General features: G+C 25.7%; 48 protein-coding genes, 13 tRNA genes, 2 rRNA genes and 2 pseudogenes (2 of these 65 cut by a window edge). 27 read left to right on the top strand and 38 right to left on the bottom strand.

Features of this window, described 5'->3' with window-relative positions:
• The 5 genes in view from rplC to rpsL are tightly spaced (at most 37 nt apart) and all read right to left on the bottom strand, a layout consistent with a single transcriptional unit that may run on beyond the window.
• Nucleotides 1–595, bottom strand: partial view of a 50S ribosomal protein L3 gene (rplC, locus tag SMPYRVIR_RS00705; protein WP_246980261.1) — the 5' portion only. The gene continues 53 nt to the left of window position 1, outside the view; only the first 595 of its 648 coding nucleotides appear in the window; it begins with the start codon at nucleotides 593–595; its stop codon lies off the left edge, out of view.
• Complete coding sequence (gene rpsJ / locus SMPYRVIR_RS00700; protein WP_246980259.1) at nucleotides 589–882, bottom strand: 30S ribosomal protein S10; 294 nt, start codon at nucleotides 880–882, stop codon at nucleotides 589–591. Before rpsJ ends, rplC begins: the two co-directional genes overlap by 7 nt.
• 2 nt (nucleotides 883–884) lie before the next feature.
• On the bottom strand, nucleotides 885–2,969 hold the full coding sequence (gene fusA / locus SMPYRVIR_RS00695) for an elongation factor G (RefSeq protein ID WP_246980256.1): 2,085 nt from the start codon (nucleotides 2,967–2,969) through the stop codon (nucleotides 885–887).
• A 37-nt stretch (nucleotides 2,970–3,006) separates the two neighbouring features.
• The gene (gene rpsG, locus SMPYRVIR_RS00690; RefSeq protein WP_246980253.1) at nucleotides 3,007–3,477 is read right to left on the bottom strand and encodes a 30S ribosomal protein S7; all 471 of its coding nucleotides are present in this window, start codon (nucleotides 3,475–3,477) and stop codon (nucleotides 3,007–3,009) included.
• Nucleotides 3,477–3,851 (bottom strand): 30S ribosomal protein S12, encoded by a 375-nt coding sequence (gene rpsL, locus SMPYRVIR_RS00685; RefSeq protein WP_246980251.1) that lies wholly within the window; start codon nucleotides 3,849–3,851, stop codon nucleotides 3,477–3,479. The genes rpsG and rpsL overlap by 1 nt, the downstream gene beginning before the upstream one ends.
• Before the next feature lie 44 nt (nucleotides 3,852–3,895).
• On the opposite strand from rpsL, the gene tsaD reads away from it, so the two are divergent.
• Nucleotides 3,896–4,900: a tRNA (adenosine(37)-N6)-threonylcarbamoyltransferase complex transferase subunit TsaD gene (tsaD, locus tag SMPYRVIR_RS00680; RefSeq protein WP_246980248.1), complete on the top strand. Its 1,005-nt coding sequence runs from the start codon at nucleotides 3,896–3,898 to the stop codon at nucleotides 4,898–4,900.
• Between the two features lie 4 nt (nucleotides 4,901–4,904).
• Here the strand turns inward: tsaD and SMPYRVIR_RS00675 are convergent, their stop codons facing one another.
• Nucleotides 4,905–5,162, bottom strand: coding sequence for a type B 50S ribosomal protein L31 (locus SMPYRVIR_RS00675; protein WP_246980245.1), 258 nt, complete (start codon nucleotides 5,160–5,162; stop codon nucleotides 4,905–4,907).
• 43 nt (nucleotides 5,163–5,205) lie between these two features.
• Between SMPYRVIR_RS00675 and SMPYRVIR_RS00670 the strand changes: the two genes are divergently transcribed.
• From SMPYRVIR_RS00670 to SMPYRVIR_RS00905, 4 genes and pseudogenes are all read left to right on the top strand, one after another.
• Complete coding sequence (locus SMPYRVIR_RS00670) at nucleotides 5,206–5,382, top strand: 30S ribosomal protein S15 (RefSeq protein WP_246980243.1); 177 nt, start codon at nucleotides 5,206–5,208, stop codon at nucleotides 5,380–5,382.
• 2 nt (nucleotides 5,383–5,384) lie between these two features.
• Nucleotides 5,385–7,523: a polyribonucleotide nucleotidyltransferase gene (locus SMPYRVIR_RS00665; protein WP_246980241.1), complete on the top strand. Its 2,139-nt coding sequence runs from the start codon at nucleotides 5,385–5,387 to the stop codon at nucleotides 7,521–7,523.
• Between the two features lies 1 nt (nucleotide 7,524).
• Nucleotides 7,525–8,451: a sigma-70 family RNA polymerase sigma factor gene (locus SMPYRVIR_RS00660; protein ID WP_246980238.1), complete on the top strand. Its 927-nt coding sequence runs from the start codon at nucleotides 7,525–7,527 to the stop codon at nucleotides 8,449–8,451.
• A gap of 33 nt (nucleotides 8,452–8,484) precedes the next feature.
• Nucleotides 8,485–8,948: pseudogene (locus SMPYRVIR_RS00905) on the top strand (transketolase C-terminal domain-containing protein); the annotation flags it as partial.
• A 257-nt stretch (nucleotides 8,949–9,205) separates the two neighbouring features.
• Here the strand turns inward: SMPYRVIR_RS00905 and SMPYRVIR_RS00645 are convergent.
• A tRNA-Gln gene (locus tag SMPYRVIR_RS00645) sits at nucleotides 9,206–9,276 on the bottom strand.
• Nucleotides 9,277–9,355: 79 nt separating this feature from the next.
• Between SMPYRVIR_RS00645 and rpsP the strand changes: the two genes are divergently transcribed.
• From rpsP to rpsT, 3 genes are all read left to right on the top strand, one after another.
• Complete coding sequence (gene rpsP / locus SMPYRVIR_RS00640) at nucleotides 9,356–9,634, top strand: 30S ribosomal protein S16 (protein ID WP_246980236.1); 279 nt, start codon at nucleotides 9,356–9,358, stop codon at nucleotides 9,632–9,634.
• A gap of 6 nt (nucleotides 9,635–9,640) precedes the next feature.
• A tRNA-Glu gene (locus SMPYRVIR_RS00635) sits at nucleotides 9,641–9,712 on the top strand.
• A gap of 17 nt (nucleotides 9,713–9,729) precedes the next feature.
• The gene (gene rpsT / locus SMPYRVIR_RS00630) at nucleotides 9,730–9,954 is read left to right on the top strand and encodes a 30S ribosomal protein S20 (RefSeq protein ID WP_246980233.1); all 225 of its coding nucleotides are present in this window, start codon (nucleotides 9,730–9,732) and stop codon (nucleotides 9,952–9,954) included.
• Here the strand turns inward: rpsT and infB are convergent.
• The 5 genes from infB to sufB form a co-directional block, all read right to left on the bottom strand.
• Nucleotides 9,938–11,665 carry a translation initiation factor IF-2 gene (gene infB, locus SMPYRVIR_RS00625; protein WP_246980231.1) on the bottom strand — a complete coding sequence of 576 codons (1,728 nt, stop codon included), beginning with the start codon at nucleotides 11,663–11,665 and terminating at the stop codon, nucleotides 9,938–9,940. The genes rpsT and infB overlap by 17 nt on opposite strands.
• A 77-nt stretch (nucleotides 11,666–11,742) precedes the next feature.
• Nucleotides 11,743–12,951 (bottom strand): SufS family cysteine desulfurase, encoded by a 1,209-nt coding sequence (locus tag SMPYRVIR_RS00620; protein ID WP_246980229.1) that lies wholly within the window; start codon nucleotides 12,949–12,951, stop codon nucleotides 11,743–11,745.
• An 18-nt stretch (nucleotides 12,952–12,969) separates the two neighbouring features.
• On the bottom strand, nucleotides 12,970–14,298 hold the full coding sequence (locus SMPYRVIR_RS00615; protein WP_246980226.1) for a SufD family Fe-S cluster assembly protein: 1,329 nt from the start codon (nucleotides 14,296–14,298) through the stop codon (nucleotides 12,970–12,972).
• Complete coding sequence (gene sufC / locus SMPYRVIR_RS00610) at nucleotides 14,295–15,038, bottom strand: Fe-S cluster assembly ATPase SufC (RefSeq protein ID WP_246980224.1); 744 nt, start codon at nucleotides 15,036–15,038, stop codon at nucleotides 14,295–14,297. The genes SMPYRVIR_RS00615 and sufC overlap by 4 nt, the downstream gene beginning before the upstream one ends.
• Nucleotides 15,039–15,067: 29 nt before the next feature.
• Complete coding sequence (gene sufB, locus SMPYRVIR_RS00605; RefSeq protein ID WP_246980221.1) at nucleotides 15,068–16,513, bottom strand: Fe-S cluster assembly protein SufB; 1,446 nt, start codon at nucleotides 16,511–16,513, stop codon at nucleotides 15,068–15,070.
• 50 nt (nucleotides 16,514–16,563) lie between these two features.
• Here sufB and miaB point away from each other — a divergent pair, with 50 nt between their 5' ends.
• The 3 genes from miaB (at nucleotide 16,564) to groL (ending at nucleotide 19,939) form a co-directional block, all read left to right on the top strand.
• Nucleotides 16,564–17,868 carry a tRNA (N6-isopentenyl adenosine(37)-C2)-methylthiotransferase MiaB gene (gene miaB / locus SMPYRVIR_RS00600; protein WP_246980219.1) on the top strand — a complete coding sequence of 435 codons (1,305 nt, stop codon included), beginning with the start codon at nucleotides 16,564–16,566 and terminating at the stop codon, nucleotides 17,866–17,868.
• Nucleotides 17,869–17,999: 131 nt separating this feature from the next.
• Entirely contained in the window at nucleotides 18,000–18,272 is a 273-nt protein-coding gene (locus SMPYRVIR_RS00595; protein WP_246980217.1) for a co-chaperone GroES, read from the top strand.
• Between the two features lie 20 nt (nucleotides 18,273–18,292).
• The gene (groL, locus tag SMPYRVIR_RS00590) at nucleotides 18,293–19,939 is read left to right on the top strand and encodes a chaperonin GroEL (RefSeq protein WP_246980214.1); all 1,647 of its coding nucleotides are present in this window, start codon (nucleotides 18,293–18,295) and stop codon (nucleotides 19,937–19,939) included.
• Between the two features lie 562 nt (nucleotides 19,940–20,501).
• Here groL and SMPYRVIR_RS00585 read toward each other — a convergent pair.
• Nucleotides 20,502–20,912 carry a DUF3127 domain-containing protein gene (locus SMPYRVIR_RS00585; RefSeq protein ID WP_246980211.1) on the bottom strand — a complete coding sequence of 137 codons (411 nt, stop codon included), beginning with the start codon at nucleotides 20,910–20,912 and terminating at the stop codon, nucleotides 20,502–20,504.
• Between the two features lie 107 nt (nucleotides 20,913–21,019).
• Here SMPYRVIR_RS00585 and SMPYRVIR_RS00580 point away from each other — a divergent pair, with 107 nt between their 5' ends.
• Nucleotides 21,020–21,478: an SsrA-binding protein gene (locus SMPYRVIR_RS00580; protein WP_246980209.1), complete on the top strand. Its 459-nt coding sequence runs from the start codon at nucleotides 21,020–21,022 to the stop codon at nucleotides 21,476–21,478.
• Nucleotides 21,479–22,173: 695 nt separating this feature from the next.
• Here the strand turns inward: SMPYRVIR_RS00580 and SMPYRVIR_RS00575 are convergent.
• A complete protein-coding gene (locus SMPYRVIR_RS00575; protein WP_246980206.1) occupies nucleotides 22,174–22,530 on the bottom strand; it encodes a hypothetical protein in 357 nt (118 codons plus the stop codon).
• Between the two features lie 1,212 nt (nucleotides 22,531–23,742).
• Nucleotides 23,743–23,816: transfer RNA gene (locus SMPYRVIR_RS00570), tRNA-Met, on the bottom strand.
• Nucleotides 23,817–23,875: 59 nt separating this feature from the next.
• On the opposite strand from SMPYRVIR_RS00570, the gene SMPYRVIR_RS00565 reads away from it, so the two are divergent.
• From SMPYRVIR_RS00565 to cgtA, 3 genes are all read left to right on the top strand, one after another.
• Nucleotides 23,876–23,949, top strand: a tRNA-Leu gene (locus SMPYRVIR_RS00565).
• 26 nt (nucleotides 23,950–23,975) lie between these two features.
• A complete protein-coding gene (lpdA, locus tag SMPYRVIR_RS00560) occupies nucleotides 23,976–25,367 on the top strand; it encodes a dihydrolipoyl dehydrogenase (protein ID WP_246980204.1) in 1,392 nt (463 codons plus the stop codon).
• A 9-nt stretch (nucleotides 25,368–25,376) separates the two neighbouring features.
• The gene (gene cgtA / locus SMPYRVIR_RS00555) at nucleotides 25,377–26,342 is read left to right on the top strand and encodes an Obg family GTPase CgtA (RefSeq protein WP_246980201.1); all 966 of its coding nucleotides are present in this window, start codon (nucleotides 25,377–25,379) and stop codon (nucleotides 26,340–26,342) included.
• Between the two features lie 6 nt (nucleotides 26,343–26,348).
• Here cgtA and rpsU read toward each other — a convergent pair whose 3' ends face one another.
• Nucleotides 26,349–26,543, bottom strand: coding sequence for a 30S ribosomal protein S21 (gene rpsU / locus SMPYRVIR_RS00550; protein WP_246980198.1), 195 nt, complete (start codon nucleotides 26,541–26,543; stop codon nucleotides 26,349–26,351).
• Nucleotides 26,544–26,547: 4 nt separating this feature from the next.
• Nucleotides 26,548–27,375, bottom strand: a pseudogene (locus tag SMPYRVIR_RS00545) (PCRF domain-containing protein); the annotation flags it as partial.
• 327 nt (nucleotides 27,376–27,702) lie between these two features.
• On the opposite strand from SMPYRVIR_RS00545, the gene SMPYRVIR_RS00540 reads away from it, so the two are divergent.
• Nucleotides 27,703–28,095, top strand: coding sequence for a ribonuclease P protein component (locus tag SMPYRVIR_RS00540; RefSeq protein WP_246980195.1), 393 nt, complete (start codon nucleotides 27,703–27,705; stop codon nucleotides 28,093–28,095).
• A 583-nt stretch (nucleotides 28,096–28,678) separates the two neighbouring features.
• On the opposite strand, the gene leuB is transcribed toward SMPYRVIR_RS00540, so the two are convergent.
• Genes leuB through SMPYRVIR_RS00520 form a run of 4 tightly spaced genes read right to left on the bottom strand, consistent with a single transcriptional unit; the run spans nucleotide 28,679 to nucleotide 32,975 of the window.
• Nucleotides 28,679–29,779 carry a 3-isopropylmalate dehydrogenase gene (leuB, locus tag SMPYRVIR_RS00535; protein ID WP_246980193.1) on the bottom strand — a complete coding sequence of 367 codons (1,101 nt, stop codon included), beginning with the start codon at nucleotides 29,777–29,779 and terminating at the stop codon, nucleotides 28,679–28,681.
• A gap of 39 nt (nucleotides 29,780–29,818) precedes the next feature.
• Entirely contained in the window at nucleotides 29,819–30,403 is a 585-nt protein-coding gene (gene leuD / locus SMPYRVIR_RS00530) for a 3-isopropylmalate dehydratase small subunit (protein ID WP_246980191.1), read from the bottom strand.
• On the bottom strand, nucleotides 30,390–31,805 hold the full coding sequence (gene leuC, locus SMPYRVIR_RS00525; RefSeq protein WP_246980189.1) for a 3-isopropylmalate dehydratase large subunit: 1,416 nt from the start codon (nucleotides 31,803–31,805) through the stop codon (nucleotides 30,390–30,392). Before leuC ends, leuD begins: the two co-directional genes overlap by 14 nt.
• Nucleotides 31,806–31,814: 9 nt before the next feature.
• Nucleotides 31,815–32,975 (bottom strand): 2-isopropylmalate synthase, encoded by a 1,161-nt coding sequence (locus SMPYRVIR_RS00520; protein WP_246980186.1) that lies wholly within the window; start codon nucleotides 32,973–32,975, stop codon nucleotides 31,815–31,817.
• A 131-nt stretch (nucleotides 32,976–33,106) separates the two neighbouring features.
• Here SMPYRVIR_RS00520 and tyrS point away from each other — a divergent pair, with 131 nt between their 5' ends.
• From tyrS to rpmG, 6 genes are all read left to right on the top strand, one after another.
• Nucleotides 33,107–34,369, top strand: coding sequence for a tyrosine--tRNA ligase (gene tyrS, locus SMPYRVIR_RS00515; RefSeq protein WP_246980183.1), 1,263 nt, complete (start codon nucleotides 33,107–33,109; stop codon nucleotides 34,367–34,369).
• Complete coding sequence (locus tag SMPYRVIR_RS00510) at nucleotides 34,359–37,064, top strand: class I tRNA ligase family protein (protein ID WP_246980181.1); 2,706 nt, start codon at nucleotides 34,359–34,361, stop codon at nucleotides 37,062–37,064. The genes tyrS and SMPYRVIR_RS00510 overlap by 11 nt, the downstream gene beginning before the upstream one ends.
• Before the next feature lie 11 nt (nucleotides 37,065–37,075).
• A tRNA-Phe gene (locus SMPYRVIR_RS00505) sits at nucleotides 37,076–37,147 on the top strand.
• A gap of 260 nt (nucleotides 37,148–37,407) precedes the next feature.
• Nucleotides 37,408–38,652: a serine--tRNA ligase gene (gene serS / locus SMPYRVIR_RS00500; RefSeq protein WP_246980178.1), complete on the top strand. Its 1,245-nt coding sequence runs from the start codon at nucleotides 37,408–37,410 to the stop codon at nucleotides 38,650–38,652.
• Between the two features lie 23 nt (nucleotides 38,653–38,675).
• A complete protein-coding gene (gene rpmB / locus SMPYRVIR_RS00495) occupies nucleotides 38,676–38,900 on the top strand; it encodes a 50S ribosomal protein L28 (RefSeq protein WP_246980176.1) in 225 nt (74 codons plus the stop codon).
• Entirely contained in the window at nucleotides 38,890–39,096 is a 207-nt protein-coding gene (rpmG, locus tag SMPYRVIR_RS00490; protein WP_246980174.1) for a 50S ribosomal protein L33, read from the top strand. The genes rpmB and rpmG overlap by 11 nt, the downstream gene beginning before the upstream one ends.
• Before the next feature lie 115 nt (nucleotides 39,097–39,211).
• On the opposite strand, the gene SMPYRVIR_RS00485 is transcribed toward rpmG, so the two are convergent.
• Both SMPYRVIR_RS00485 and SMPYRVIR_RS00480 read right to left on the bottom strand, forming a co-directional pair.
• Nucleotides 39,212–39,285, bottom strand: a tRNA-His gene (locus tag SMPYRVIR_RS00485).
• 97 nt (nucleotides 39,286–39,382) lie between these two features.
• Nucleotides 39,383–40,357, bottom strand: a complete 975-nt coding sequence (locus SMPYRVIR_RS00480) for an RluA family pseudouridine synthase (RefSeq protein WP_246980172.1) — start codon at nucleotides 40,355–40,357, stop codon at nucleotides 39,383–39,385.
• 28 nt (nucleotides 40,358–40,385) lie between these two features.
• On the opposite strand from SMPYRVIR_RS00480, the gene SMPYRVIR_RS00475 reads away from it, so the two are divergent.
• Complete coding sequence (locus SMPYRVIR_RS00475) at nucleotides 40,386–41,132, top strand: tRNA pseudouridine synthase A (RefSeq protein ID WP_246980169.1); 747 nt, start codon at nucleotides 40,386–40,388, stop codon at nucleotides 41,130–41,132.
• Here SMPYRVIR_RS00475 and rpoC read toward each other — a convergent pair.
• The 15 genes from rpoC to queA form a co-directional block, all read right to left on the bottom strand.
• Nucleotides 41,129–45,235, bottom strand: coding sequence for a DNA-directed RNA polymerase subunit beta' (gene rpoC / locus SMPYRVIR_RS00470; protein WP_246980166.1), 4,107 nt, complete (start codon nucleotides 45,233–45,235; stop codon nucleotides 41,129–41,131). The two genes, SMPYRVIR_RS00475 and rpoC, sit on opposite strands and share 4 nt — an antisense overlap.
• Entirely contained in the window at nucleotides 45,236–48,925 is a 3,690-nt protein-coding gene (gene rpoB / locus SMPYRVIR_RS00465; RefSeq protein ID WP_246980164.1) for a DNA-directed RNA polymerase subunit beta, read from the bottom strand.
• 5 nt (nucleotides 48,926–48,930) lie between these two features.
• Entirely contained in the window at nucleotides 48,931–49,299 is a 369-nt protein-coding gene (locus SMPYRVIR_RS00460) for a ribosomal protein bL12 (RefSeq protein WP_246980161.1), read from the bottom strand.
• Complete coding sequence (rplJ, locus tag SMPYRVIR_RS00455) at nucleotides 49,289–49,840, bottom strand: 50S ribosomal protein L10 (protein WP_246980159.1); 552 nt, start codon at nucleotides 49,838–49,840, stop codon at nucleotides 49,289–49,291. The genes SMPYRVIR_RS00460 and rplJ overlap by 11 nt, the downstream gene beginning before the upstream one ends.
• 26 nt (nucleotides 49,841–49,866) lie before the next feature.
• Nucleotides 49,867–50,499: a 50S ribosomal protein L1 gene (locus SMPYRVIR_RS00450; RefSeq protein ID WP_246980157.1), complete on the bottom strand. Its 633-nt coding sequence runs from the start codon at nucleotides 50,497–50,499 to the stop codon at nucleotides 49,867–49,869.
• Nucleotides 50,489–50,920, bottom strand: a complete 432-nt coding sequence (rplK, locus tag SMPYRVIR_RS00445) for a 50S ribosomal protein L11 (protein ID WP_246980154.1) — start codon at nucleotides 50,918–50,920, stop codon at nucleotides 50,489–50,491. The genes SMPYRVIR_RS00450 and rplK overlap by 11 nt, the downstream gene beginning before the upstream one ends.
• 14 nt (nucleotides 50,921–50,934) lie before the next feature.
• Nucleotides 50,935–51,008: transfer RNA gene (locus SMPYRVIR_RS00440), tRNA-Trp, on the bottom strand.
• A gap of 12 nt (nucleotides 51,009–51,020) precedes the next feature.
• Entirely contained in the window at nucleotides 51,021–52,208 is a 1,188-nt protein-coding gene (gene tuf, locus SMPYRVIR_RS00435) for an elongation factor Tu (protein ID WP_246980484.1), read from the bottom strand.
• 22 nt (nucleotides 52,209–52,230) lie between these two features.
• Nucleotides 52,231–52,303: transfer RNA gene (locus SMPYRVIR_RS00430), tRNA-Thr, on the bottom strand.
• 8 nt (nucleotides 52,304–52,311) lie between these two features.
• Nucleotides 52,312–52,383, bottom strand: a tRNA-Gly gene (locus SMPYRVIR_RS00425).
• A gap of 8 nt (nucleotides 52,384–52,391) precedes the next feature.
• Nucleotides 52,392–52,473, bottom strand: a tRNA-Tyr gene (locus tag SMPYRVIR_RS00420).
• 4 nt (nucleotides 52,474–52,477) lie between these two features.
• Nucleotides 52,478–52,554, bottom strand: a tRNA-Thr gene (locus SMPYRVIR_RS00415).
• 40 nt (nucleotides 52,555–52,594) lie between these two features.
• Nucleotides 52,595–53,218, bottom strand: a complete 624-nt coding sequence (locus SMPYRVIR_RS00410) for a hypothetical protein (RefSeq protein WP_246980482.1) — start codon at nucleotides 53,216–53,218, stop codon at nucleotides 52,595–52,597.
• The gene (locus tag SMPYRVIR_RS00405) at nucleotides 53,219–53,632 is read right to left on the bottom strand and encodes a SufE family protein (RefSeq protein WP_246980480.1); all 414 of its coding nucleotides are present in this window, start codon (nucleotides 53,630–53,632) and stop codon (nucleotides 53,219–53,221) included.
• 20 nt (nucleotides 53,633–53,652) lie between these two features.
• Complete coding sequence (gene queA / locus SMPYRVIR_RS00400) at nucleotides 53,653–55,242, bottom strand: tRNA preQ1(34) S-adenosylmethionine ribosyltransferase-isomerase QueA (RefSeq protein ID WP_246980478.1); 1,590 nt, start codon at nucleotides 55,240–55,242, stop codon at nucleotides 53,653–53,655.
• 73 nt (nucleotides 55,243–55,315) lie between these two features.
• Here queA and SMPYRVIR_RS00395 point away from each other — a divergent pair.
• The 4 genes from SMPYRVIR_RS00395 to SMPYRVIR_RS00380 all read left to right on the top strand — a co-directional run.
• Nucleotides 55,316–56,852: ribosomal RNA gene (locus SMPYRVIR_RS00395) — 16S ribosomal RNA — on the top strand.
• A 30-nt stretch (nucleotides 56,853–56,882) separates the two neighbouring features.
• Nucleotides 56,883–56,957 (top strand) — tRNA-Ile (locus tag SMPYRVIR_RS00390).
• Between the two features lie 4 nt (nucleotides 56,958–56,961).
• A tRNA-Ala gene (locus SMPYRVIR_RS00385) sits at nucleotides 56,962–57,035 on the top strand.
• A 27-nt stretch (nucleotides 57,036–57,062) separates the two neighbouring features.
• A 23S ribosomal RNA gene (locus SMPYRVIR_RS00380) occupies nucleotides 57,063–57,671 on the top strand; it runs 2,280 nt beyond the window's last position.
• Together the 16S and 23S rRNA genes with 2 tRNA genes alongside form the textbook arrangement of a ribosomal RNA operon.

The following is a 57,671-nucleotide window of genomic DNA, read 5'->3' as shown; positions in this document are numbered from 1 at the left end:
AAGAATTTTGGTGACCGGGTACTGAACCTTTTACTATTAATAAATTTCTTTTAAAATCTATTTTTAAAATCTTTAAATTTTTTATCGTTCTTCTTTTTCCACCCATTCTTCCAGCCATTCGGGTCCCTTTGAACACTCTTGATGGATTGGAACCTGCACCAATTGAACCAGGTGCACGAGAACGATTATGTTGACCATGTGTTTTTTCACCCACTCCTGAAAAACCGTGACGCTTTACAACCCCTTGAAATCCTTTACCTTTCGATTTTCCTACTATGTCTACTTTATCATTTTCTTTAAATAAATCTACTTTTATTATATCTCCTGGAGAATTTAAAAAATTACCTGCAAATTCAAATATTCTTTTTTTCGGAGAGGAGTTAAATTTCTTAAAATGGCCTAATAAAGGTTTATTAGTTTTTTTCTTTTTTTTATCTTCAAACCCTAGTTGAATAGAATAATAGCCATCTTTTTTTATACTTTTTTTTTGTAATACTGTACAAGGTCCAGCTTTTATTACTGTACAGGGTATACAGTAACCTAATTTATTAAAATAACTAGTCATACCTATCTTCTTTCCAATTAGTCCTAACATTTTTTTATTTCTAATTTTACTCCACTAGGGAGATCAATTGGTTTTAAAATCTTTTTTACATTATATACCACTAAAAATCTTTTATGGATGAACAATTTAAATTGTTCTCTTGATTTTTTATGTACATGAGGAGATCTTAAAATGGTATATATTTTTTTTTTAGTTGGTAAGGTAATTGGTCCAATAACTTTTATATTCTGCTTTGAAATGTAATTAATAATTTTTATTACTGATAGGTTTAATATATAGCCGTCAAATGCTTTTATTTTAATTTTATAATTTAACATATTTATTTATATATTATTTTATTACAAATCCTTTCAGGGGCTTTCTGATAATGAGAAAACATCATTATTGAGGTGGCTCTTCCCGAAGATAAAGTCCTTAAAGAAGTGACATATCCAAACATTTCAGAGAGTGGAACTACTGCTTTAATAATTTTTACATTTTTTCGCTTATCTTCCATTCCTTGAATTACACCTCTTCTACGATTAAGATCACCAACAATAATACCCATATATTTTTGAGGAGTAAAAACTTCCAACTTCATAAAAGGTTCTAAAAGATATGGATTAGCTTTTTTAGCTGCATTTTTAAACCCTATTTTACTAACTAACTCAAAAGATAGTTGATCGGAATCTACTGTATGATATGATCCATCAAGTAAAATAATTTTAGCTTTTTCTATTTCGTATCCTGCTAAAGGCCCATTTCTTAAAGATTCTTTAAATCCCTTTTCTATTGAAGGAATAAATTCTGTCGGAATATTTCCTCCTTTTACTTTGTTTACAAATTTTAAGCCTTGGAAATCTTTTTTTATTGGTTCAATCTGAAATAGAATATCAGCATATTTACCTTTTCCACCAGTTTGTTTTTTATATATTTCTCTGTGAAGAACTTTTTTAGTTAATATTTCTTTATATTCTACTTGGGGCTTTCCTTTATTAACTTCAACGTTAAATTCTCTTTTCATTCTATCAAGAATAATCTCTAAATGTAACTCTCCCATTCCTGAAATTATTGTTTGTCCAGTGGTTTTCTCATTACGAATTTGTAATGAGGGATCTTCTACTATTAATTTTGATAGTGCCATACTCATTTTATCTATATCTGATTTGTATTTAGGTTCAATAGCTAAGCCAATTACTGTATCTGGGAAAAATATCTTTTCTAAAAAAATTGGATTATTAATATCACATAGAGTATCTCCAGTTTTAATATTTTTAATCCCTACTGCTGCACCAATATCACCAGTTTTAATTAAATTAATAGGATTTTGTTTATTAGCATGCATTTGATAAATTCTTGAAATCCTTTCTTTCTTATTTGTTCTACTGTTTAAAACATAAGATCCAGATTTTATTTTTCCTGAATATACTCTAAAAAAAGTCAATTTTCCAACAAAAGGATCAGAAGAAATTTTAAATGCTAAAGCTGAAAAAGGGTTATTAATCTTTGGAATAATCTTTTTTTTTTTTTTTTCCTTCACACTATAACCGTATATCTTTTTACATTCTATCGGTGAGGGCAGAAATCTGCATATTGCATCCAAAATATATTGTATTCCTTTATTTTTGAAAGCTGAACCACAAATAACAGGAGTTATTTCCAGTTTTAAGGTCTGTTTTTTTATAGTAGTTATTATCTCCTCTTCAGTGATTTGGTTTTTTGAATCAAAGTATTTATCAAAAAGTTTACTATCACCCTCAGCTAACCTTTCTATCATTTTTTTACGATATTCTTCAGTCAATTTTATTAAATTCGAAGGAATTGGGATTTCTTTTAAGGTTCTGCCAAAGTCAATTTCATTCCATATAAAGGCTTTATTAGAAATTATATCTACAATTCCTTTAAAATTTTCTTCATTCCCTATAGGAATTTGTAAGATCAAACAATTAGTATCTAGTACTTTTTCTATTTGATCACAAACTTCAAAAAAACTTGCACCTTGACGATCCATTTTATTAATAAAACAAATTCTGGGTACTTTATATTTGTCAGCTTGTAACCAAATATTTTCTGATTGGGGTTCCACCCCATCCACTGCACTAAATAAAATCACCAAGCCATCTAATATTCTTAACGATCTTTCAACTTCCACCGTAAAATCTACATGACCTGGTGTATCTATAATGTTAATTTTATATATCTTATCATTATTTTTCCATTCACAACGTGTAGCAGCAGAAGTTATTGTTATTCCTCTCTCTTGTTCTTGTGCCATCCAATCCATAGTAGCAGTCCCTTCATGAACTTCTCCAAGTTTGTGATTTATTCCAGTATAGAATAATATTCTTTCTGTCGTAGTGGTTTTACCAGCATCTATATGAGCAGCAAAGCCAATATTTCTTGTATATTTTAACTTTGTTCCCATTTTATTTTGTTTTTTAAAATTTTATATGTGATGTTTTTTAAAATTTTATATGTGAAAAGGCTTTATTGGATTCAGCTATTTTATGCATATTCTCTTTTTTTTTTATTGCTCTTCCTTCTTTTTTGTAAGCTGCTAAGGTTTCTCCTGCTAATTTCTTATACATTGCTTTTTCTTTTCTTTCTTTCGAACTATTAATAAGTAATTTCATAGCTTTAGTTAATTGTAAGGTTTTTGGTAGAATAATTGGTATATTTATTTTTGTCCCTCCTATCCGTTTACTTCTTATATAGACTTGTGGAGTCACATTTTTTAAAGCTTTTTTCCAAATTTTTATTCCTTTTTTATTATTATTGATCTTTTCTAATTCATCTATAAAATTATAAAATATTCTATAGGCTAATTTTTTTTTACCATGTTTCATTAAATGATTCACAAATCTTGTAACTAATGGTTCTTTAAATTTTGGATCTGGTTCGTATATTATTTTTTTTTTTTTTAATTTTCTCATTATTTACTTTTCTTTTTTGTTCCATATTTTGAACGGGATTTCTTTCTATCTTTAACTCCTAAAGTGTCCAAAGCTCCTCTAATTATATGATAACGTACTCCTGGTAAATCCTTTACTCGGCCTCCCCTTATCAAAACTATTGAATGTTCTTGAAGATTATGGCCTTCACCAGGTATATAAGCGTTTACTTCTTTTCCATTGCTTAGACGTACTCTTGCAACTTTTCTCATAGCAGAATTCGGTTTTTTTGGTGTAGTTGTATATACTCTAAGACATACTCCTCTACGTTGTGGACAATGATTTAAGGCTAAAGATTTACTTGTATTTTTTCTTTTTTTTCTACCTTTTTTTATTAATTGTTGAATTGTAGGCATTATAGAACTGAACTGTCTTTAAGTACAAAAGTAATCTTTTTACCATGAAAAAAAAGAATTTAATTATTTTAGGTATAGATACTTCTTGTGATGATACTTGTGCTGCAATTATAAATAACAACACCGTTTTATCAAATATTGTAAGAACTCAAAAAATTCATCAAAAATTTGGTGGTGTGGTCCCTGAACTAGCTGCCAGTTTGCATCTTCAGCATATAGTTTCTGTAGTTAATAATGCTATTTTAAAGGCAAAAATTAAAAATAATGCTATTAATGCTATCGCATTTACTAATTTCCCAGGTTTAATTGGTTCTTTATTAGTTGGCAGTGCTTTTGCAAAATCATTAGCTATGTGCTGGCAAATTCCATTAATTTCTGTCAATCATATTCAAGCTCATATTTTAGCTCATTTTATTAAAGGAGTACATTCTACTCCCCCTAATTTTCCATTTATTTCTTTATCTATAAGTGGTGGACATACTAATATAATAAAAGTAAAAGATTTTTTAGAAATTAAAATTTTAGGTAGTTCTAACGATATTTCTTTAGGAAATCTCTTTGATAATATGGCTAAAAGACTTGGATTTAAATATCCAGGAGGGAGAATTATAGATAAATATGCTCAATTAGGGAATTCGAAAACCTTTTTTTTTAATAAACCTAAAGCCAAAAAGTTAAATTTTAGTTTTAGTGGGTTACAAACTAATTTTTTATATTTCTTGAAAAAGAAAATTAAAAAAAATAGTAAATTTATTTCCCAAAATATTAATGATATCTGTGCTTCTTTTCAAGAAACTGTTTTTGAGATATTATTTGATAAATTAAATCAAACTGTTAAAAAAACTGGAATAAAAAATATAGTTTTTTCTGGAGGAATTTCATCAAATCTTGGATTAAAAAAATTTTTTAGCAAAAAATCTCTAGAAAATAACTGGAAAACTTTTTTTCCACAACTTGAATTTTCAAGTGATAATGCAGCTATGATTGCTCTAGTTGGTAAATTAAAATATGAACGAAATTTATTCGATAAATTTTCGATCAAACCTTAGCATATTATCTTTTTTTCAGATAGGAGCTATATCTAGAATTAAACTTTTCTATTCTACCGGCTTTATTAATATATTTTAGTTTACCAATATAAGTTGGATGCGAGAAGCTAGAAACTTCCATTTTATATAAAGGATAAACTTTATTTTTAATTTTTATAACATTTTTAGTTTCTACTGTTGATTTACAAAATATTTTCTTTTTGCTTGCTATATCTTGAAATACTACAATTCTATAATTTTTTGGATGTATTCCTTTTTTCATTTTCTATTTATTTCTTATATTCTTATACAAGAAAATATTATAAATGAAAAAATTAGATACTGGTTCCAATCTAGCACAACTATTATACTTAAATAAAAAGATAAAAAGAATTACTAATCATTTAAAACAAAATCAACACGATTATAATAGTTATAGAATTTTAATTAAACAAGTTACTAAAAAAAAACAAATGATTAAATCATTGCTAAAAAAAAAATAAATATGATTACAAAATTAATAAAAGAAAAAATATTTTTAAATGATGGAAAATATATAAATATTGAAACTGGCCAATTAGCCAAGCAAGCTAATGGTTCAGTTATAATCAGAATGGGAAATACAATTTTATTGGCTACAGTAGTAATTTCAAAAGAAGAAAAAGAAGGTGTAAATTTTCTACCACTTACAATAGATTATAGAGAAAAATATTCAGCGATAGGTAAAATTCCGGGGAGATATCTTAAAAGAGAAGGCAGATGTACAGAAGAAGAAATAATGACGATGAGACTTATAGACCGTGTATTACGACCCATTTTTCCCAAAAACTTCTATAAAGATATTCAAATTATGATTTCTCTTTTATCTTATGATAAAAAGATATTACCAGATGTTTTAGCCTGTCTCGCAGCTTCTTCTGCATTATATATTTCTAAAATCCCTTTTACAGAACCAGTTTCAATAGTAAGAATAATTAGAGTAAATAATTCTTTTGTATTAAATCCTGGAATAGAACAACTTAAAAACTCAAGTTTTGAGTTAATTATAGGTGGGTCTAACCGTTCAATTATTATGATAGAAGGTGAAATGAAAGAAATCTCTGAATTTGAACTTCTAAAAGCTATAAAATATGCTCACAAACATATTAAATATCAAATATCAGCTCAAAAACGATTAAGAAAAAAAATTAAACTTAAAAAAACAACTATAATCAAGAAAAAAGAAGGTCAAAATTTTTTTAATGATAAAATAATAAAATTAATAAAATATAATATAACAAAACTTTATAATAAATTTTATAATAAACAAAAAAGAAATGAAAAATTAGAAACTTTATTAAAAAAAGTAAAACAAAAAATGCCTAAGGACAGTGAAAATGAAATAAAATATTATTTTAACGAATTAAAAAAGAAAATTATTCTTGATTTAATGTTTAAAAAAAAACAAAGGCTAGATGGACGTAATTTTAATAAAATAAGAGATATTTGGTGTAAAGTGGATTTTTTACCTGAAGTTCATGGTTCCGCCTTATTTACCAGAGGTGAAACACAAGCTTTATCTACCATTACTTTAGGGTCCTCTTCAGACGTTAAGAAAATAGATTCTGTAATTGAGCAAGATGTAATTGAGCAAGATCAACAAAAATTTTATTTACACTATAATTTTCCACCTTTTTCTACAGGAGAAATAAGAATTATTAGAGGTATTTCACGTCGTGAAATAGGACATGGGAATTTAGCTCAAAGAGCTTTAAAGAATATACTGCCAAGTAATAATCCATATACTATAAGAATAGTAGCAGATGTCTTAGAATCTAATGGGTCCTCTTCAATGGCTACAGTATGTGCAAGTACTTTAGCCTTGATGGATGCTGGAATACCTATTATTAGACCAGTAGCAGGAATTGCGATGGGCTTAATTATCAATAAAGCAACTGGAGAAAAAATCGTACTATCAGATATCTTAGGAGAAGAAGATTTTTGGGGAGATATGGATTTTAAAATAGCAGGGACTAAACTAGGAATTACTGCATGTCAAATGGATGTGAAAGTTGAAGGTTTGAATCATGAAATTTTAGCCAAAATCCTTTTAAAGGCTAAAATTGGGAGATTATTTATTTTAGGCAAAATGTTAAAAACTATACCAAAACCTAGATTATTTCTTAAACCTCAGGCTCCAAAAATTTATGCTTTCACTATACCTAAATCCTTTATAGGCACTGTGATAGGCCATGGTGGAAAAAAAATTACTGACATTCAACATGAAACTAATACAAGTATTTTTATCGAGGAAAAGAATAATTTAGGACGTATTGAAATAATTGGAAAAAAAAATGAGGAAATTAAAAAAGCAGTAAGAGTAATAAAATCTCTGATTTTTATTCCTAAAATTGGAAATATATATAAGGCAAGAGTTAGATCTATCAAAGAATTCGGAGTATTTATTGAAATTTATAAAGGTGTAGAAAGCCTATTACATATAGAAAGCCTATTACATATTTCTGAAATTAATTTTCAGAAATATGATAGATTAGAAGATTTTTTAAAAATTGGAGATATAATCTTAGTAAAATATTTGGGAGTAGACAATAAAAATGGGAAAATGATATTCTCAAATAAATACTTAAATAATACTAATACTTAAAATGATATTAAACAAACCTATGAGACCTCAGATCCAAAAGAAAAAACAGAAATTATACAAAAATTTAGATGAAGAAACTATTGAAAAATACTTAGAGGAAATAGTAAAAATTAAATTATTATCTTATAAAGAAGAAATAATTTTGGCTAGAAAAATTAGAAGGGGATATAATGAAAATGCAACTCAATATGAAAAAAAAATAGCTAAAAAATGTATTGATCTATTAATAAAATCCAACCTTCGTTTTGTAGTTTCTATAGCTAAAAAATATCAAAACCAAGGATTGAGCTTTAGTGATTTAATTAATGAAGGCAATATGGGATTAATAAAAGGAATATGTAGATTTGATGAACGAAAAGGATACAAATGCATTTCATATTGCGTTTGGTGGATTAGACAATCGATATTACAAGCTATTTCTGAACAATCTCGTGGAATACGGTGCCCAACAAATAAGATAGCATTTTATAATAAAGTAAATAAATTCATTTTAAAATTCGAACAAAAATTCAAAATAAAACCCACTATAAAAGAAATAAGCGACACATTAAAATGTACAGAAAAAGAAGTAGATGAAGCCCTACTAAACTCATATAAACTACCTTCTTTAGATGCTCCATTGAATGAAGAAGAAGAACCAGTTAACTGGTATGAAATTTTAACAAATAAAAATTGTGAAAATGCAGAAGAAAAATTAGAATTGGATTCCCTTAAAGAAGAAATCCAATCCGTTTTAAAAACTCTACCCGAGAGAGAAGCTAAAATTATTAAACTTCATTTTGGTCTAGGATGTTACCCTCATTCATTAGAAGAAATAGCTAAAATCTTAAAATTAACTCGTGAAAGATGTAGACAAATCGAAATCCATACTTTAAAAAGACTAAGACATACCTCTAAATTTCGAAAATTAATTTCTTTCTTATATTAAAAGTCAAAGATAAAAAAAATTAATTTATGACTTTTTTCATTAGTAGCTATAGATCAAATAATAAATAATGCTGCTAAAATCCGACAAATGAGTGGAGGTCAACTACCAATAGTATTTCGATGCCCTACAGGATTTGCTGGTCAATTGGGTGCTACACATTCACAATCTTTAGAGAATTTGTATGCTCATTGTCCTGGATTAAAAGTAGTAGTTCCATCTAATGCATATGATGCTAAAGGGCTTTTAAAATCAGCTATTAATGATGTAATCATTAAAACAATACTAATAGATTAATTATTCTAGAAGAAGCTTGGCCATTTTGTTCTATTTCATCTGAAATTACTTATTTAGTACAAAAATATGCTTTTGATTACTTAGATGCTCCAATCAAAAGAATTACTTTAGAAGATACTCCAGCTCCTTATGCCAAAAACTTAATTAAACTTTGGTACCCGAGTAAAGAAAAAATAATAAATTCTGCTAAAAATAATTATTAATTATAATTTTATTAATTATAATTATTAATTATTGCTATTACAGTCATTAGTCTTTCTTTTAAAGACTCTCCCTTTCTAATAAATCGTTTTATCAATTAAAATTCCTCTATGATAAACATGAAATTGTTTATCTTTATATAGATTAATAATCTCGATCTTTTTGCTATTTCTTCTTTGACGGGTTTTAGATTTAGATTCTAGAAGATACAGATTCTAGAAGATGATTCTTTACATTCTTTACTTCATATTCGATTCTTCAGATTCGCAGGGATTTGAACCCTAACTAACAGAACCAAAATCTGCTGTGCTACCATTACACTACGAATCTTTTAACATTAAATATAAAGGTTTTTTTTTACAATATAAGTATATTTTGTTATATATACTTTATTTACTCAATTCAATTTATGTCTCTTAGAATCCGTCTACAAAGAAAAGGAAAAAAAAAACAACCTTTTTATTCAATTGTAATAGCTAATTCCAATTCTCCTAGAGATGGAAAATTCATTGAAAAAATCGGAATTTACAATCCCGTTCAAAATCCATATATTGTTGAAGTAAATGTAGAGAAAGCTATATATTGGTTAGAAAAAGGTGCACAACCTACTAATACTGTTAAATCTTTTTTATATAAAAAAGGAGTGTTTTACAAAAAACATTTCTTAAATGGAGTTAAAAAGATTTAAAAAAAGGGCCCATTCGTCTATTGGTTAGGACATCAGATTTTCATTCTGAAAAGAGGGGTTCAATTCCCCTATGGGCTATCTTAAAATAAGAAAGAATGGGTTCACATAAAAAAATTCCCAAAATCAACAAATATTTTTTTAAATCCACAAAAACTGCAATTAAAAAGAATAAATCAGTAAAAGATAAAAAAATAGCACAACTAAAATTTAGTTTAACTTCATCCTTAATAGATAAATTAGCAAAAAAAAAAATTATACATAAAAATAAAGCCAATAGATTAAAAAGAAAAATACAGATTTATATCAATAAATTACCTTAGATTCTCCTCCCATTCTCCAACTCCCTCCTAAATCCTTATATGATTCTATAATATCTCCTATTTTTATATTATTAAAATTTTTAATATTTATTCCACATTCAGAACCTTTTTTTACTACATTGACATCTTTTTTAAAAGTTTTCAAAGAATTTAATTTCCCCACATAAAGAATTTTATTATCTCTTTTTAATTTTATTGTGGAATTTCTTACCATTTTCCCTTCTAAAACTATACAACCTGCTACTATACCAATTTTTCGTATAGTAAAAAAATTTTGTATTTTTGCTCTACCGTAAATTAACTCTTCTCTCTTGGAATTATTGCTCAAAAAATCCTTTATATTTTTCTCCATTTTATATATTAAATTATATACTTTAATAAGTATCTTATTATTATTAGCTAATTTTTGGGCTGCTGAAGAAATTTTAACTTTAAAACCAACTATCATAGCTTTGTACGTATCTGCTAGTAAAACATCAGATTCATTAATATTTCCTATGCTTTTATAAATTAAATTGATTTTTTTATTATTTATATTAATTTTTTCTAAAGATTCAGTAAGAGCTTCTAGAGATCCGTTTAAATCTGCCTTAATTATTATGTTTAGTTTTTCTGAGGTATGACTTTCATGACTTTCGAATCTTAATTCTTGCTCTTTTTTTAAAAGATTTTTATAATTAAATATTTTTTGAAATTCTTTTTCAGTCTTATAGGAATGAAATATATCTCCTGCTGCTGGGGTACCATTAAGACCTAAAATTAATACTGGTCTTGAAGGTCGAACATATTTAAGCTGATTACCTCTTTCATCTAGTATTTTAATTACTTTACCAAAAATTTCTCCAACTAAGATATAATCTCCTAAAGTTAGAATCCCATCTTTAATAATTATTGTAGCTGTATATCCATTTTCTTTATTTAAAGAGGATTCTATTATCGAACCTACCGCAAAATTCTCTGGAGAGTATTTTAAATCTAATAATTCAGCTTCTAAAATTATTTTTTCTATTAGTTTATCTATTCCAATTCCATATTTTGCAGATATCTCTTGTGATTGATAAGCCCCACCCCATTCTTCAACTAAAATATTTATTTCTGCTAGTTTTCTCCTTATTTTATCTATATCTGAATTTTTTTTATCTATTTTATTAAAAGCAAATATAATAGGTATGCCAACAGATTTTGCATTATTTATTGCTTCATTAGTATGTTGCATAATGTCTTCATCAGTTGCTATTACTACTACCGCAATATCAGTTATTTGAGTGCCCCTATATCTCATCGCCATAAAGGCTTCATGTCCTGGAGTATCTATAAAAGTTAAACTATTATTTTTATTAATATTTACTTTATATACTCCTATGTTTTGAGTAATCCCACCATATTCTTCATAATTTACTTGGCTTCTTTTTATGTAATCTAATAAAGAAGTTTTTCCATGATCAACGTGACCTAGAAGAATAATAACTGGATCTCTTGATAGACTTACTTTCTTGTTATTGCGTTTTATTATTTGTTTATCTATCAATTCAACTTCATATCCCAAATCTGAAGCTACTAAAGTCAATAATTCATAATCTAATCGTTGATAAAAAGATACTTTAATTCCTAATGAACTACAAATCTTTATTATTTCCTCTTTTCGTACATTAGTTAATGATGCTAACTCTTTTATAGTTATTAAATTAAATATTCTTATTTTTTTTTTCATTTTTAATTAATAAATAATTATATTATATTATATTATATAATATAATATATATAATTATATAATATTATTAAGTAGTCTTAAAAAAAATATAAACATTTAATTAAAGAATTATAAAATATATCAATTTCTTCAATAGTATTATATATTGCGAAACTTATACGAATAGTTCCATTAATTTTTAAGTAATTCATGATTGGTTGAGCACAATGTTTTCCAGTTCTAACAGCTATCCCATGATTATTTAATAATTTTCCCAAATCAAATGAATGTATATTTTCTATATTAAAAGATAAAATCTTTGTAAGCTTAGAATTCTTGTAATAAATTTTAATTCCCTTTATATTACTTAAAATTTTAATAGCATATTTAAGTAGTTTTGTTTCATAAGTATTTATTTTTCGAATAGAATAATTTACAATAAAATTTAAAGCTTTATTAGTTCCAATTATTCCAGCAATGTTTGGTGTCCCAGCTTCTAGCTTAAAAGGAAGACCATAAAATATAGTTTTTTTTAAAGTTACTTTTTCAATCATTCCCCCACCACATTTATAAGGAGGAAACTTATCAAGGATTTTTTTTTTACCATATAAAATCCCTAAACCAGTTGGTCCATACATTTTATGGCTGGAAAATACATAAAAATCACAATCTAAATTTTGCACATCAATAGTTATATGGGATATTGCTTGTGAACCATCAATTAAAACTAAAGAATTATACTTATGAGCAGTTTTAATCAGTCTTTTAATAGGATTAATAATTCCAAATGTATTAGTAACATGACTAATAGAAATCAATTTTGTTTTTTTTGTAATTAATTTCTTAAAAATTCTAAGATTTAATTCGCCTTCTGAATTAACTGGAATTACTTTTAAATTGGCCTTCTTCTTTTGGCTTAAAACTTGCCAAGGAGTTATATTTGAATGATGTTCAGAATGTGATATAATAATATTATCTGAAGTTTTAATGAATTTATAAATACAAAATGCTATTAAATTTATACTTTCAGTGGCTCCACTAGTGAATATTATTTCTTCTCTATATTTAGCATTAATAAAAGATTGAACATTATTTCTACTTAATTCTAAACAATTACTCGAAAATTGGCCTAAAAAATGAAAACTTCGGTTGACATTAGAATTAAAATTACAATAATACTTTTTTATTGCCTTTATTACTTTAAAAGGTTTTTGAGTAGTTGCTGCATTATCAAAATATATTATATTTTTTTTTTTAAAAATTGTAAATTGCTTACGAATTGTTTTTATTTCTTCATAAGAAAACATTAAAATTAAAGTTTAAAACTAATTAATATTCTTTTTCAAGTAATTTCTAATTTGAGTTTTTAAAATATTTAAATTTACTAATTTGATTAGCTCGTTTGCAAAAATTAAAATAGCCAATTTTATAGATTGTTTTTTTTCTATTCCTCTAGTACGAAAAAAAAATATAGTTTTTTTATCGAGTTTTCCTATATTTGTACCATGTGAACATTTTACTTTACTTGATGCAGTTTTAAATTCTGGTCGAGAGAAAACTTTAGAAGAATTAGATAATAATAAATTGCTATTTATTTGTTTGGACTTAATATTATATAAATTCTCATTAATTTTAATTTTACTTTTAAAAATTCCATAAGAATTTTTGCTAAAAATACCTTTATAATTTTGGTAACTCACAGAATTAGAAAATAAATGTTTAATAAAGATCTTATTATATATTTTACTTATGTTATTACTTTTCTTAAAAAAAGAAAGGCCATTAAAAAATGATTGAGTATCTGTTCCAACTTTCAAACAATTAATATTATTAATAATATTTCTTATATTTGATGAAAAAGTAAATACTTTACATACACTATTCGAACTTTGCTTAATAAAAGTATTATCTATTAAATAAGTTTTTCGTAAATCATTTTCTAACTTAAAAACTTCTACCTGGCTTTGATCTTTTGAAAAAATTTCTGTAAAAACATTGCTAAAAATGTAATTTTTGCTTTTTTTGCTTGTTGTTTTGCTTGTTGAAATATGTCTTTCAATAATTTTTAACTTAGAATTTTTTCCAACTACAATAATATTCTTCAAATTAATTATACTAGATTTTTTAGGGTAATAAATATTTATTATTTCTATTGGAATCTTTAAATTAGTATTTTTTGGAATTTTTATAAATATTCCATCAGTTGTTAAAGAAATATTTATAGCAATGAAAGAGTTATGAAAAAAAAAATGATCTTTAGAAAAAAGAGTATTACAAAAATATTTAGTAATTGTTGGTAGAATTGTTGGTAGTTTGTGGAATAAACAATTCTTTAAGGAAGAAAATTTAATATATTTTTTTAATTTCCATAAATTAGATAAGCTGGATTTAAAAAACCCATTTATAAAATAAAGTGAAATAAATTTATTATTAAATGATAATTTTTTTAAAATAGAATATTCTATATCGTTATTTCCATTGGGGAGATCAAAGTCGTAATTTAAAACAGACTTAAAACAAGTTTTCTTTAATTCGGTAAAACCGATTTTATAAAAAAAACCAATTGACTTATTAATAAGACTTTCAATATATTTATTAGGGCTTTTGTTTTTTAAGTTTTTTAAGAAAAACCAAATTTTTTCCTTTAAAGTCATTTCTTTAAACCTTCATAACCATATTTTTCTATTTTTAGAGCTAAATTTTTAGAACCAGATTTAATAATCTGGCCTTTATATAAAATATGTATTTTATCTGGTTTTATAAATTTTAAAATTCGATTATAATGAGTAATAATTAAAATTGATGATTTTTTCTTCTTTAATCTCAAAATCCCATTAGCAATAATTTTAAGAGCATCCAAATCTAACCCAGAATCAATTTCGTCTAAAATTGCAAATTTAGGTTCTATCATTCCCATTTGAAAAATTTCACAACGCTTTTTTTCCCCTCCAGAAAATCCAAAATTCATATATCGTGATAAAAAAGTTTTATTAAAACCAATAATTTTAGAAACTTTGTAAACTTTTTTAAGAAAATCTTTAGAAGAAATTTCTTTAAAATTTTTACTTTTTCTAATTTCATTGATTGAATATTTAATAAAATTTATAATTGATATTCCTGGGATTTCTATAGGATATTGAAAAGATAAAAAAATACCTCGCTGTGCAATTTCTTCAGGAGATAAGTAAGTTATATTTTTTTTTTCAAATAAAATTTGCCCTTTAATAATCGAAAATTCTTTTTTACCAGCTATAATAGAAGACAAACTACTTTTTCCAGAGCCATTAGGCCCCATAATTACATGAATTTCATTATAATTAATATTTAAATTAATATTATTTAATATTATTTTATTATTTATTGAAGCTGATAAATCGATAATTTTTAATAACATTAAAAAAATGGTTTCTATTTTCTAAAAAATTATCCAATAGAATTTTCTATAGTTAAATCTAATAATTTTCTGGCCTCTAATGCAAATTCCAAAGGCAGTTTATTAATTATTTCTCTGCTATATCCGTTAACTATTAACTGTAAAGCTTTTTCCTTTATAATTCCACGTTGATTGCAATAAAATATTTGAGAGCTTTCAATCAAAGAAATTATAGCTTCATGTTCAACTTGAGATGAAGAATTTTCTACTTGAATATCTGGAATCGTAAAAGTTTTGCATTGAGTACCAAATAATAAAGAATCACATTGAGTATAATTTCTAGAATTTAAAGCCTCTTTTAAAACATTAACTAATCCCCTATAAGTGGTTTTAGAATTTCCAGTAGAAATAGCTTTAGAAATTATAATACTTTTTGAATTTTCTCCAATATGAATCATTTTAGTACCAGTATCAGATTGTTGATAATTTTTTGTAATTGCTATTGAAAAAAAATTTCCTTTTGAATTTTTTCCTTGTAAAATACAGGATGGATATTTCCAAGTGATAGCAGAGCCAGTTTCGATTTGAGTCCATGAAATTTTTGATTTATTTTCACATATACCTCTTTTGGTAACAAAATTAAATATTCCCCCAAATCCTTTTTTATTCCCAGGAAACCAATTCTGAACAGTAGAATATTTAATTTCAGCACTATCTCTAGCAATTAATTCAACAACTGCAGCATGTAATTGATTTTCTTTTCTTTGTGGAGCTGTACACCCTTCTAAATAACTTACATATGAATTTTTATCTGCTATTAAAAGAGTTCTTTCAAACTGTCCTGTACCTGATTCATTAATTCTAAAATAAGTAGATAACTCAACCGGACATCGTATATTTTTGGGAATATAACAAAAAGAGCCATCAGAAAAAACTGAAGAATTTAAAGTAGAAAAAAAATTATCATTTATCGGAATTGCTTTACTAAGATATTTTTTAACTAATTTAGGATAGTATCTTATTGCTTTACTTATAGAACAAAATATTATACCTTTTTCAAATAATAATTTTTTAAAATAAGTAGTTACAGAAACAGAATCAATTATTATTTCAATAATTTTTTTGTAAAGCTGATATTTCTGAGTCTGAGTCTTATTTTTAAGACTTATGGGAAGTTTTAATTTCTTTAAAGTTTTTCTTAATTCAGGATCCATTTTATTCTTTTTATAATTTTTTGGAGCTGAATAATATCTTAAATTCTGTAAATCAATTTTTTTATATTTTACATTTCCCCATTTAGGAAGAGACATTTTTTTTAATAATTTAAAAGCTCTTAATCTAAAATTTAATAACCACTTAGGTTCTTTCTTTTTTTTTGATATTTCCAAAATAATATTTTTGTTAAGTCCTTTGGAAATCTTATCAGATTCAATTTTATAATTGAATCCATATTTATATTTAGAATGAGATAAAAGATTTTTATTTTTTTTATTCAATTTTATTTCTAAGAAATTATATTAATAATACATAACCGATTTCCTTGACTATGAAATTCTATATAGAAACTTATGGCTGTCAAATGAATATATATGATAGTGAAATAATATGTTCAATTCTGTTAAAATCAGGTTTTATTAAAACCTCTAATTTAAAAAAGGCTGATATAATATTATTAAATACCTGTTCAATACGTGAAAAACCAGAAAAAAAAATATTTAATCGTTTTCTTAAAATAAAATGTTTTAAAAAAACAAATAAAAAACTAAAACTTGGAATAGTAGGTTGTTTAGCGACACATTATAAAAAAAAACTATTTGAAAAATTCAAGTTTATAGATTTAATAGTTGGTCCAGATTCTTATAAAAAGCTTCCAGAAATGATTAACAAATTAAAAAATAACAACAAAGAAATTGATGTAAGCTTAGCAAATAAAGAAAGATATACAAAGATAATTCCTAATAGAGGAAGAAATGGAATATCAGCTTTTCTCTCGATTATTAGAGGATGTGATAAGATGTGTACTTTTTGCATAGTACCTTATTCAAGAGGTAGAGAAAAAAGCAGAAATCCTAACAGTATATTAAAAGAATGCAAACTACTCTATAAAAAAGGTTATAAAGAAATAATACTTTTAGGACAAAATGTAGATGCGTATTTTTGGAAAAAAATGAAATTTTTCCAACTCTTAGAATTAATAGCCAAAACAGTTCCGTTAATGAGAATTCGTTTCTTAACATCTTATCCTTCTAATATCACAAAAAATCTTTTAAAAGTTGTTAAGAAGTATTCCAATATATGTAAGCATTTTCATCTTCCACTACAATCAGGTAGTACAAGAATTTTATCGTTAATGAGGAGAAAATATACAGTTGAAGAATTTTTATTAATTATTAAAAGGATAAAAAAAATTCTTCCTGATTGTTCAATTTCTAGTGATATAATGACAGGATTTTGCACTGAAACTCAAGCAGATCACAGAGAGACGATAAGAATTATGAATCTAATAAAATTTAATTTTTCATTTATGTTTAAATATTCTTCTCGACAAGGGACTTATGCATATAGAAAATTAAAAGATAATGTCCCAAATAGTTTAAAAATAAGCAGATTAAATGAAATTATCATGCTTCAAAAATCGCATTCCTTTTACCGATTAAAACAAAATATTGGTAAAATACAAGAAGTTTTGATAGAAGGAATATCAAAAAAGGATGAAAAATATTATTATGGGAGAAATTCTAATAATGATATTATAGTTTTTCCTAAAAATAAAAGTAAGATTGGTTCTTATAAAAAAGTAAAAATTATAAATTCTACTTTTACCACACTAATAGGAGAAATTATACCATAAAATAATTATAATTATTAATTACTAATAATTAATTAAATTAAATTATTTAAACAAATAGTTTTCTAATATTATTATTATAATAATTAAAAAAAATCTAGAATTTAGAATAATTAAATCTATAATTTAGGAAAATGGAAAATATAATACCTATTTCAGAAAGAATATTAATTAAACCATTAAAAGCAGAAAATAAAACAAAATCAGGAATAATTATCCCAGAAAACGCTAAAGAAAATCCCCAAGAAGGAATTATTTTAGCAGTAGGAAATGAGGTAAAAAACCCTCTACTAAAAAAAGTTGGAGAAAAAGTATTATTTAAAAAATATTCAGGTACTAAAATTAATTATAAGCAAAAAAAATACTTAATTCTCCATCAAACTGATATATTAGCAATAATCAATTAAAAGCAATAATCAATTAAAAAATGGCAAAAGAAATAAAATTTGATTCTGTAGCAAGAAATAAATTAAAAAAAGGAGTTGATACACTTGCAAATGCAGTAAAAGTAACATTAGGCCCAAAAGGAAGAAATGTAATTTTACAAAAAGCTTTTGGTAATCCTCAAATAACTAAAGATGGGGTAACAGTAGCTAAAGAAATAGAATTACAAGATGCAATAGAAAACTTAGGAGCACAAATGCTAAAAGAAGTAGCTTCGAAAACTAATGACATAGCTGGTGATGGTACTACTACAGCAACTGTATTAGCTCAAGCAATCGTAAGAGAAGGTTTAAAGAATGTAGCAGCAGGTGCTAATCCAATGGATTTAAAAAGAGGAATAGAAAAAGCAGTAGAAACAGTAGTTTTAAATTTAAAAAAACAATCAAAAGAAATTGGAGATAGTAAAAAAAAAATAAAGCAAATAGCTTCGATTTCTGCTAATAATGATGAAGAAATTGGGAAATTAATATCTATAGCTTTTGAAAAAGTAGGTAAAGAAGGAGTTATAACAGTAGAAGAAGCCAAAGGAATTGAGACTAATGTTGAGATTGTTGAAGGTATGCAATTTGATAGAGGCTTTCAATCTCCTTATTTTGTAACCAATATGGAAAAAATGATAACAGAACTTGATAATCCTTATATTTTACTAGCAGACAAAAAAATTTCTACAATGAAGGAAGTAATACCAGTATTAGAAAAAATTTCTAAAACTAATAAATCCTTATTAATTATTACAGATGAAGTAGAAGGTGAAGCTTTAACTACATTAGTAATTAATAAAATTAGAGGAACTTTAAAGGTTGTTGCAGTTAAAGCTCCAGGATTTGGTGAAAGAAAAAAAGCTATTTTGGAGGATATTGCTATATTAACTGGAGGTACTGTTTTGTCTGAGGAAACTGGTAATCATTTAGAAAAAATTAGAATGAAACATCTAGGAAAAGCCGATAAAATTACTGTAGATAAGGATAATACCACAATAGTTAATGGCCAAGGAAATAAAAAAAATATCCAAATACGCATAAATCAAATAAAATCACAAATTGAGGCTTCTACTTCAGATTATGATAAGGAGAAACTTCAAGAAAGATTAGCCAAATTAGCCGGTGGAGTAGCAGTTCTATATGTTGGTGCAGCAACCGAAGTGGAAATGAAAGAAAAAAAAGATAGAGTAGAAGATGCTTTACATGCAACAAGAGCAGCAGTAGAAGAAGGAATAGTAGCTGGTGGTGGTGTGGCTTTAGTTAGAACTATTAAATCATTAAGCGAATTAAATGGTGAAAATATTGATCAAAATACTGGAATAAAAATAGTTGAGCGTTCTTTACAAGAACCTTTACGACAAATAGTTGCTAATTCAGGGGAAGAAGGTTCAGTAATTGTTGCTAAAGTAGCTGAAGGAAAAAATGATTATGGATACGATGCTAAAGTAGGCGAATTTGGATTTCTTATTAAGAAAGGAATAATTGATCCTACTAAAGTTACTCGAGTAGCTTTAGAAAATGCAGCTTCAGTATCTGGAATGTTATTAACTACTGAATGTGTAATAACAGAAATCAAAAAAGAAGAAAATAATCTTCCTGAAAATAATCTTCCTGAAAATCCTGGTACAAATCTAGGGGGAATGATGTAAAAGCAAAAACATGTAAAAGCAAAAACATAACGCACCTTATCAAAGATAGATAACTTATCAAAGATAGATAAAAGGTACCTACCTTAAAAGGTACCTTGGTACCTACCTTAAAAGGTACCTACCTTAAAAGGTACCTTGGTACCTACCTTAAAAGGTACCTTGGTACCTACCTTAAAAGGTACCTTGGTACCTACCTTAAAAGGTACCTTGGTACCTACCTTAAAAGGTACCTTGGTACCTACCTTAAAAGGTACCTTGGTACCTACCTTAAAAGGTACCTTGGTAGTACCTTGGTAGTACCTTGGTAAAAGGTACCTTGGTAGTACCTTGGTAGGTAGTACCTTGGTAGTACCTTGGTAGTTAGTACCTTGGTAGTTAGTACCTTGGTAGTTAGTACCTTGGTAGTACCTTGGTAGTACCTTGGTAGTACCTTGGTAGTTAGTACCTTGGTAGTACCTTGGTAGTACCTTGGTAGTACCTTGGTACCTTGGTACCTTGGTAAAAGGTACCTTGGTAAAAGGTACCTTGGTACCTAAGGTACCTAAAAAGGTAATTAGGTTACCTAAAAAGGTAATTCATCAAATTCATTCTTTTCTTTTTTTTCTTCTTTTTCTTTTTTTTCTTTTTTTTCTTCTTTTTCTTTTTTTTCTTTTTTTTCTTTTTTTTCTTTTTTTTCTTTTTTTTCTTTTTTTTTCTTTTCTGTAATGTTTTCTATTTTCCAGCCTTGAATCGAATTGAAAAATCTTGTTTCACCTGTTTTAGTAGTCCATTTTTTTCCTTTTAAATTAATAAATATCTTTATTTTGTCATCTTTTTTCAATGAATTTAATAATTTAGTTTTATCAAGAATAAATTCTATTATTAAAATTTGAGGATATTGTTCTTCAGTTTTGATAAGAAGTTCTCTTTTTTTAAAATTGTTTTTATAGACCTGCAAGTCTAAGATTTTTTTTACTGTCCCAATTATCTCCATAATTATGAATTTTAACTCAGGGAGTATATAATATATATATACCTTTTTTTTTAAAAAAAAGAAATAGAAATATAAAATGTTCAGAAAAAAAGAAATAGAAATATAAAATGTTCAGAAATGTTAATCTAAAAAATAAAAAGGCTTTATATAATTTTATATTTCTCGAAAAATATATAGCCGGATTAAAATTATTAGGACACGAAGTAAAATCTATTAAAAATAATAATGCTAATTTAAATAATAGCTTTTGCAAAGTCTTAAAAAAAGAAATTTTTCTTTTCAATTTCTATATCAAGCAACTGTCAAGTTATAATAATCAAAATAAAAATTCCACAGATCGTAAAATTTTACTTCTTTTAAAAAAAAAAGAAATTATAAAAATTTCAGAAGCTGTTAAAAAATTTTCGTTAAACATTATCCCTGAAAAGATTTTTCTTAATAAAAAAGGATTAATAAAATTAGTAATACATTTAGCCAAAAGTAAAAATAAATCCGATCAGAGAGAACCTTTTAGCCAAAAAAGATTTAAACTCCACAAAAAGCTCAATCCTAATGAGATCTTATGATAAACAAAAAGAATTTGAAATCTTCTGCCAATAAGTATACTCAATTCTCTTCTATGATATCTTATCTTTAACTATCAACTATGATCTTCTATATCTATGATACTATCTCATCATCAACTCTTAAGGTATCTTCTCTTAGTATCCTCATATTAGACTATCATATGATAGTACTATCATATGATATCTATGATACTATCTCATATTATCCTATCCTATTAGTATTAGTATACTCATATTAGACTATCATATGATAGGATACTATCATATGATATCTATGATACTATCTCATATTATCCTATCCTATTAGTATTAGTATACTCATATTAGACTATCATATGATAGGATACTATCATATGATATCTATGATACTATCTCATATTATCCTATCCTATTAGTATATATTATACTATCATATATAGTATTATCATATTATATATCCTCTATACTATAATACTGATACTCTAATTTCCTACTATATTTATTCCTACTTACTAATTACTAATCCTATTCCTATTACTAACTATTATTCTATTCCTATTCCTATTCCTATATTATTCCTATTCCTATTACTAATCCTATTCCTATTACTAATCCTATTCCTATTACTAATCCTATTCCTATTACTAATCCTATTACTATTCCTATTACTATTCCTATTACTATTCCTATTACTATTCCTATTACTATTCCTATTACTAATTTAATATTAAACTTATTCTTATTCTTATTCTTATTTTCTTAATATTAATATTAAGATTCTTATTCTTATTCTTAATATTAATATTAAGATTCTTATTCTTATTCTTATTCTTATTCTTAATATTAATATTAAGATTCTTATTCTTATTCTTATTCTTATTCTTATTCTTAATATTAATATTAAGATTCTTATTCTTATTCTTATTCTTATTCTTATTCTTAATATTAATATTAAGATTCTTATTCTTATTCTTATTCTTATTCTTATTCTTAATATTAATATTAAGATTCTTATTCTTAATATTAATATTAAGATTTTTAACATTTAATATTAATATTAAGATTTTTAACATTTAATATTAATATTAAGATTTTTAACATCTACTCCTAAGAGTTTCCTATTCCTATTCTTAATATTAATATTAAGATTTTTAACATCTACTCCTAAGAGTTTCCTATTCCTATTCTTAATATTTTTAGAATTACAGATTCCTATTTTTTTTATTATTATATGATAGCTTATATAGTCTATTAGGATTATTCTCTTCTTGAAGGGTTCTTCTTCCTTAAGGAAGGTTCTTCTTCCTTAAGGTTCTTAGGTTCTTCTTCCTTAAGGTTCTTCCTTAAGGAATTATACCATCATATATTGCGAAAACTACTGATCTGCTATTATATCTACTTTACTTTACTTTACTTTACTTGTTTACTTGTTTACTTGTTTACTTGTTTACTTGTTTACTTGTTTACTTGTTTACTTGTTTACTTGTTTACTTGTTTACTTGTGATACTTGTGATACTTTACTTTACTTGTGATACTTGTGATACTTGTTTACTTGTGATACTTGTGATACTTTACTTTACTTGTATCTACTTGTGATGTGATATTATATTATATCTACTTACTTATCTACTTGTGATATTATATCTACTTATCTACTTGTGACTCCATATACTTTATTAGTATTTTGAGCTAAAGTAGCAAATAGTATATTTTTTGCAAGATGATAAGATCAGCAAGATCAGATCAGATAGATCAGATCAGATAGATCAGATCAGATAAGCAAGATAAGATAAGATAAGATCAGCAAGATCAGATAAGCAAGATGATAAGCAAGATAAGATAAGATCAGCAAGATCAGATAAGATAAGATCAGCAAGATCAGATAAGATAAGATCAGCAAGATCAGCAACCCATTCAAAAGTAGGCATTCCAAAGTAGGTAATTTAACTAAGGTACCATCTAAGGTACCATGTAAGGTACCATGTAAGGTACCATCTAAGGTACCATCTAAGGTACCATCTGATTGAATAAAAACTATATTCCATAATTCTATCTCTAAAGGATGTTTTGACCAAGTTTTTACCAAAAATTATGTTTTTTATCAAAAAACTCTCATCTATTTTTTTTCTTCCTTTTCTTCCAATAGTCACTGTCAAAAGATTATCTTCTTTATTCCCTTGAAAAAAGCCAAGCCTTGAAAAATTGTAACATAAAATAATCTCCAAATGACCAACATTATTTCCTAACACAACACAACACATTGGCTATTCATTTTTATTTTTAGTGGTGTGAGAGGGATTTGAACCCTCGACCTTCGGATTATGAATCCGATACTCTTACCAATTAAGCTATCACACCAATTTATCTTCTAACTTTTGATAAGTTAGGGGATTTGATATTTATTAATTTTCATTTCAGCTTACGTGGTGGAAGAGGTATACACACTACTTTGAGGTAGTAGTTTATGCTGGTTCAAATCCAGTCGTGAGCATTTGTTGGCTTTTAAATTGATATTTTATGCATTTTGATTTAATAGTTATTGGCAGTGGTCCAGCAGGATATACGGCAGCAATCAGAGCTGCCCAATTTGGTTTAAAAACGGCAATCGTAGAAAAAAAAGAATTAGGAGGAGTTTGTTTGAATTGGGGATGCATTCCGACAAAGTCGTTATTGAAAAGTGCTAATTTATTCCAACTTTTTAAAACTTCTAACCAATTTGGAATAAAGGTTCAAAAGGTTGAATTAAAATTGGAAAAGATTTTAGATAGAAGTAGGAAAATAGTTGAGGAACTCCAAAAAGGAGTAGAATTTTTAATTAAAAAAAATGATATAAAATTAATATATGGGACTGCGAAAATTTGCAAAGAAAATACAATTACTGTAAAGAATAAAAAAAATATAAAAAAATATCAATTTTCTAAATTAATAATAGCTACTGGTGCAAAACCTAAAAAATTATATTTTACTAAAATACCCAATTTAGTAAATTATAAAGGGGCAATGTCAATAAGAGAAATACCCAAAAATATTTTAATTATTGGTTCAGGTGCTATCGGTTTAGAATTTGCTTATTTTTATAACGTTATTGGATCCAATGTAATAATAGTAGAAAAAAATTCCCACATTTTACCTAATGCAGAGACAGAAATATCCATCGAAATTAGCAAAACTTTTAGAAAGAAAGGAATAAAGCTATTAACTAATTCCATAATAAAAGAAATTGAATACTTAAAATCCCAAAAAATAAATATTGAAATAGAGAATAGAAAAACTAACTCTACTATTAGAGTAAAGGTAGATTACCTTATTTCTGCTATTGGGGTGGCTCCAAATACCAAGAATTTAGGCTTAGAAAATGTAGGAATAAAATTGACTAAAAATGGACATATTAAAGTTAATGAATATTATGAAACTAATAGAAAAAATTATTATGCGATAGGTGATGTAATTCCTGGATTTTCATTAGCTCATGTAGCCTCTCAAGAAGCCAAACTTTGTGTAGAAAAAATGATGGGATTAAATACTAAAAAATTAAACTACAATAATATACCTATGTGTATTTATACTAATCCTGAGATAGCCTTTGTAGGTTACTCTGAGAAAGAAGCTTTAGAAAAAGGCTTTGAAATTAAAGTAGGTAAGTTTCCTTTTTCGGCTTTAGGAAAGGCAAAAATTAATGGAGAAACAGAAGGATTTATTAAAGTCATATTTGATAAAAAATATGGTGAATGGTTAGGATGTCATATGATTGGAAAAGGTGTGACAGAACTCATTACAGAAGTAATAATCGCAAGAAACTTGGAAACTACACCTATTGACGTATTAGAAAGTACCCATCCTCATCCTTCAATTAATGAATCTATAGTTGAGGCTATTGAAAAGGCTTATGGAAAAAGTATACATATTTAAAAAATATATATGTCATCAAACTTTTTAGATTATTTAAAAATCTTTTGTAAAAGTGGAGATGGAGGAGCCGGTAAAATCCATTGTTTTAAAAACAGAAGATCTAAAAGAAGTTTTTCAGATGGTGGAAATGGTGGAAATGGTGGAAATATTATTATAAAAGGAAATAAACGACTCAAATCTCTTAATACTTTAAAACATAAAAAACATAATTTTGCAGAAAATGGTGAAATAGGTGGTTCTAATTGTAAAAATGGTTCAAATGGAAAAGATTTATTAATTGAAGTTCCTTTAGGGACCACCATAAAAGATATTAATAACAATATCTTATTAAAGATTCATAAACATAATAAAAACAAACTTTTATTTAAAGGTGGAAAAGGAGGTAAAGGAAATTCTGATTACAACTTTAGAAGTAAACTTGATTTAAAGGGTTCTCCTGGAAAATCTAAATGGCTAATATTAGAATTCATAATTTATGCTGATGTTGGGATAATCGGATTTCCAAATTCTGGAAAATCAACTTTAATTTCTAAACTAGCTGCTCTAAATACTGAGATCAAGGATTATTCTTTTACCACTACTCTACCCAATATAGGAATAGTAAAGTACAATAAATGGTATACTTTTATTATTTTGGAACTCCCTGGTATAGTTAAAGGTTCTAATAAAGGAAAAGGTTTAGGAATTAATTTTTTAAAACATACTAAATATAATAAAGTTATTATAATTATTCTTTCTGTTGAGAGTAAGAATATTCTGCAGGAATATAATATAATTCTTGAAGAATTGAAGAATTACGATAATAGTCTATTATTAAAACAAAAAATTATTCTTATTTCTAAATCTGATATTTTAAGTTTTAAAAAAATTATTCTTCAGAAATTTCCAACACAAGAAAAAACTTTTTTTCTTTCTTTTTTCAATCCGAAAGAAATTAAAAATATAAAAAATGTTTTATATAATCACCTAAAATAAAACATCTTAATCTATAGAATATTTAAGAAATTGTTTATATCTCGCTTTAATCAAATTATTTCTTCTTTTTTGTGAAGGTTTAATATATTCTTGGTGCTTTTTTACTTCTTTGATTAAAGCTGATTTATCAATTTTTTTTCTATACATTTTTAATACTTTCTCTATATCTTCCCCTTTTTTGGATTTCAAAATCAATTTCATTTTTTTAGCATATTTTATTTTTATTTTTATTTTTATCTAAATACTTTTTTAAAAAAATATTTATGTTACCATTTAATACTGATTTTACATCAGTTGTTTCATAATTCGTCCTAATATCTTTTACTAATTTATAAGGATGCATAATATAATTTCTTATTTGTGTCCCCCATTGAGATTTATTTTTTTCTTGAGATTGAGATTTATTTTTTTCTAGATTATATCTTTGGGAATTAATTTCGAGAGAAAATAATTTCTCTTTTAGTAAACGTAAGGCTTTAATTTTGTTATTGTATTGAGAACGAGTCTCCATATTTACTATAATTATATTAGTGGGTTTATGAATCAGTCTTACACCAGTTTCTACTTTATTAACATTTTGCCCTCCAGATCCTTTGGATCTAAAAGTTTCCCATTTTATGTCTGATTCTTTAATAGATATTTTAATTTCTTTCTTTCTTAAAGGATATATGTATACTGAAGCCAAAGTAGTGTGTCTTTTAGATTTATTTTTGTAGGGAGATAACCTCACTAATCTATGGATTCCATTTTCACCTTTTAAGTATCCAAAAGCATACATTCCTTGAATTTTAAAAGTAATCGTTTTAAACCCTCCTAATTCTCCTCGAAAAAAATAAACCTTTTTAATTTTAAAATTATTTTTTTCAGCCCACCGAGTGTACATCCTATGTAATAAAAATACCCAATCACAACTTTCATTACCTCCAGGTCCTGCTGTTATTTGGATAATAGCTCCTAATTTATCTTCTTTTTTAAATAACAAATTTTCTAATTCTAAATTAAATAATGTATTTTCAATAGTTTTCATAAGATCAGTCTCTCAATGTTGTCTGTTGTCTCTGTTGTCTGTCTGTCTCTCTCTGTTGTCTTGTCTCTCTCAATTCCAAAATTCCAAAATTAACACTCTTCATAACATAACACTCTTCATAACATAACACTCTTCAACTACCAGCTACCAAATAATTTCTTAAGACACTTTTTTTTCTATCTAGGCTTAAAATACTATATCTCATAAGTAGAAGAATAATACTTTAATTAATTGCTACTGCTACTTATAATTAATTGCTACTGCTACTTAAGTGCTACTTGTCTACTTCTACTAATAATTATTAGAATTATAATAAGAATAAAAATAGAAAACATGCATTTTTTTACTAACAATAAATTAAAAAAAAAAGAGATTATAAATAAAAAAAAAATAGTAAATACAATATTTCGTAATGGTAAAAAAATAGAAAATAATTTATTGAAGGTAGCCTACCTAGAAACTTCTACTTCTAAATATAATTCTACTTCTACTTTTAAAGTAAAAATAGCTTTCTTCGTCTCAAAAAAACAAATTATAAAATCTTATCAAAGAAATAGAATAAAAAGATTAATGAGAAGGTCTTATCAATTGAATAAAAAAATAATTCCATTTAAAAGAAAAAAAATATATTATATTATATTCATGTATTTAAAAAAAAAACTACATAATTTTTATGAACTAAAAAACTGTTTTGAAAATATAATACAAAAACTGTTTTTTAAGTAAATACAAAAACTAACTGTTTTTTAAGTAAGTAAGTAAAACATTTTTGGCGATATATTTCAAAAAGTATAATAGCAGTAGCATTACTAACATTTAGAGAATCTATATATTTATTTTTTATTGGAATTTGAATAATATCAGAGGCTTAGGATTATATAAGTCTTTCATAAGTAAGTCTATCTAAGTCTATCTATCTAAGTAAGTCTATCTAAGTCTATGTCTATCATAAGTCTATCTTTTCATCACAGAAAAACACTGCATCAACCCCAATAGCTGATGCAGTTAAATAGCTAGCTGATGCAGTTCTTAAAATAGCTGATGCAGTGCAGTTCTTAATAGCTCATATAAAATAGCTAGCTCATATAAAATAGCTAGCTCATATAAAATAGCTAGCTCATATAAAATAGCTAGCTCCTATGTTTCCTGGTTTTTACCAATTTTCCAAGATCAATAGAAAATATTCGTTTTTACAAATTTTCCAAGATCAATAGAAAATATTCAATATAAAATATTCAATAGAAAATATGAAGGTGAAATTAAAATATTATCTATATTTTTTTTTAATTTGTAAATAAATTTTATTAAATTATTTTTTAGACTTGATATTATCATTTTTTTTTATTATTCTTTTTCTTTTCTTCAAAATTGAAGTAAATAAAAATTCTCCAACTTCACTAGTTGTGCAAGACTTTTTAGTATTTAGATCTTGAGTAGTAATTCCTAAATTTATTGATTCATTTACTGCCCTATTGATCAAAAAACTTTCTTTTTTTAACCCAAAATTTTCTAACATTAAAGAAACTGAAAGAATAGAACCTAGTGGATTTGCAATATTTTTCCCTTTGGCTTGTGGAAATGAACCATGTACTGGTTCATATAATGAATAATGATCTCCAAAAGATACAGAAGGCAATAAACCTAAAGAACCAGTTATAACACTAGCTTCATCAGATAAAATATCACCAAACATGTTATCAGTTAGTAAAATATCAAACTGTCTAGGTTTTAAAACTATTTGCATACTGGCATTATCAATAAAAATATAATCTACTTTAATATCTTGGTTCTTTTGAGCTATTTCTTTTACTGTTTCTCTCCATAATCTTGAAGTTTCTAAGACATTTGCTTTATCTACTAAAGTAATTTTTTTTTTGCGTTGTCTAGCAGTTTCGAAAGCTTTAATAGCTATTTTTTTTATTATATCTTTATTATAAGTACAGGTATCATAGGCTTCATCTTGGGATCTCCATTTTTTTCCAAAATATATTCCACTTGTTAATTCTCTAAAAATAACAAAATTTACGTTTTTTATAAATGATTGTTTAATTGGAGAAACTTTTAATAGTTTCTTATAAGTTTTTATCGGTCTCATATTACAATATAATCCTAAATGTTTTCTTAATTCTAAAAGACCTTGTTCAGGTCGAATCTTTATTTGAGGGTCATTATCATATAATGGATCCCCTACTGCTCCTAACAAAATAGTATCAGAACTTTTACAAATATTTATAGTTTCTTGAGTAATTGGTAAGCCGTTTTTTTTAATTGACTCTGCACCTATTAAACAATTTGATATAATAAATTTATGTCCAAATTTTAAACTTATTGCTTTTAAAACTTTTAATGATTGAACCAAAATTTCTGGTCCTATTCCGTCACCAGGAAGGACTGCAATTTTCATTACCATAATTCTAACTTAGGCTTTGGAATTAATATAATCTTTTTTTTATTTATAAAATAGTTTGTTTTCAAATTTAATTATTTTATTTTTTAAATTAAGTAAAAAATCGATATCATCATATCCTTTAAGAAAACATTCTTTTTTATAAGAATTTATTTTAAATTTTATTTTTGTTTTTTTAAATTCTATATATTCTTTTTTTAAATTAATTTTTATTTTACTCTTAGGGAATTTTAAGATATTATTCAATAAAGAATTTACAATATCTTGTTTAAGTTCTATGACTAATAACCCATTATTTAATGCATTTTGTTTAAAAATATCAGCAAAATAATTTGAAATTATTGCTTTAATTCCATAATCCATAATTGCCCAGACGGCATGTTCACGACTTGAACCACACCCAAAATTTTTACCTGTAATTAAAATTTCTCCAGTATATTTGGGATTATTTAATATAAATTTTGTTTTTTTTCCATTTTTATAGTACCTCCAGTCTCTAAATAAATTTTTGCATAAATTTAATCTAGAGGAAATTTTCAAAAATCTAGCTGGAATAATTTGATCAGTATCAATATTATCTATATCTAAAGGAAGACATTGACTAATTCTGGTCTTAAATCTCTCCATATTTTTTCATATATTTTTTAATACTTACTATTTTACCTTTTAAAGCAGTAATAGCTGCGACTAATGGACTTGTCAATAACGTACGTGAGCCCTTTCCTTGACGTCCTTCAAAATTCCGATTTGAGGTCGAAACACAATATTCTCCAGAAGGTATTTTATCTTCATTCATTCCTAAACAAGCAGAACATCCAGGTTGACGTAAATCAAAACCCGACTCTTTTAATATAAGATCTATTTTTTCTTTAATTAATTGTTTAAAGACTTGTGTGGATCCTGGTACTATCATTGCCTGTACATTTTTAGCAACTTTTTTTCCTTTTACTATTTTTGATACTAACCTTAGATCATCAATTCTAGAATTTGTACAACTACCAATAAAAACATAATTAATAGTTTTTCCTATTAAATATTCTCCGGGTTTAAAGCCCATATATTTTAACGATTTATTAAAATAATTTTCAGAGTTTTTTGGGAGATTTTTTGGGATACAATCATCTATTTTTATACACATATTTGGAGACGTACCATATGTTATCATCGGTTCTATTTTCGAGACATCAAATTCATATTCTTTATCAAAATGAGCTTTCTTGTCCGTTTTCAAAGTTTTCCAAAATAATTTAGCTGCTAAGAAATTCTCTTTTTTCGGAGCAAAGGCTCTATCTTTTAGATAATTATAAGTAGTTTTGTCTGGTGCTATTATTCCTCCTCTTGCCCCCATTTCAATACTCATATTACAAATAGTCATTCTGCCATCCATTTTCATCTCATCAATTACTGGACCTGAGTATTCTACAAAGTATCCAGTTGCTCCTCCAGTACCTAATTTCGATATTATATATAATATTATATCTTTTGGTGTCACTCCTAATTTTAATTGTAAGTTACCTTTTAGAATAATTCGCATTTTTTTAGGTTTATTAAGCAATAAGCATTGAGAAGCCATTACCATCGCTACTTGACTTGTACCAATTCCAAAAGCCAGACACCCTAAAGCCCCATGAGTTGAAGTATGACTATCTCCACATACTATAGTCATTCCGGGTAAAGTAATTCCTAATTCTGGTCCTATTACATGGACAATTCCTTGATATTTATGTCCTAAACCAAAAAATTTAATTCCGTTTTTTAGACAATTTTTTTTAAGTAAATTTATTTGTAACCTAGATAAAGCATTTTTAATTGGTAAATGTTGATTTTTAGTAGGAACATTATGATCTGCAGTTGCAATAAGTTTTTCTGGCCTGAATATTGGAATGTTTCTTTTTTCTAATGTTTCAAAAGCTTGTGGACTAGTTACTTCATGAATAAATTGTTTATCTAAATATAGAATATCTGTTTTTTTATTTATTGTATCTATTACATGTGAATTCCAGATTTTCTCAAAAAGTGTCAGTGCCATCTCAATTTCTTAATTTCTTACACTATTTATAATTTGTTTTAAGTTTTCATCAGAAATTTCTTTTTTTTTATCCGCATATATTAAAAAGATTTGATAGATTGTATCAATTTGATATTTTGTAAATACATAACCTATTTTTTTATATCTATATATTAACGCAGATCGTCCACTACGAGCAGTTAATATTAGGGAAGAGGTTTTATATCCAACTTCCTTAGGATTTATAATTTCATATGTGCCCCTATTCTTTATCATTCCATCTTGATGAATCCCAGAAGAATGAGAGAAGGCATTTTTTCCTATTATCGCTTTATTTTGGGGGACAAACATTCCAGTATATTGAGAAACAAATTTACTAATCGTATATAACATTTTTGTATTAATATTAGTAAAAAAATTTAATTCTTTCTTTTTTTTTAATATCATTACTATTTCTTCTAATGGTGTATTACCGGCTCTTTCCCCAATTCCATTTATAGTTCCTTCTACTTGTCGGGCCCCATTTTTAATACCTGCTATTGAATTTGCAGTTGCTAATCCCAAATCATCATGGCAATGAGTTGAGAGTGTTACTTGGTCTATATTCGGTACATTTTCTATTAAAAATTTTATTTTTTTCCCATATTCTTCTGGTAAACAATATCCAGTAGTATCTGGTAAATTAATAACTGTTGCTCCTGCTTGGATAACTTTTTCACAAACTTTTGCTAAAAACAAGTTTTCGGTTCTTCCAGCATCTTCTGCATAGAATTCTATATCTTCTACAAATTTTTTGGCATACTTTACTGACTCATATGCAATGTCTAATATCTTTTCTTCTGTGCTCTGAAATTTCTGTTTTATATGAGACTCAGAAGTACCTATTCCAGTCTGAATTCTAGGACGTTTGGCATCTTTTAAGGCTAGTGCAGCTATTTCTATATCTTTTTTTTTAGCTCTTGTTAGTCCACATATTATAGTATTGGAAATATGTTTTGAAATTTCTCTAACTGATTGGAAATCTCCGGGACTTGAAATTGGAAAACCTGCTTCTATTACATCTACTCCTAAGAGTTCGAGATTTTTAGCAATTATAATTTTTTCTTTTTCGTTTAGTTTGCAACCTGGTACTTGTTCTCCATCTCTTAATGTCGTATCAAAAATTATTATTTTTCTTTTTTTAGGTTGCATTGATATTGAGATTTACTACTTTGGTCAACCTTCTCTCCTATTTTATTATTTTATTTTATTATTTTTTTATGTTGCATTTTTTGTGTATATTATATTATATTATATTATATTATTGCTTTGAAAATATTCTTATGCTTAAATTTATTAAAGAAATAGGATGGAGAGGTTTAATTAGTAATAAAACTAAGGGGACTTCAGAGATCTTGAAAAGAAAGGTTAACCTGTATTCAGGATTTGATCCCACTTCTTCTTCTTTGCATATTGGGAATTTAATTTCTATTATTCTTTCTATTCATTTTAAAAATTATGGACATAATGTTTTTTTTTTACTTGGTACTAGTACTAGTTTAATTGGTGACCCATCTGGAAAAAAAGGGGAACGTAGTTTAATTAAAAGTGAAGAAAATTATTTATATTCTAGAAAAATTAGAAAGCAATTATTTAAATTCTCAAAAAAATTTAAAATCCCAATTATGAATAATAATTGGAATAAAAAGCTAAAATTTATTGAATTTTCTAGAGATATTGGAAAATACTTTTCTATTAATTATATGTTAAATAAAGATTCCGTTAAAAAAAGATTACGAAGTCTCTCTTTTACTGAATTTACTTATCAACTTTTACAAGCTTATGATTTTTATTATTTATACAAAAATAAAAAATGTGTTTTACAAATCGGTGGTTCAGATCAATGGGGTAATATTACTTGTGGCATTGAATTAATTAAAAAAAAACAAAAAACTCAAGTACATGGTTTAACTCATCCACTCCTTACTAGATCCGATGGCACAAAATTTGGCAAAACTGAAAATGGGGAAAATATTTGGCTTGATCCCAAATTAACTTCACCTTATAAGTTTTATCAATTTTGGATTAATCTTTCAGATGTACAAGCTAAAAAATTAATAAAAATTTTTACTTTTTCTAATAAAATATCTATTTCTAAAATAATTACTTTACACGATCGAGCTCCATTTTTAAGAATTTTGCAAAAAAAAATAGCTAAAATTACTACTATTTTAGTACATAGTAAAAAAACTTTTACAGATATATATAATATAAACAAAATCTTATTTAATCCTAATCTTAATAAGATTCTAACTTTTTTAAGCCCAAAAAAATTATTACTAATTAAAAAATATATTCCTTGTAAAAAAATTCTATTAAATGACACAAAGTTTAAAATTTTGGATATTTTGATTATTGATAACTTTATTTGTAAGTCCAAAACAGAAGCTTTAAGAAAAATTAAATTTCAGTCATTACTTTTAAACATGAAGCCTTTCTTTAGTGATTATATAATAACTAAAAAAGATTTTCTTCATAAGCATTTTATTCTTATAAAAAAAGGAAAAAAAAATTTTTACCTTTTATATTTTAAATATGAAGTATAACTTTAAAAAAATAGAAAAAAAATGGCAAAAAATTTGGAAGAAAAAGAAAATATATCTTACTAAAAACATTTTAAATAAAAAAAAATTTTATGTTTTAGATATGTTTCCATATCCTTCAGGATATGGATTACATGTTGGCCATATCTTGGGTTATACAGCTTCAGACGTCTATTCACGTTTCAAAAAAAGTCTTGGTTATAATGTTTTACATCCTATTGGTTTTGATTCTTTTGGATTACCAACAGAGCAATTTGCTATTAAGACTGGGAAATCTCCACATAAAATTACTAAATTAAATATAAAAAAATATAGTAAACAATTATTAAAATTAGGTTTTTCTTATGACTGGGACAGAACTATATATACTCATAAAAAAGAATATTTTAAATGGACACAATGGATTTTTCTTAAACTTTTTAATTCATGGTATGATAAAGACAAGGAACAGGCTAAAGATATTAAGAAATTAATTAAAATTTTTAATAAGAATGGTAACTTAAACGTTATTGCTTATTCTAGATTTAAGAAAAAATTTAATTCATTGCAATGGAAAAGTTTTAATTTTTCGGAAAAAGAAAGAATTTTACAAAACTATCGATTAGCTTTTCTTTCTAAAAGTTCAGTAAATTGGTGTCCAAAGTTAGGTTCTGTACTTGCAAATGAAGAAATTGAAAACAAGCTTAGTAAAATTGGTGGTTATCCCGTTTTTAAAAAAACAATGTTTCAATGGAGTCTTAGAATTAAGGCTTACTTAAAAAGACTCTTAAAAGACTTAAAATTGATAAAATGTACTAATAAACTAAAATCTATTCAAAAAAAATGGATTGGTAAAACTCAGGGAATAAAGATAGTTTTCTTTCTATATAAAGATAAAAAAATCATCAATCAAAAATTTGAAATTTTTACTACTAAACCATATTTAATTTTTGGTATTTCTTTCTTTTGTTTGCCTTTTGGTAGTTCTCTCATTAACAAATATACTAACAAATATACTAACTTGAGTTTAAATAATAAAAATCGAATAGGAATTTTTTCTGGATTATATGCAGTTAACGACTTAAATAAAAAGAAAATTCCTATATATTTTAGCAATTTTGTAAAAGATAAGTTTAATAAAAAAATTATCCCTTGTATCCCTTCTGTAAACTTTGAAAGTCTTTTCTTGGCTAAAAAATTTAACTTAAATATTCCAATAATTATTCAAAAGAAAAACAATCAAACCATTTGTACAAATTCTAATTTGTTAAATGGTCTTGATATTAAACTAGCAAATGTATTAATAGTTAAATATATGCTTAAAAAAAAAATAGGCTTTATTTGTATCAAATATAAAATTAATAATGCTATTTTTTCTAGACAACGATCTTGGGGAGAACCTATCCCAATTTATTTTAAAAATAAAATACCTATTCCAATTTCTGAGAAATACCTACCTTTATCCTTTCCTAAAGTGAAAAAAAAAATAAAAGATTTTTATTTTGCATGGAATAAAAAGAAAAAAAAAATCGTCTATACTTCTTTAATAGATAATAAAAATCTTTTAAAACTTGAAAATTGTACTATGCCAAGTTGGGCTGCTTCAAATTTCTATTTTTTAAGATATATGGATCCTAATAATTTATATTTGTTAGTCGATAAAAAAATAGAAAATTATTGGAGAAATGTTGATCTCTATATTGGTGGTATTGAACATGCTACAGGACATTTAATTTATTCTAGATTTATATACAAATTTTTATATGATCGTGGCTTGGTCAGTTCTAAAGAACCTTTTAGAAGAATTTTAAATCAAGGTATGATTTTAGCAAAATCGGCTATAATTTTTAAAAAAAAGAATAAATTTTTCTCTTATTTTTTAATAAAAGACAATATAAATAAATATCAGAAAATTTATATAGATATAAAATTAGTAAAAAATAATAATGAGGTTAATATTAATAAACTAAGAAAATGGCTCCCTGAATTTAAACGTGCTAAATTTATTTATGAAAATAAAACATTTTTTTGCTATCGTTTCTTTGAAAAAATGTCTAAATCTAAATTTAATGTTATAAATCCTGATTCAATCTGCGAAGAATATGGTGCAGATACTCTGCGTTTATATGAATTGTTTCTTGGTCCACTAGAAAAATATAAAATTTGTAATTTAAGATCTATTAAAGGGGTTAACATTTTTTTAAACAAATTTTGGAACCTATTTCATTATAAAAAGAAATTTATAATTGATGAAAGTAAATCTTCTGATAAAGAAAAAAGGATTTTGAATATTTCGATTAGTAAAATTAAGAAAAATTTAGAGTCACATCATTTTAATATTCCTATAAGTGAATTTATGATTTTATTAAATAAGCTCAAAGAAATTAAATGTAATAAACGGGAAATTTTAGAACCTTTTACCATCTTAATTGGTTTTTATGCTCCGCATATTTCAGAAGAAATTTGGGAAAAATTAGGTAATAAAAAATCTATATTTTTTGCTAATTTTCCTAAAATTAATGAAAAATTTCTCTTAAAAAAAGATATTATTTATCCTATTACTTTAAATGGTAAATTAAAATTCAAACTTAAGACTGATTTATCACTAAATACTATAAAACTTCTTAATAGGATTTTATGTAATAATAATTTTAATTTTTTGTTAATTAAAACTTTGGTTTTAGTTAAAAACAAAATTATTAATTTAGTTATTTATTAGGTATCAACTTAGGTATCTTAGCTCAGAGGTAGAGCAACGGACTGAAAATCCGTTAGGCCCTGGTTCAATTCCAGGAGGTACCATACCATCTTAGTTAGTTAGTTAGTTAGTTGTGTAGTGTACCTCGTGTAGTGTACCATATACAATGGGACGGGACCATACAATACCATCTATCTTAGGGTACCAGGGTACCAGTGTACCATGGTACCATCTATCTTAGGAATTATGAATTTCTCTATTTTAAAACCAATTTATTCTATTTATATTTCTAAAATCAAAATCGTCCTATTTCTAAAAGTTTTAAGTTAGTTATACAAAAATTTTTTAAACAAATAAATATTTAATGTTACCGATTTCTTTTATCAGAAAAAATAAAAATAAAGTCATTTTGGGATTAAAAAGACGCCAATTTAGCAATTTAAAGATTATCGATTCTATTTTTAAATTAGAAAAAGAAAAAATAAAAAAAATCCTTAAAAAAAACTCTTTACTTGCTAAACTTAAAAAAATTTCCGTATTAATTGGTTCTAATATTAATAATAGGTATCTTATACCAAAAGCTACTGTTTATAAAAAAACAATGCAAATTTTAGAGGCTATTTTGAAAGTATTCTCTAAAAAAATCTTTAAAATTTTAAGTAATCTCCCTAATATCCCTTATAAAAAAGTTCCTTCAAAAAAAGATATTTTAGTTTATCAAAATGTTACTTCATATTATAAAAAGAAATTACTTCCACATTGGGAATTAGGAAAAAAGTTTAATCTGTTTAATCTTAATTTCGCTTCTAATATGGCTGGTAGTGGTTTTAACCTTTATCTTGATAAAGGAGCTAAGTTACAAAGATCCTTAATTCAATATTGTTTAGATCAAAATATTAAAGCAGGATATATTGAATATGTTTTACCTTTTTTAGTAAATAAAAATTCTATTTTTGGGACTGGACAGCTGCCTGATAAAAAAAAGCAAATGTATTTTTTAGAAAAAGATAAATTGTATTTGATTCCTACTGCTGAGGTCCCTTTACTCAATGTTTTCAGACATTCTCTTTTTAAAATTCTGGATTTACCTTTTAAGGCTACAGCTTTTACTTCTTGCTTTAGAAGAGAAGCTGGATCATATGGACGAAAAGTTAAAGGTTTAAATAGATTACATCAGTTTGATAAAGTAGAAATAATAGAAATTAATTCTGAGAAAAATTCTTATAAATCTTTTAATTACATGATAAGACATGTAAAAAAAATTTTATCTTCTTTAAATATTCCTTTTCGTATTATTAGTATTTCAGCTAAAGATTTAGGTTTTACTTCAGCTTTGACATATGATTTTGAAGTTTATTCTCCAGGACAAAATAAATGGTTGGAAGTTAGTTCTGTTTCTAACTGTACAAATTTTCAAGCTAATAGAATGGGGATAAAATTCCTTAATAAGTATGGAAAAAAATCTTTTTGTCATACTTTAAATGGAAGTTCTTTGGCTATTCCACGTTTGTTTGCAGCTTTAATAGAAAATTATCAATTTAGCGATTATATTCAAATTCCTAAAGCTTTAATTCCCTATTTTATGGATAATAAAATTTATTTAAATTAATTATAATTAATTATAATTAAATTATGTCTAAATTTTGTCAAGTTACTCGGAAAACAAATATTTTTGGGAAAAAAATTTCACATTCTAACAAAAAAAGTAGGAGAATTTTTAAGGCTAATATTTTTAGAAAACGTCTTTTTATTATTAATAAAAACAAATGGATTACTATTTTTCTTTCTAATAAAGGTTTAAAAACACTTAATAAAAATTTCTTTAAATCTAAGAACATTTACTTATATGAGAAATAAAATAAATAGGATTAAAATTATTCTAGAATGTCTAGAACAAAAAAAAAATGGGCTCAATGGTATCTCTCGATATTTCACTACTAAAAACAGAATCAATACTCCTCGTAAATTGAATTTACGTAAATTTCCTCGTAAATTGAATTTACGTAAATTTAATCCCTTTTTAAAAAGGATTACTCTTCATAAAGAACTTTAATATGAAGACTATAAAAACAAAATAACTAGATTAATTATTTTTTTTCATAAGAATGATAGATATCGTTTTCGTGATCTAATTATTCCTTCTGATAAAATATCGGATTATTTAATAAGGTAAACGATCGGAATTGAACCGACAACCTTTAGAACCACAATCTAATGCTCTAACCAGTTGAGCTACGTTTACCATTATAGCACAAGCTGATTATAAAAAATCCAACTTTATAGTAATAATGAAGATTTATTAAGTTATCTAAAATTCATGAAAGAAAGAATAATCAGAATCATAATGTAGACATTATCTTTATCAAAAGATAAATTTGATATGGAATTATAGAATTATATTTTATTGTTTTTAGAAAAATTGGGTGTATTAATTCTAGTGAATTAGCATGTAGAGCAATAAAATGCGAATTTTTTATTATATGATTTATTATTTTTTTTTTGCATAATGGAATATTATCGCATAATATTTGATCCCCACCATATTTTTTATCATTAAATATTGGATGTCCTATTTTTTTTAAATGTACTCTTATTTGATGTGTTCTACCAGTATAAAGTCGACATTTTAATACTGTTATATATTTTAATCTTTCTATTACTTTAAAACTTGAAATACAAACTTTTCCTCTAAATTTGGTAATATCCATATTATATTTTGTTTTTCTATTTCTTATAATATTTGAGTATATAGTTATATTATTCTTTTTTATCTTTCCATTTACTAAGGCGATATATTTTTTCTTAATTAAATTTAAAGTAAATTGTTTGGATATATTTTTTAATATTTTTTCATCAGTTACTACTATAATTAAACCACTTGTTTCTTTATCTATTCTATTGGCTAAGTAAGGTTTTTTTAGCTTGGTTTTTTGTAAATAAAATTTTATACCATTTAGTATGGTACCTTTTGGATTCCTAGTGCCGGGATGAACTACTGAATTAAATGGCTTGTTAATTATTAATAAGTATTCATCTTCGTATATTATATGAATTTTTATCTTCTCGCTTTTTAATAAAAAATTTTCTTTATTTATATAAAGATTATATATTTCTATTATATCTTTTTTCTTCAATTTATATTTTTTGTTAATAATTTGTTTTTGATTTATATATACATTTCCTAGTATTATTATTTTATGTATTATTGAGCGTGTATACATTATTGGTAATTTTTCTATTAAGTAATTATCTAATCTTGTTTTATGTTTATCTATAAAAAATTTATAATATTTTTTTATTATTTGCTTTTGCATAATATTTTTCGTATTTAAATTTTATTATATGAGATATTTTTTAGAACTTTCATATAATGGAAAGTATTTTAGTGGCTGGCAAATACAAAAAAATCAAATTTCTATACAAGAAACTATCGAAAAATGCTTAGCTTTAATTTTAAGAAAGAAAATTCCTATTGTAGGTGCTAGTCGTACTGATAGTGGTGTAAACGCCTTACAAATGTTTGCACATTTTGATTATTTTAGTGTTTTAAAAAAGAAAACATTTTTAAAAAAAATTAATTTTATATTACCTTCATATATACTAATTAAAAATATTATTTCAGTTAAGCCTAAAGCTAATGCAAGATTTGATGTTATAAGTAGGCATTATCAATATCGTATAAATATTTATAAAGGACCTTTTAGTTGTAATTATTTTAATTTTCCATTTCTAAACCTTAATTATGGATTAATAAAAAAAGCTGTTTTAATTTTAAAAAGTATTGAAGATTTCAGTAGTTTTGGTAAAAAAAAAGATATTAATTCTTTTAATAAATGTAAATTATATTCTTTAACTTGGAAAATTCGTAATAGAGTTATATATATTGATATAATAGCAAATAGATTTTTAAGAAACATGGTCAGGAGAATAATAGGAGCTTGTTTATATATAGGAATTAGAAAAATTAACCTATTGGAGTTTTGGATTTATGTTAAATCAAAAAAAATATTACTTTCTTGTCCAACAGTCCCTGCTAAAGGACTTTATTTAGTAAGAATTATATATCCTAAAAACATATTTAATTTTTAATCCTTCTCCTTATATCCAGTTCCAACAGGGATTTTATTACCCAAAATAACATTTTCTTTTACACCTGTTAAATAATCTTTTTGTCTTTTTAGTGCTGATTCACTTAATATTTTTGTCGTTTCTTGAAAAGAAGCTGCTGATAAAAAGGATTGATTTTGTAAAGCTGATTTAGTAATCCCTTGTAATATTGTTTGTCCAATTGCTGGGAAGGTTTCTCTTGTTTTAAGATATTGTTTATATTTTCTTTTTTTTAAAGTTTTATTTTCTATTTTCTCTCCTATTAAATATTTTTTAGATTTTCCATTTGATATTATTATATTATAATTCTTTATTTTATTATTTTCTTTTTCTAAGATTTCTTTATCTATTATATCACCTACTAGTAAGTCAGTATCTCCTGATTTTATAATTTTAACTTTTTTAAGCATTTGACGTATTATTATTTCAAAATGTTTATCAGCTATTTTTACTCCTTCTAATATATAAATTTCTTGTATTTCGTTAATTAAATATTTTTGTAACGCCTGTATTCCTTTTATTGTTAAAATTTCATTAATTGCTATTTCTCCTTCTGATAATTGTGTCCCGGCTTTCACTTTATCATTTTCATTAACTAATATTTTTTTTTCTATATTTATCTTATATTTTTTTTTTCTTCCTTTTTTATATATTATAAATATATCTTGTTTTTTTCTTTTGATTCTACCAAAGTGAATCAATCCTCCTATTTCTGATATAAAAGAAGAATTGAAAGGTTTTCTGGTTTCTAATAGTTCGGATACCCTTGGTAAACCTCCTGTTATATCTGTCGATTTATAAAATTTTCTTGGTATTTTGGCTATTAATTTTCCTTGTTTTACTCTATTTAAGTTTTGAACTAATATTTTTGAGCAAGTCGGAAACAGATATTTTTTTAATTTTAATTTTTTGTTTTTTTTATTTATTAATATCATCGACGGAATTAAATTATTGTGTATATTTCTTTTTATTATTATTTCTTCTTTTCCTGTCTGTTTGGTTGTTTTAATGTAATTTATTTCTTTATAGAAATTTTTTAATATTACTTTACAGTTTTTTTCAGATATTATTGGATAATAATCTGGGTTCCATTTATATATTATATCATATTTTTTAATATTTTGCTTATCTTTTAGAAAAAGTTTACAGCCATATGGAATATTTATTCGGATGATTTGATCCCCATTAAAATTAGAAATTATAATTTTAGCGTCTTTAGACACTACTATTTTGTAGTTTTTTTTTTTTATATATTTAATATTTCTGTATTTTATTTTTCCATCATAATTTGATAATATTTTATTACTTTCAGTTATTTTATTACTTTCACTTTCATTACCTGCAATTCCTCCAATATGGAAAGTACGTAGAGTTAGTTGTGTTCCTGGTTCTCCAATAGATTGTGCAGCTAATATACCCACAGCAACTCCTTTTTGGACTAAGGATCCAGTTGAAAGATTTATTCCATAGCATTTTCTACATATTCCGTTTTTAGCTTGACAAGTTAGTGGAGAACGAACTTTTATTTTGTGTAAATTACTTTTTTTAATCAACTTAGCTATTTTCTCATTTATTAATTCATCTTTTTTTAGAATATATTTTCTTTTTTTCTTATCATATATGTTTTGTAAAGAAATTCTTCCTAAACATCTTTTCTCTAATTTTACTACTATTTTATTATTTATTATTAATGGTGTAACATATATTCCTAACAAAGTTTTACAATCATCTTCTTTTATTATTACATTTTGTGCTACATCTACTAATCTCCTTGTAAGATATCCAGCATCCGCTGTTTTTAAGGCTGTATCAGCTAATCCTTTTCTAGCACCATGTGTGGATATAAAATATTCAAAATTAGATAAACCTTCTAGAAAATTGGAATATATTGGATTTTCAATTATATTTTTGCCTTCATCTATATTTTTTTGAGGTTTTGCCATTAAACCTCTCATTCCTGTTATTTGTCTTATTTGTTCGATTGAACTTCTTGCTCCTGAATTTAGCATCATGTAAATCGGATTTAAGCCATTTTGACTATTTTTTAAGTAATTTATTATTTCTTTAGTTATTTTATTATTTATTAAACTCCAAAAATTAATATTTTTTTTGTATCTAATATTATTATCCTCACTTTTATTATTAATAATTTTATTTTTTTTAATAGCCTTTTTTAAAATATTTTTTTTTATATCTGGAATTATTAAGTCCTCTAAATTAAATGATATTCCAGCTTTAAAGGATATTCCAAAACCAATTTCTTTGATTTTATCAAGAAATTTTATCGTTTCATAATTATTGGTTTTTAATAAAATTTTTTTTATGATTTTGGATAATGATGTTTTGGTTATTATTTTATTATAATAACCTACTTTTTTAGGTAGTAGTAGGTTAAATAATACTCGACCTACTGTAGTGGATATTATTTTCTTTTTAAGCCTTAATAAGATTTTACTATGTATATCTACTATATTATTATTATAAGCTATTTGAACCTCTTTAGAACTTGAAAATAAAATTATATTTCTATTTTTTTTTTTAACTTCATTAGTTAAGTAATACAAACCTAAAAGCATATCTTGTGATGGGACTAATATAGCATTTCCATTAGCTGGATTTAATATATTATGGCTCGGGAATAGAAGGATTTTCGCTTCTAAAATTGCTTTTTTTGATAGTGGAATATGAACAGCCATTTGATCTCCATCAAAGTCAGCATTAAATCCAGCACAGACTAAGGGGTGTAATTCGATAGCCTTTACATTATTTATTTTGGGATAAAAGGCTTGAATTCCTAATTTATGCAAAGTAGGTGCTCGATTTAATAATATCGGATATTTGTATATTAATTTATTTAATAATTTATAGGTTTGTATTTTGTTTTTAATTATTATTTCTTGTGCCTCTTTTAAATTTTTGTTTTCTCCATTTTTTTTTCCAATTTCTATAATGGTTTTTAATAAATATGGCCTAAATAATTCTATTAACATTTCTCTAGGTAATCCACATTCATATAATTTTAATTTTGGTCCAGATATAATTACTGATCTCCCTGAATAATCTACTCTTTTTCCTAATAAATTAAACCTAAATCTTCCTAATTTTCCTTTTAAAGTATCTGATAATGATTTAATTACTCTATTATTTTCAGTTTTTAAAGGAATTATTTTTTTTGAATTATCAAACAATGAATCTACCGATTCTTGCAATAATCGTCTTTCATTACGAATTATAATTTGTGGTACTCGTATTGTAAGAAATTTTTTTAATCGATTATTTCTTATAATTAGTCTTCTGTATAATTCATTCAAATCAGAAGTCGCAAATTTTCCATTATCAAGTTGTACTAAAGGTCTAATATCTGGAGGGATAACTGGTATAATTTTTAGTATTATATTTTTATATGATTTTTTACCTTTTATAAAATCACTAAGAGTTTTTAATTGATATTTAATATTTTTTTTTTTAAAAGTTGATCTTAAAATTTTATTTTCTTCATTTAGATCTATTTTTAATTGTTTGATATTAATAATTTTAAATATTTTTTCAAAAGCTTGAGCCCCAGTTTTTATAATAGGGGTTTGATTTGGTTTTTTTTTTTTAATAATTTTTCTAATTTTATTGTAAATACGATATCCAATAAAATCAAAATTTTTAATAAAAAATAATTGATCCTCTAAATCCCCTTTATCAAGTAATACATATTTTTCTGAATAAATAACTTTTTCCACTTCGTCAGTTTGCCAATTGAGTAAGTTAGCCAACTTAGGAAAACATCTAAAAAACCATATATGGATTATTGGTGACACTAATGATATATGACCTAATCTCTCTCTACGTACTTTGTTATTTGTTATTTTTACTCCACATGTATTACAAACTACACCTTTATAGCGTTTCTTTTTATATTTCCCACAATAACATTCATAATTCTTTGTTGGACCAAATATTCTTTCACAAAATAATCCATCAGGTTCAGGTCTGTAAGTTCTGTAATTTATGGTTTCTGCTTTTACTACTTCACCATAAGATTCTTTTAATATTTCTTCGGGAGAAGCTATAGCAATTGATACTTTTTTTATCATTTATTTAGTTAGCTTTAAATTTATACATAATCCTTTTAGTTCATTTTTTAAAACACTTAGAGCTGCTGGAGTCTTTGGTTTAGGTAGTTTTAAACCTTTTACTATTGATTCATAGGTTTTGATTCTACCTTTTATATCATCTGATTTAATAGTAAGTAATTCTTGTAATATATTGGAAGCTCCAAAAGCTTCTAAAGCCCATACTTCCATTTCCCCAAAACGTTGTCCACCATCTTGTGATTTTCCACCTAAAGGTTGTTGAGTGATTAATGAATAAGGACCAATAGAACGTGCATGTAATTTATCATCTACCATATGTCCTAATTTTAACATATATAATATACCAACTGTAGATGGGTTTTTAAATTTTTCTCCAGTTTCTCCATTATATAAATAAGTTTTACCTAATTTAGGAATTTTAGCTTTTTTTCCGTATTTTAATAATTCTTTCATTGTTCCACCATTAAAAATAGGAGTTTTGAATCTTTTTTTTAGTTTATAACCTATATCTCCTGTTATGCTTTCATATATTTGCCCCAAATTCATTCTTGAGGGTACTCCAAGAGGATTTAATACCATATCAATAATTGATCCATCGGCTAAATAGGGCATATCTTCTTCTTTTGCTATTTTAGCTACTACTCCTTTATTGCCATGTCTACCTGACATTTTATCTCCTACTTTTAAGTTTCTTTTCTCAGCTATATAAAGTTTTACTAATTTATAGACTCCATGTGGAATTGGATCTCCACTAATTATATTTTTTTTCATTTGTAAATAAAGATTTTTTAATCTTCTTTTTTCTTTTTTAAAATCATTTAAAACATTTTTTAAAATTCTTATTCTCAATTTCGGTATTCTTATTATTTTTATTATCTTTCTTTTTATTATCTTTACCTTCTTTTTTAAAAGATTTTTTATATACTTGATTTGGTTTTTTAAGTATAATCTCCTTTTATTCTTTTTAAAAGAGAATATAGTTTGATGATTTTTTTTATCTTTTTTAAATATAGATCTTCTTATTACTATTCCTTTAATAGATGGACCAGCTCTTACAGATCTATCTTTTATATTAAAGTTTTTTTCTCCTAATATTGCTGTTAATAATTTTTTTTCTGGTTTTATTTGAGGATCAGTATTTTGAGAAATTTTTCCTACTATTATTCTTCCGGGGGTTATAAAAGTTCCAATTTTTACTATTCCTTTTTTATCTAAAGTTTTTATTTCTTTTTTAGATAGATTTGGTATTTGATTGGTAAATTTATCTTTACTTGATTTGGTTTTTCGTGCTTCTATTGTTAATTTGAGAATTTTTATTGAGGTAAAGTAATCTTGTTTTATTATTTTTTCTGAAACCACAATAGCATCTTCAAAATTATATCCTTTAAATGGCATAAAGGCTACTTTTATATTTTTTCCTAGTGCTAATTCTCCTTTTTTAGTAGCAAAGCCTTCACTAATAACTTGTCCTTTTTTTATCTTATCACCAATTTTTACTATTGGATTTAATGTAAAACAAGTATTTTGATTAGTAGTTTTAAATTTTGGTAGGTAGTGTATTATTATATTATTTTTAAATAATTTCTTTTTACTATTTTGTATAATTATTTTTTTACTATCCACATATTTCACTATCCCATTACTTTTGGAATATATTATATTTCTAGTATATTTAATCATATCTTTTTCCATTCCAGTGTAAACAATAGGAAGATCTGGATTTAATAATGGAACTGCTTGTCTCATCATATTTGATCCCATTAAGGCCCTATTTGCATCATCATGTTCTAAATAAGGGATTAAAGATACTGATATAGATGCCATTTGATTACAGGCTACATCCATAAAATCTATGTTTTCATTATTTATCATTTGATAATCTGAATTGATTCTACAAATTTTATTTTTTGATGAATAAAAAAAATGGTTTTTGTATAATTGGCATATATTTTTTCCCATTTCTTCATCACTACTTAGATAAATTAATTTATTAATTATTTTACCTTTTTTTATTTTAAAATAAGGAGTAATTAAATTACCCATTGAATTTACCTTTCCAAATACACATAAAGATGATATAAGTCCTATATTGGGACCTTCAGGGGTTTCTATTGGACATAATCTCCCATAATAAGAATAATTAATATCTCTTATTTCGTACCCAGCCCTTTCTCTAGAAAGTCCACCAGTACCTAGATATGACAATCTTCTTTTATGTGTTAGTTCGGATAATGGATTCATTTGATCCATAAATTGTGATAATGGATTAGTTCCAAAATATGTATTTAATACATTGTTTAAATATTTTGCTTGGATTAATTTTTTGGGATTAACATTTTTTGTCTTTATATTCGCATTTTTTTTTATATTTTGTTTTAATTTTTCTTTTAAATAAGCTAATATTTTCGATATACCTAATGAATATTGTGCGTATAGTTGTTCCTCAATTGTATTAACAATTTTATTAGATAAATGTTCTAATTCATCTATTCCTTTTTTGGAATTATATAATGCAACTAAATTTTCAATTACAGCTAATATATCTTCGTATGTGAGTGTGAGTGTTAAGATTTTTTTAGGAGAAACATGTAATTTATTTAATTTCATTCTACCGAATTGGCTAAGGGAAAAATATTTAATAGAAAATATTAATTCAGTAATTAGTTTTTCGATTGACAATTTATCTCTAGGATTTTTATTTTTTAATTGCTGGAATATATATACTAAGGCTTCTTCTTGTGAGTTAGTTGGATCTCTTTTTAAAGTATTATATATAAGTGAATATTCATTTGTATAATCTTGTTTTTGTTTTATTAAAACTTTTGTAAGTTTGTTTTTTTTTAATTTGTTAATTGTTTTTTTAGTAATTATAGTATTTCTATCTAAAATTAGAGAATTTCTTTCTAAAGTTAAAATTTCTCCTGATTTTTCATCAACGAAATCTTCAAACCAAAAGGTTAATACTTTACCAGCTAATATTTTACCAAGAAGGTATTTTTCATTTTCTTTTTTTAAAAAAATAGTTTTAGATAATTTAAATAAATTTAAAAGATCTTCATCATGACTATATCCTATAGCTCTTAAAAATGTAGTTAAGTAAAATTTTTTTTTTACATCTAAAATCACATTTAATAAATCCTTATTATCTGCAGTAATTTCAATCCAAATCCCTTTTTGAGGTATTATTTTTCCATAATAATATTTAGATCCGTTAAGAAGTGAAGATTCACCAAAGAAAACCCCTGGAGCTTTAATAATTTGAGCGACTATTACTCTTTCGTAACCATTAAAAATAAATGACCCGTTTGGGGTCATGTAAGGAATATTACATAGAAAAAATGTTTTGGTAATTTTTTTATTATATAATTTTTGGTAAAAAAATAATTTAAATTTAGCTTTTAATGGTATACTATAAGTTAAACCACGTTCTAAACAATATTCGGGAGAGTGTATAGGTGTTGATAAATAATAACCTTGAAAGGAAAAATTAAGATGGTTTTTATAATTTTTAATTGTCAAATATTCCTTAAATATTCTAGTTAAGCCATCATTTTTATATTTCTGTGTTTTTTTTTTATAATCATAAGATATAAATTTTTTAAATGATGATATTTGGATATTTAAAAAATCTGGATAACTAATTCTTTTTTTAATTTTTTCAAAAGATATTATTTTACTAAAATTAGTCATATTAATTATTTTAATTCAGCTATAGCCCCTATTTGGTCAAATTCTTTTATTAATAAATCAGCTTCTGTTTTGTTTAAATTATTTTTTATGAGACTTGGAGCACTATCTACTATATCTTTGGATTCTTTTAAGCCTTTTCCAGTTATATTTTTTATTAGTTTTATAGTAGCTAATTTAGACTTTCCACTTGATTTAAGATATAAATCAAAGATTTTCTTTTTTATTTCTTTTTTTTCCTTTTTTTTATTATTTATTTGTGTATTATGTACTGGAAATTCTTCTATTCCATATTTTTCTTTAAGAATCTTAGATAAATCATTGATTTCTAAGACTGTTAATTTTACTAATTCTTTTGCTAAGTCTTTAGTTTTCATTTTGAGAATCATTTTGAGAAACTTTATTCAGTTTTAATCTGAATATTAATATTGAGATTTTATTTAAATATATCAAATTTTTTGATATTAAAATTTTAATATTTTTTATTAAAATAGTTAATAATTCTTTTTTAGATTTAACATTTCTTAAATATTTAAGTGATTTTTCACCAAAATATAAATTATTTTCTGATAATGCTAACTTAAATATTTTTTTTATAGATAATTTCTCTTTTTTTATAAATTTTAATAATAATTCTGCTGGAGCTTTATTAAATTGAGACCACATTAAAGTAGTATTTTGTCTTAGAAAAGGAATAATATCAAGAATATTAGAATTGTTGGTAAGTTCTATGCTTTTTTTTAATAAAGTATTTGTTATAACTTTAATTTTTATTTTGTTTTTCTTACTTTTTTTTCTTAAATAAGCTTGTTGTGAAGCCTTTAATCCTTTTATATTTATAAAGTAAAAATTTAAGGATTGGTTTAACAATAGATCCCTGAAATAAAGAATAATTTTTTTTTTATTATTTTTTTTCATTATTAATTCTTAATATAAGTTAATATTTAATATATTAAATAACTAGTACCCATTGTACTTGATAAGTATATTTTTTTAATTAATTCACCTTTTAAGGTATTATTTTTTTTACGTTTTAAATAGTTAATTAAAAATTGGATATTACTTATAAGCTGTTGATTATGAAAATTTATTCTACCAATAGAAGAATGAATAATACCATATCTATCTGATTTTAAGAAGATTTTACCATTTATAATTTCATTAATAATCTTTTGTGGGGAATTAGTTACAGTACCTAAAACTGGATTGGGCATTAGTCCTTTAGGACCTAAAATCTTCCCTAATTGACTAACAAGTTGCATTGTTTTGGGAGTAGCTATTATGATATCAAATTTAATAAATTTTGTTTTTATTTTCTCTATATATTTCTTATATCCAATTTTAAGATTTTTTTCTTTGATATTATATAATTCTTTTCTTTTTTCTTTTTCAATTAAAGCTAATATTTTATATTTCTTCCCATTTCCATAGGGTAAAGGAATGGCTTCTCTTATAGGAAGATTTTGATTTTTATAATCTATATTTAAGATTATATCAATATCAATTGAGAAATTGATATTTTTTTTATTATTTTTTTTAATTTTATATAAAGCTTTTTTTATCGTTTTATTCTTCATCTTTTATTTCTATTCCTAAAGTTTTAGCAGTACCTATTACCATATTAATGGCAGATTCTAATTTGAAACAATTCATATCTTTTATCTTTTCTTTGGCTATATTTTTTATAATTTTAGTAGAAAGAACTCCTATTTGTTTTTTTTTGGATTCGTTTGAACCTTTGTTAAGATTTAAGGATTCTAATAATAAATAAGATGTTGGGGGTTTTTTGATATTTATTTTAAAAGATTTATCTTCATTTATTTTGATCACTACTGGTATTAATTTACCAATTTGATTTAAAGTTTTTTTATTATACTTTTTACAAAAGTCCATAATATTTATTCCTGCAGCTCCTAATATTGGACCTATTGGGGGTGATGGATTGGCTAGACCTCCTTTTATATTTAATTTAATAATTTTAATCGGTTTTTTTTTCATTTTTTTGTTTTTATCACGGATGGTAAGATTTGAACTTACGACCTTCGGTTTTGGAGACCGATGCTCTTACCAATTGAGCTACACCCGTTTATTTGGTTTGTTATTCTAAGATTTTAGTAATTTTTCCAGCACCTACTGTATGACCTCCTTCTCGAATGGCAAATTTTAAACCTTCATTTAAGGCTACTGGTTGTAGTAATTCTACTTCTAAGGTTAGATTATCTCCAGGCATTACCATTTCTATTTTATTTAAAAATTGTATTTTCCCAGTAACATCAGTAGTTCTTAAATAAAATTGAGGTTTATAATTGTTATAGAATGGGGTATGTCTACCTCCTTCTTCTTTTTTTAGAATATATATCTCAGCTCTAAATTTTCTATGTATTGATACTGTACCAGGTTTTGCAATTACCATTCCTCTTCTTATATCTTTTTTTTCTATACTTCTTAACAAAAGGCCTACATTATCTCCTGCTTCTCCTTTGTCTAAAATTTTTCTAAACATTTCTACTCCTGTTACTATACTATTTATTTTATTTTCACTAAAACCAATAATTTCAACGGAATCACCAGTTTTAATTATACCAGATTCTATTCGTCCAGTTGCAACTGTTCCTCTTCCTGTTATTGTGAAAACATCTTCAACAGGCATTAAAAAGTCTTTTTCTATTTGTCTTTTTGGAAGCTTTATATGTTTATCTACTGCATTCATTAATTCTTCAATTTTAATTTCCCATTTTTTAATTCCATTTAATGCACCTAAAGCCGATCCAGTTATAATTGGAATATTTTTACCATCATATTCATATTTAGATAATAATTCTCTTATTTCTAATTCTACTAATTCAACTAGTTCTTTATCTTCAACCATTTCTATTTTATTTAAAAATACTACTAGATTAGGTACGCCAACTTGTCTAGCTAATAAGATATGTTCTCTAGTTTGTGGCATTGGACCATCTGTTGCTGATATTACTAATATGGCACCATCCATTTGAGCTGCACCTGTTACCATATTTTTAATATAATCTGCATGACCTGGACAATCTACGTGAGCATAATGTCTTAAAGTAGTTTCATATTCGACATGTGAAGTATTAATTGTTATTCCTCTTTCTTTTTCTTCGGGTGCATTATCTATAGCACTAAAATCCTTGGCTTGTGCTAAACCTTTTTTGGATAAAACCTTAGTTATAGCTGCGGTTAGGGTAGTTTTGCCATGATCTACATGCCCAATAGTTCCGATATTTAAATGTGGTTTTTCACGTTTAAATATTTCTTTTGCCATTAAATTTAACTTTAACTTTAATAGCCAATGACGGGAATTGAACCCGTTTCTACTTTCATACCAAGAAAGTACTCTACCAATTAAGTTACATTGGCTTAATACAAGCGGAAAACGGGATTTGAACCCGTGCTTTCAGCTTGGAAGGCTGATACTCTACCTACTAAGTTATTCCCGCTTTTAAAATGGGGTGAGTAGGATTCGAACCTACGAAGGATAATCCAGCAGATTTACAGTCTGATCTCGTTGTCCACTTGAGTATCACCCCTGTTTGGAGCCGGAAAAGGGATTCGAACCCTTGACTCCGAGATTACAAATCACGTGCTCTAACCTACTGAGCTATTCCGGCAACTATTATATAATTATATATAATTATATTTTAGATATAATTATATATAATTATATTTTAGATATAATTTATCTTTCTCTTTAAAAAAGAGATTGTTTTTATATTTTGAATAAACTATATTAATAAAATATTTACTATTAATAAAATAATACTTAATTTTATTTAATTTAAGAATATTAGATAACTCTAAATATAAATCATATCTAGTATATAAAAAAAAGGTTTTAATTAGATTTTTCTTTATTAATTGAAAGAAATGATACTTATTAATATTAAAAAATATTTTTTTTCCAAAGTAAAGAATATTATATTGAGAATATTTATCTTTTATAAGAAGAAAGAAATTATTAGATTCTTCTTTTAAAGAAGGCTTAAAATTAAAAGATATTAGAGGAATATTAAGAGCATAAGAAATCCCTTTTGCTGCTGCTAAACAAATTTTTAAACTAGTATATGAACCTGGACCATTATTAAAAGCAATAGAGTCTAAAAAAATAAACTCGAAATTACAAATTTTTAATATTTTTATTATAAATAAATGTAATATATTAATATGTTGGAAATATAAATTATAAAAATTAATATTTTTTAATAAAATATTTTTATAGCTTAAAGAGATAGAACAAATTGTAGTAGAAGTTTCAATTATCAAAATAAAAGCCATTTATATTAGATATTTAACAGCTTGATACCTAATATGGTTTAATATAATTTTAAGAGCGTTATTTCTCTTATTGGAAAAAAAAGATTTTAAAATTTTATTTTTAAATAAAAAAGATCTATAATTAATAATATTAATAGGTAAATTATTACTATAAATTTTTGTTAAAAAGAAAGTTAAAGCTCTAATTATAATAGAATCACTATATGACAAAATAAATATATATTTTGTTTTATAAAAAAAAAATAACCAGATTTTAGTTTGACAACCCCTCAAAAGATTATTCTTATTAAGAAAAAAAGGAGAATAATTTATTTTTTTTCCAACGTAGATTAAATATTTATAAATATTATTTTTACTTTTTAGAGTAGAAAAAATATGTAAAATTTTTTTTTCTCGATAAATAAGAGAATTCATTAATTTAAAATAATTTCTTTTTAAAGAATTAACATAGCATCTCCAAAATTATAAAATTTATATTTTTCCTTAATTGCTATATCATATGCCTTCATTAAAAATTCATATCCAGTAAAAGCAGATAATAAAGGAATTAAGGTAGATTTTGGTGGATGGAAATTAGTTAGTATAGAATTAACTATATTAAATTTATAATAAGGATAAATAAATTTATTAGTCCATTTTTTATTAGGATTCAAAGTATTATATGTAGAAACAGAACTTTCTAAGGCTCGTAAAGTACTAGTACCAACTGCACAAACTTTTTTTTGCGATTTTAGACTAGAATTAATAAGTTTACAAGCCTTTATAGGAATATTAAAATATTCTTCTTTCATTCTATGTTTTTGAAGGTCTTCAACAAGTATTTTTTCATAAGTATTAGTACCTAAGTGTAAAGTAATATAAGAAAAATTTACTCCTTGTAATTCCAGTTTTTTTAATAATAATTTAGAAAAATGTAAACCAGGAAAATGAGGTGAGGTTGAACCGGCTTTTTTAGCATAGATAGTTTGCATCTTGGAAAGATCAAGAAAAGAATTTTTAAAATCTGTATATATATCAGATTGTATTTTTCCTAAATGATTAATCTTTCTTTTAAATTCTTTATTAGGTAAGTCACTATTAAATTTTAATATTCGTCCTTTAGAGATAGTATTATCATGTACTACTGCAAGCATTTTTTCATTATTTTCATCTAAAAAAAACAGTCTATTTCCAATTCTAATTTTACGTGCTGGTTGAACAAGAACTTCCCAAGATTTTTCTTTTTTGTTCACTTCTCTAAGTAAATAGACTTGAATATTGTCACCAGTTTTTTCTTTTTTACCATATAATATAGATTTATACATTTTGGTATTATTAAATACTAGAGTATCGCCATTAAAAAAATAATTATTAAAATTATATATATATTGGTGATCAATAGACATATTATCTCGATTTAAAACCATAAGTCGTACTTTCTCATTATCAATTCTAGGTTTATTAGGAATTAGTTTTTTAGGGACTGTAAAATTAAAATCAGAAGTTTTAAAATTAATTAAAATATGTTTTGATATATTATAGCTATCTTTTTTCCTAGACTTCTTAGACTTAGACTTATTAGAAGACTTAGACTTAGACTTATTAGAAGACTTAGACTTAGACTTATTAGAAGACTTAGACTTAGACTTATTAGAAGACTTAGACTTAGACTTATAAGAATTAGAACTAGAAATAGAAGAAGAAGAATTAGAACTAGAAATAGAAGAAGAAGAATTAGAACTAGAAATAGAAGGAGAAGAATTAGAACTAGAAATAGAAGAAGAATTAGAACTAGAAATAGAAGAAGAATTAGAAATAGAACTAGAAGTAGCATAAGGATTCTTTAAGTATAGTTTTTTTAAGTATAGTTTTTTTAAGTATAGTTTTTTTTGATTTGGATTCGTTAAGTATAGTTTTTTTTGATTTGGATTCGTTAAGTATAGTTTTTTTTGATTTGGATTCGGATTCGTTACTTTTTTAACTACTTTTTTGTTAACGTTAACTACTACTTTTTTCCCTACTTCTTTTTTCCCTACTTTTTTCATTGTTAAAAACGAAAGTTATTTTTAAATATAAAAATAACTAATAAGAAAAAAAGAAAAGAATAATAAGTTAACAACTACGAAGAGTTTGATCCTGGCTCAGGATAAACGCTAGCAACGAACTTAACACATGCAAGTCGAGGGGCAGCAAGAAATAAGGGGACTTATTTTGTTGGCGACCGGCAAACGGGTGAGTAAAACATATGTAACCTACATTATGCAGAGGAATAGTTCAAGGAAACTTGAAGTAATACCTCATAATACAAGTTTTTAAGAAGAAAACTTGTTAAAGTATTAACGGCATGAAATGGGCATATGTCTGATTAGCTAGTTGGTGTGGTAAAGGCTCACCAAGGCAATGATCAGTAGGGGACCTGAGAGGGTGTACCTCCACATTGGTACTGAGACACGGACCAAACTTCTACGGAAGGCAGCAGTGAGGAATATTGGTCAATGGAGGCAACTCTGAACCAGTTACGTCGCGTGCAGGAAGAAGGCCAGAAAGGTTGTAAACTGCTTTTGTATATGAATAAAAAATTCTACTTGTAGAAATAATTGAAGGTAATATACGAATAAGTATCGGCAAACTCTGTGCCAGAAGCCTCGGTAAGACAGAGGATACGAGCGTTATCCGGAATTATTGGGTTTAAAGGGTGCGTAGGTTGTTTTTTAAGTCAGTAGTGAAATCTGACAGCTTAACTGTCAAACTGCTACTGATACTGTAAAACTAGAGTGAGGTAGGAGTAACTGGAATGTGTGGTGTAGCGGTGAAATGCATAGATATCACACAGAACACCGATAGCGAAAGCAGGTTACTAGATCTCAACTGACACTGAGGCACGAAGGCGTGGGTAGCGAACAGGATTAGATACCCTGGTAGTCCACGCAGTAAACTATGATCACTAACTGTTGGATAGAAATAGAAAAAGATTCAGTGGTTAAGCTAAAGTGATAAGTGATCCACCTGAGAAGTACGATCGCAAGATTGAAACTCAAAGGAATTGACGGGGGCCCGCACAATCGGTGGAGCATGTGGTTTAATTCGAAAATACGCGAAGAACCTTACCAAGACTTAAATGTACTACGAATAAACTAGAAATAGTTTAGTCTTAGGACGGAGTACAAGGTGCTGCATGGTTGTCGTCAGCTCGTGCCGTGAGGTGTAAGGTTAAGTCCTTCAACGAGCGTAACCCCCATTATTAGTTACCATCGGTTTAGCCGGGAACTCTAATAAAACTGCCAGCGCAAGCTGAGAGGAAGGTGGGGATGACGTCAAATCATCACGGCCCTAATGTCTTGGGCCACACACGTGCTACAATGGTCAGGACAAAGAGTAGCAAATGGGTAACCATAAGCAAATCTCCAAACCTGATCTCAGTTCGGATTAGAGTCTGCAACTCGACTCTATGAAGCTGGAATCGCTAGTAATCGCATATCAGCCATGGTGCGGTGAATACGTTCCCGGGCCTTGTACACACCGCCCGTCAAGCCATGGAAGTTGGAAGTACCTGAAGTCAGTGACGTAAAAGAATCTGCCAAGGGTAAAGTCAATGACTGGGGCTAAGTCGTAACAAGGTAGCCGTACCGGAAGGTGCGGCTGGAACATTTAAGATATATTTGATTTAATAAGATAAGTCTTGTAAAGTCTTGTAGCTCAGTTTGGTTAGAGCACTACACTGATAATGTAGAGGTCCGGGGTTCAAATCCACGCAGGACTAATAAGGGGGATTAGCTCAGTTGGTTAGAGCCATTGCTTTGCAAGCAGTAGGTCATCGGTTCGAAACCGATATCCTCCAATAAATTTAATATAATTTCATTTTATTTAATAAGTAACTTAAGGGCGTTTGGTGGATGCCTAGGCTCTGAGAGAGGATGAAGGACGTGAATAGCAACGAAAAGTTACGGTGATTTGCTAAAAAGAAATAGATCCGTAAATGTCCTAATGGGGTAACCTGCTAATATTTAACATTAGCATCTTTTAAAAGAGCATAAACCTGGGGAACTGAAACATCTTAGTACCTGGAGGAAAAGAAAACAATAGTGATTCCGAAAGTAGTGGTGAGCGAAATTGGAAAAGCCTAAACCATTTACATATATGTGAATGGGGTTGTAGGACTAAAATCTGGTAGACTATTCTATAGTAGAATAATTTGGAAAAATTAACCCAAGAAGGTGAAAGTCCTGTCTACGAAATAGGAATAGATATCTATTAGTATCCTAAGTAAGATGGAACACGTGAAATTCTGTCTGAATCAGCCAGGACCATCTGGCAAGGCTAAATACTTCTCAGAGACCGATAGTGAACAAGTACCGTGAGGGAAAGGTGAAAAGAACTTCTAAAAGAAGAGTGAAATAGATCCTGAAACCATTCGCCTACAAGCAGACGGAGCTTTTTATTAAAAAGTAACGTCGTGCCTTTTGCATAATGAACC

This window comes from Candidatus Karelsulcia muelleri, from assembly GCF_022985615.1.
GTDB classification, from domain to species: domain Bacteria; phylum Bacteroidota; class Bacteroidia; order Flavobacteriales; family Blattabacteriaceae; genus Karelsulcia; species Karelsulcia muelleri_G.
Note: the sequence above shows the minus strand (reverse complement) of the source record. Positions and strands in the feature narration are given on the sequence as shown.

Bases quoted from the DNA above. Each gene is read 5' to 3' on its own strand.
- rpsJ (WP_246980259.1), bottom strand. From the start codon at position 882: ATGTTAAATTATAAAATTAAAATAAAAGCATTTGACGGCTATATATTA.
- fusA (WP_246980256.1), bottom strand. From the start codon at position 2,969: ATGGGAACAAAGTTAAAATATACAAGAAATATTGGCTTTGCTGCTCAT.
- rpsG (WP_246980253.1), bottom strand. From the start codon at position 3,477: ATGAGAAAATTAAAAAAAAAAAAAATAATATACGAACCAGATCCAAAA.
- rpsL (WP_246980251.1), bottom strand. From the start codon at position 3,851: ATGCCTACAATTCAACAATTAATAAAAAAAGGTAGAAAAAAAAGAAAA.
- tsaD (WP_246980248.1), top strand. From the start codon at position 3,896: ATGAAAAAAAAGAATTTAATTATTTTAGGTATAGATACTTCTTGTGAT.
- SMPYRVIR_RS00675 (WP_246980245.1), bottom strand. From the start codon at position 5,162: ATGAAAAAAGGAATACATCCAAAAAATTATAGAATTGTAGTATTTCAA.
- SMPYRVIR_RS00670 (WP_246980243.1), top strand. From the start codon at position 5,206: ATGAAAAAATTAGATACTGGTTCCAATCTAGCACAACTATTATACTTA.
- SMPYRVIR_RS00665 (WP_246980241.1), top strand. From the start codon at position 5,385: ATGATTACAAAATTAATAAAAGAAAAAATATTTTTAAATGATGGAAAA.
- SMPYRVIR_RS00660 (WP_246980238.1), top strand. From the start codon at position 7,525: ATGATATTAAACAAACCTATGAGACCTCAGATCCAAAAGAAAAAACAG.
- rpsP (WP_246980236.1), top strand. From the start codon at position 9,356: ATGTCTCTTAGAATCCGTCTACAAAGAAAAGGAAAAAAAAAACAACCT.
- rpsT (WP_246980233.1), top strand. From the start codon at position 9,730: ATGGGTTCACATAAAAAAATTCCCAAAATCAACAAATATTTTTTTAAA.
- infB (WP_246980231.1), bottom strand. From the start codon at position 11,665: ATGAAAAAAAAAATAAGAATATTTAATTTAATAACTATAAAAGAGTTA.
- SMPYRVIR_RS00620 (WP_246980229.1), bottom strand. From the start codon at position 12,951: ATGTTTTCTTATGAAGAAATAAAAACAATTCGTAAGCAATTTACAATT.
- SMPYRVIR_RS00615 (WP_246980226.1), bottom strand. From the start codon at position 14,298: ATGACTTTAAAGGAAAAAATTTGGTTTTTCTTAAAAAACTTAAAAAAC.
- sufC (WP_246980224.1), bottom strand. From the start codon at position 15,038: ATGTTATTAAAAATTATCGATTTATCAGCTTCAATAAATAATAAAATA.
- miaB (WP_246980219.1), top strand. From the start codon at position 16,564: ATGAAATTCTATATAGAAACTTATGGCTGTCAAATGAATATATATGAT.
- SMPYRVIR_RS00595 (WP_246980217.1), top strand. From the start codon at position 18,000: ATGGAAAATATAATACCTATTTCAGAAAGAATATTAATTAAACCATTA.
- groL (WP_246980214.1), top strand. From the start codon at position 18,293: ATGGCAAAAGAAATAAAATTTGATTCTGTAGCAAGAAATAAATTAAAA.
- SMPYRVIR_RS00585 (WP_246980211.1), bottom strand. From the start codon at position 20,912: ATGGAGATAATTGGGACAGTAAAAAAAATCTTAGACTTGCAGGTCTAT.
- SMPYRVIR_RS00580 (WP_246980209.1), top strand. From the start codon at position 21,020: ATGTTCAGAAATGTTAATCTAAAAAATAAAAAGGCTTTATATAATTTT.
- SMPYRVIR_RS00575 (WP_246980206.1), bottom strand. From the start codon at position 22,530: ATGTTAAAAATCTTAATATTAATATTAAATGTTAAAAATCTTAATATT.
- lpdA (WP_246980204.1), top strand. From the start codon at position 23,976: ATGCATTTTGATTTAATAGTTATTGGCAGTGGTCCAGCAGGATATACG.
- cgtA (WP_246980201.1), top strand. From the start codon at position 25,377: ATGTCATCAAACTTTTTAGATTATTTAAAAATCTTTTGTAAAAGTGGA.
- rpsU (WP_246980198.1), bottom strand. From the start codon at position 26,543: ATGAAATTGATTTTGAAATCCAAAAAAGGGGAAGATATAGAGAAAGTA.
- SMPYRVIR_RS00540 (WP_246980195.1), top strand. From the start codon at position 27,703: ATGCATTTTTTTACTAACAATAAATTAAAAAAAAAAGAGATTATAAAT.
- leuB (WP_246980193.1), bottom strand. From the start codon at position 29,779: ATGGTAATGAAAATTGCAGTCCTTCCTGGTGACGGAATAGGACCAGAA.
- leuD (WP_246980191.1), bottom strand. From the start codon at position 30,403: ATGGAGAGATTTAAGACCAGAATTAGTCAATGTCTTCCTTTAGATATA.
- leuC (WP_246980189.1), bottom strand. From the start codon at position 31,805: ATGGCACTGACACTTTTTGAGAAAATCTGGAATTCACATGTAATAGAT.
- SMPYRVIR_RS00520 (WP_246980186.1), bottom strand. From the start codon at position 32,975: ATGCAACCTAAAAAAAGAAAAATAATAATTTTTGATACGACATTAAGA.
- tyrS (WP_246980183.1), top strand. From the start codon at position 33,107: ATGCTTAAATTTATTAAAGAAATAGGATGGAGAGGTTTAATTAGTAAT.
- SMPYRVIR_RS00510 (WP_246980181.1), top strand. From the start codon at position 34,359: ATGAAGTATAACTTTAAAAAAATAGAAAAAAAATGGCAAAAAATTTGG.
- serS (WP_246980178.1), top strand. From the start codon at position 37,408: ATGTTACCGATTTCTTTTATCAGAAAAAATAAAAATAAAGTCATTTTG.
- rpmB (WP_246980176.1), top strand. From the start codon at position 38,676: ATGTCTAAATTTTGTCAAGTTACTCGGAAAACAAATATTTTTGGGAAA.
- rpmG (WP_246980174.1), top strand. From the start codon at position 38,890: ATGAGAAATAAAATAAATAGGATTAAAATTATTCTAGAATGTCTAGAA.
- SMPYRVIR_RS00480 (WP_246980172.1), bottom strand. From the start codon at position 40,357: ATGCAAAAGCAAATAATAAAAAAATATTATAAATTTTTTATAGATAAA.
- SMPYRVIR_RS00475 (WP_246980169.1), top strand. From the start codon at position 40,386: ATGAGATATTTTTTAGAACTTTCATATAATGGAAAGTATTTTAGTGGC.
- rpoC (WP_246980166.1), bottom strand. From the start codon at position 45,235: ATGATAAAAAAAGTATCAATTGCTATAGCTTCTCCCGAAGAAATATTA.
- rpoB (WP_246980164.1), bottom strand. From the start codon at position 48,925: ATGACTAATTTTAGTAAAATAATATCTTTTGAAAAAATTAAAAAAAGA.
- SMPYRVIR_RS00460 (WP_246980161.1), bottom strand. From the start codon at position 49,299: ATGAAAACTAAAGACTTAGCAAAAGAATTAGTAAAATTAACAGTCTTA.
- rplJ (WP_246980159.1), bottom strand. From the start codon at position 49,840: ATGAAAAAAAATAATAAAAAAAAAATTATTCTTTATTTCAGGGATCTA.
- SMPYRVIR_RS00450 (WP_246980157.1), bottom strand. From the start codon at position 50,499: ATGAAGAATAAAACGATAAAAAAAGCTTTATATAAAATTAAAAAAAAT.
- rplK (WP_246980154.1), bottom strand. From the start codon at position 50,920: ATGAAAAAAAAACCGATTAAAATTATTAAATTAAATATAAAAGGAGGT.
- tuf (WP_246980484.1), bottom strand. From the start codon at position 52,208: ATGGCAAAAGAAATATTTAAACGTGAAAAACCACATTTAAATATCGGA.
- SMPYRVIR_RS00410 (WP_246980482.1), bottom strand. From the start codon at position 53,218: ATGGCTTTTATTTTGATAATTGAAACTTCTACTACAATTTGTTCTATC.
- SMPYRVIR_RS00405 (WP_246980480.1), bottom strand. From the start codon at position 53,632: ATGAATTCTCTTATTTATCGAGAAAAAAAAATTTTACATATTTTTTCT.
- queA (WP_246980478.1), bottom strand. From the start codon at position 55,242: ATGAAAAAAGTAGGGAAAAAAGAAGTAGGGAAAAAAGTAGTAGTTAAC.